The 56099-nt window shown below is 56.7% G+C and carries 60 protein-coding genes (2 of these 60 only partly in view); 39 read left to right on the top strand and 21 right to left on the bottom strand.

Going from position 1 to position 56099, the window contains the following annotated elements; genetic code table 11:
• The 3 genes in view from mdoG to ACQUTD_RS08345 are tightly spaced (at most 51 nt apart) and all read left to right on the top strand, a layout consistent with a single transcriptional unit that may run on beyond the window.
• Positions 1-105, top strand: partial view of a glucans biosynthesis protein MdoG gene (gene mdoG / locus ACQUTD_RS08335; protein WP_158684913.1) — the end only. The gene continues 1431 nt to the left of window position 1, outside the view; 105 of the gene's 1536 nt are visible here — the last part of the coding sequence; the start codon falls outside the window, past its left edge; it ends in the stop codon at positions 103-105.
• Entirely contained in the window at positions 98-2626 is a 2529-nt protein-coding gene (gene mdoH / locus ACQUTD_RS08340) for a glucans biosynthesis glucosyltransferase MdoH (RefSeq protein ID WP_072568117.1), read from the top strand. Before mdoG ends, mdoH begins: the two co-directional genes overlap by 8 nt.
• 51 nt (positions 2627-2677) lie before the next feature.
• Positions 2678-2923, top strand: coding sequence for a YceK/YidQ family lipoprotein (locus tag ACQUTD_RS08345; RefSeq protein WP_412176332.1), 246 nt, complete (start codon positions 2678-2680; stop codon positions 2921-2923).
• Here ACQUTD_RS08345 and ACQUTD_RS08350 read toward each other — a convergent pair whose 3' ends face one another.
• The 3 genes from ACQUTD_RS08350 to ACQUTD_RS08360 all read right to left on the bottom strand — a co-directional run bounded on the left by ACQUTD_RS08350 (position 2924) and on the right by ACQUTD_RS08360 (position 5691).
• Complete coding sequence (locus tag ACQUTD_RS08350; protein WP_072568119.1) at positions 2924-3298, bottom strand: MysB family protein; 375 nt, start codon at positions 3296-3298, stop codon at positions 2924-2926.
• Positions 3299-3388: 90 nt separating this feature from the next.
• A complete protein-coding gene (gene mdtG, locus ACQUTD_RS08355; RefSeq protein ID WP_473274918.1) occupies positions 3389-4609 on the bottom strand; it encodes a multidrug efflux MFS transporter MdtG in 1221 nt (406 codons plus the stop codon).
• Positions 4610-4770: 161 nt separating this feature from the next.
• Complete coding sequence (locus ACQUTD_RS08360) at positions 4771-5691, bottom strand: LpxL/LpxP family Kdo(2)-lipid IV(A) lauroyl/palmitoleoyl acyltransferase (protein ID WP_473274917.1); 921 nt, start codon at positions 5689-5691, stop codon at positions 4771-4773.
• Between the two features lie 222 nt (positions 5692-5913).
• Here ACQUTD_RS08360 and trhO point away from each other — a divergent pair, with 222 nt between their 5' ends.
• On the top strand, positions 5914-6963 hold the full coding sequence (gene trhO, locus ACQUTD_RS08365; protein ID WP_473274915.1) for an oxygen-dependent tRNA uridine(34) hydroxylase TrhO: 1050 nt from the start codon (positions 5914-5916) through the stop codon (positions 6961-6963).
• 45 nt (positions 6964-7008) lie between these two features.
• On the opposite strand, the gene ACQUTD_RS08370 is transcribed toward trhO, so the two are convergent.
• The 10 genes from ACQUTD_RS08370 to mdtH all read right to left on the bottom strand — a co-directional run bounded on the left by ACQUTD_RS08370 (position 7009) and on the right by mdtH (position 14482).
• Positions 7009-7584 (bottom strand): YceI family protein, encoded by a 576-nt coding sequence (locus ACQUTD_RS08370; RefSeq protein WP_218334760.1) that lies wholly within the window; start codon positions 7582-7584, stop codon positions 7009-7011.
• 2 nt (positions 7585-7586) lie between these two features.
• Entirely contained in the window at positions 7587-8153 is a 567-nt protein-coding gene (locus tag ACQUTD_RS08375; protein ID WP_072568124.1) for a cytochrome b, read from the bottom strand.
• A gap of 268 nt (positions 8154-8421) precedes the next feature.
• Positions 8422-8538: a YceO family protein gene (locus ACQUTD_RS08380; RefSeq protein ID WP_072568125.1), complete on the bottom strand. Its 117-nt coding sequence runs from the start codon at positions 8536-8538 to the stop codon at positions 8422-8424.
• A 54-nt stretch (positions 8539-8592) separates the two neighbouring features.
• The gene (solA, locus tag ACQUTD_RS08385) at positions 8593-9714 is read right to left on the bottom strand and encodes an N-methyl-L-tryptophan oxidase (protein ID WP_072568126.1); all 1122 of its coding nucleotides are present in this window, start codon (positions 9712-9714) and stop codon (positions 8593-8595) included.
• Positions 9715-9830: 116 nt separating this feature from the next.
• Positions 9831-10085, bottom strand: coding sequence for a biofilm formation regulator BssS (gene bssS, locus ACQUTD_RS08390; RefSeq protein WP_072568127.1), 255 nt, complete (start codon positions 10083-10085; stop codon positions 9831-9833).
• A gap of 285 nt (positions 10086-10370) precedes the next feature.
• The gene (gene dinI, locus ACQUTD_RS08395; protein WP_072568129.1) at positions 10371-10616 is read right to left on the bottom strand and encodes a DNA damage-inducible protein I; all 246 of its coding nucleotides are present in this window, start codon (positions 10614-10616) and stop codon (positions 10371-10373) included.
• Positions 10617-10690: 74 nt separating this feature from the next.
• The gene (gene pyrC / locus ACQUTD_RS08400) at positions 10691-11737 is read right to left on the bottom strand and encodes a dihydroorotase (protein ID WP_072568130.1); all 1047 of its coding nucleotides are present in this window, start codon (positions 11735-11737) and stop codon (positions 10691-10693) included.
• A 137-nt stretch (positions 11738-11874) separates the two neighbouring features.
• A complete protein-coding gene (locus tag ACQUTD_RS08405) occupies positions 11875-12435 on the bottom strand; it encodes a lipoprotein (RefSeq protein ID WP_072568131.1) in 561 nt (186 codons plus the stop codon).
• A gap of 126 nt (positions 12436-12561) precedes the next feature.
• On the bottom strand, positions 12562-13209 hold the full coding sequence (grxB, locus tag ACQUTD_RS08410) for a glutaredoxin 2 (RefSeq protein WP_072568132.1): 648 nt from the start codon (positions 13207-13209) through the stop codon (positions 12562-12564).
• Between the two features lie 64 nt (positions 13210-13273).
• Entirely contained in the window at positions 13274-14482 is a 1209-nt protein-coding gene (gene mdtH / locus ACQUTD_RS08415) for a multidrug efflux MFS transporter MdtH (RefSeq protein WP_473274910.1), read from the bottom strand.
• A gap of 232 nt (positions 14483-14714) precedes the next feature.
• Here mdtH and rimJ point away from each other — a divergent pair, with 232 nt between their 5' ends.
• The 3 genes from rimJ to murJ all read left to right on the top strand — a co-directional run bounded on the left by rimJ (position 14715) and on the right by murJ (position 17949).
• Complete coding sequence (gene rimJ, locus ACQUTD_RS08420) at positions 14715-15299, top strand: ribosomal protein S5-alanine N-acetyltransferase (RefSeq protein WP_473274908.1); 585 nt, start codon at positions 14715-14717, stop codon at positions 15297-15299.
• 76 nt (positions 15300-15375) lie between these two features.
• Positions 15376-16299: a Gfo/Idh/MocA family protein gene (locus tag ACQUTD_RS08425; RefSeq protein WP_072568135.1), complete on the top strand. Its 924-nt coding sequence runs from the start codon at positions 15376-15378 to the stop codon at positions 16297-16299.
• 114 nt (positions 16300-16413) lie between these two features.
• On the top strand, positions 16414-17949 hold the full coding sequence (gene murJ / locus ACQUTD_RS08430; protein WP_318374563.1) for a murein biosynthesis integral membrane protein MurJ: 1536 nt from the start codon (positions 16414-16416) through the stop codon (positions 17947-17949).
• A 60-nt stretch (positions 17950-18009) separates the two neighbouring features.
• Here murJ and flgN read toward each other — a convergent pair whose 3' ends face one another.
• The 3 genes from flgN to flgA all read right to left on the bottom strand — a co-directional run bounded on the left by flgN (position 18010) and on the right by flgA (position 19483).
• On the bottom strand, positions 18010-18432 hold the full coding sequence (gene flgN, locus ACQUTD_RS08435; protein ID WP_072568137.1) for a flagella biosynthesis chaperone FlgN: 423 nt from the start codon (positions 18430-18432) through the stop codon (positions 18010-18012).
• Between the two features lie 4 nt (positions 18433-18436).
• Positions 18437-18730, bottom strand: a complete 294-nt coding sequence (gene flgM, locus ACQUTD_RS08440; protein ID WP_473274906.1) for a flagellar biosynthesis anti-sigma factor FlgM — start codon at positions 18728-18730, stop codon at positions 18437-18439.
• Between the two features lie 93 nt (positions 18731-18823).
• A complete protein-coding gene (flgA, locus tag ACQUTD_RS08445) occupies positions 18824-19483 on the bottom strand; it encodes a flagellar basal body P-ring formation chaperone FlgA (protein WP_072568139.1) in 660 nt (219 codons plus the stop codon).
• Positions 19484-19655: 172 nt separating this feature from the next.
• Here flgA and flgB point away from each other — a divergent pair, with 172 nt between their 5' ends.
• The 11 genes from flgB to flgL all read left to right on the top strand — a co-directional run bounded on the left by flgB (position 19656) and on the right by flgL (position 29553).
• Positions 19656-20072, top strand: a complete 417-nt coding sequence (flgB, locus tag ACQUTD_RS08450; RefSeq protein ID WP_072568140.1) for a flagellar basal body rod protein FlgB — start codon at positions 19656-19658, stop codon at positions 20070-20072.
• Between the two features lie 3 nt (positions 20073-20075).
• Positions 20076-20480: a flagellar basal body rod protein FlgC gene (flgC, locus tag ACQUTD_RS08455; protein ID WP_072568141.1), complete on the top strand. Its 405-nt coding sequence runs from the start codon at positions 20076-20078 to the stop codon at positions 20478-20480.
• An 11-nt stretch (positions 20481-20491) separates the two neighbouring features.
• Entirely contained in the window at positions 20492-21172 is a 681-nt protein-coding gene (flgD, locus tag ACQUTD_RS08460; RefSeq protein WP_072568142.1) for a flagellar hook assembly protein FlgD, read from the top strand.
• A gap of 24 nt (positions 21173-21196) precedes the next feature.
• Positions 21197-22471 (top strand): flagellar hook protein FlgE, encoded by a 1275-nt coding sequence (gene flgE / locus ACQUTD_RS08465; RefSeq protein WP_473274905.1) that lies wholly within the window; start codon positions 21197-21199, stop codon positions 22469-22471.
• 20 nt (positions 22472-22491) lie between these two features.
• A complete protein-coding gene (locus ACQUTD_RS08470) occupies positions 22492-23247 on the top strand; it encodes a flagellar basal body rod protein FlgF (protein WP_072568144.1) in 756 nt (251 codons plus the stop codon).
• Positions 23248-23262: 15 nt separating this feature from the next.
• The gene (flgG, locus tag ACQUTD_RS08475; RefSeq protein ID WP_072568145.1) at positions 23263-24045 is read left to right on the top strand and encodes a flagellar basal-body rod protein FlgG; all 783 of its coding nucleotides are present in this window, start codon (positions 23263-23265) and stop codon (positions 24043-24045) included.
• 56 nt (positions 24046-24101) lie between these two features.
• Positions 24102-24800, top strand: a complete 699-nt coding sequence (locus ACQUTD_RS08480) for a flagellar basal body L-ring protein FlgH (protein ID WP_318377276.1) — start codon at positions 24102-24104, stop codon at positions 24798-24800.
• Between the two features lie 12 nt (positions 24801-24812).
• Complete coding sequence (locus ACQUTD_RS08485; RefSeq protein ID WP_072568147.1) at positions 24813-25910, top strand: flagellar basal body P-ring protein FlgI; 1098 nt, start codon at positions 24813-24815, stop codon at positions 25908-25910.
• Positions 25910-26866 carry a flagellar assembly peptidoglycan hydrolase FlgJ gene (gene flgJ / locus ACQUTD_RS08490; protein ID WP_072568148.1) on the top strand — a complete coding sequence of 319 codons (957 nt, stop codon included), beginning with the start codon at positions 25910-25912 and terminating at the stop codon, positions 26864-26866. The genes ACQUTD_RS08485 and flgJ overlap by 1 nt, the downstream gene beginning before the upstream one ends.
• 75 nt (positions 26867-26941) lie before the next feature.
• Positions 26942-28585: a flagellar hook-associated protein FlgK gene (flgK, locus tag ACQUTD_RS08495; RefSeq protein WP_072568149.1), complete on the top strand. Its 1644-nt coding sequence runs from the start codon at positions 26942-26944 to the stop codon at positions 28583-28585.
• A 14-nt stretch (positions 28586-28599) separates the two neighbouring features.
• Positions 28600-29553, top strand: coding sequence for a flagellar hook-associated protein FlgL (gene flgL / locus ACQUTD_RS08500; protein ID WP_072568150.1), 954 nt, complete (start codon positions 28600-28602; stop codon positions 29551-29553).
• Between the two features lie 56 nt (positions 29554-29609).
• Here the strand turns inward: flgL and ACQUTD_RS08505 are convergent, their stop codons facing one another.
• Positions 29610-30821, bottom strand: a complete 1212-nt coding sequence (locus tag ACQUTD_RS08505; RefSeq protein ID WP_318364544.1) for an MFS transporter — start codon at positions 30819-30821, stop codon at positions 29610-29612.
• A gap of 108 nt (positions 30822-30929) precedes the next feature.
• Between ACQUTD_RS08505 and ACQUTD_RS08510 the strand changes: the two genes are divergently transcribed.
• Positions 30930-31859, top strand: a complete 930-nt coding sequence (locus ACQUTD_RS08510; RefSeq protein WP_318364545.1) for a LysR family transcriptional regulator — start codon at positions 30930-30932, stop codon at positions 31857-31859.
• A gap of 72 nt (positions 31860-31931) precedes the next feature.
• On the opposite strand, the gene rne is transcribed toward ACQUTD_RS08510, so the two are convergent.
• The gene (gene rne, locus ACQUTD_RS08515; protein ID WP_318364546.1) at positions 31932-35180 is read right to left on the bottom strand and encodes a ribonuclease E; all 3249 of its coding nucleotides are present in this window, start codon (positions 35178-35180) and stop codon (positions 31932-31934) included.
• Positions 35181-35749: 569 nt separating this feature from the next.
• Here rne and rluC point away from each other — a divergent pair.
• Positions 35750-36703 (top strand): 23S rRNA pseudouridine(955/2504/2580) synthase RluC, encoded by a 954-nt coding sequence (rluC, locus tag ACQUTD_RS08520; RefSeq protein ID WP_099458760.1) that lies wholly within the window; start codon positions 35750-35752, stop codon positions 36701-36703.
• A 19-nt stretch (positions 36704-36722) separates the two neighbouring features.
• On the opposite strand, the gene ACQUTD_RS08525 is transcribed toward rluC, so the two are convergent.
• Together ACQUTD_RS08525 and ACQUTD_RS08530 are read right to left on the bottom strand one after the other, a co-directional pair.
• Entirely contained in the window at positions 36723-37844 is a 1122-nt protein-coding gene (locus ACQUTD_RS08525; RefSeq protein ID WP_473274997.1) for an alpha/beta fold hydrolase, read from the bottom strand.
• Between the two features lie 118 nt (positions 37845-37962).
• Positions 37963-38547, bottom strand: coding sequence for a Maf family protein (locus ACQUTD_RS08530; RefSeq protein ID WP_318364549.1), 585 nt, complete (start codon positions 38545-38547; stop codon positions 37963-37965).
• A gap of 143 nt (positions 38548-38690) precedes the next feature.
• On the opposite strand from ACQUTD_RS08530, the gene yceD reads away from it, so the two are divergent.
• The 14 genes from yceD (at position 38691) to ptsG (ending at position 51057) form a co-directional block, all read left to right on the top strand.
• The gene (yceD, locus tag ACQUTD_RS08535) at positions 38691-39212 is read left to right on the top strand and encodes a 23S rRNA accumulation protein YceD (RefSeq protein ID WP_072568157.1); all 522 of its coding nucleotides are present in this window, start codon (positions 38691-38693) and stop codon (positions 39210-39212) included.
• 50 nt (positions 39213-39262) lie between these two features.
• Positions 39263-39436, top strand: coding sequence for a 50S ribosomal protein L32 (rpmF, locus tag ACQUTD_RS08540; RefSeq protein ID WP_042392755.1), 174 nt, complete (start codon positions 39263-39265; stop codon positions 39434-39436).
• A 61-nt stretch (positions 39437-39497) separates the two neighbouring features.
• A complete protein-coding gene (gene plsX / locus ACQUTD_RS08545; RefSeq protein WP_318364550.1) occupies positions 39498-40532 on the top strand; it encodes a phosphate acyltransferase PlsX in 1035 nt (344 codons plus the stop codon).
• Positions 40533-40538: 6 nt separating this feature from the next.
• Complete coding sequence (locus tag ACQUTD_RS08550) at positions 40539-41492, top strand: beta-ketoacyl-ACP synthase III (protein ID WP_072568159.1); 954 nt, start codon at positions 40539-40541, stop codon at positions 41490-41492.
• A gap of 17 nt (positions 41493-41509) precedes the next feature.
• Positions 41510-42439, top strand: coding sequence for an ACP S-malonyltransferase (gene fabD / locus ACQUTD_RS08555; RefSeq protein ID WP_072568160.1), 930 nt, complete (start codon positions 41510-41512; stop codon positions 42437-42439).
• Between the two features lie 18 nt (positions 42440-42457).
• Entirely contained in the window at positions 42458-43192 is a 735-nt protein-coding gene (fabG, locus tag ACQUTD_RS08560) for a 3-oxoacyl-ACP reductase FabG (protein ID WP_072568161.1), read from the top strand.
• A gap of 178 nt (positions 43193-43370) precedes the next feature.
• Entirely contained in the window at positions 43371-43607 is a 237-nt protein-coding gene (gene acpP, locus ACQUTD_RS08565; RefSeq protein WP_072568162.1) for an acyl carrier protein, read from the top strand.
• 86 nt (positions 43608-43693) lie between these two features.
• Positions 43694-44935 carry a beta-ketoacyl-ACP synthase II gene (gene fabF, locus ACQUTD_RS08570; RefSeq protein ID WP_473274897.1) on the top strand — a complete coding sequence of 414 codons (1242 nt, stop codon included), beginning with the start codon at positions 43694-43696 and terminating at the stop codon, positions 44933-44935.
• A 118-nt stretch (positions 44936-45053) separates the two neighbouring features.
• The gene (pabC, locus tag ACQUTD_RS08575) at positions 45054-45869 is read left to right on the top strand and encodes an aminodeoxychorismate lyase (protein ID WP_473274895.1); all 816 of its coding nucleotides are present in this window, start codon (positions 45054-45056) and stop codon (positions 45867-45869) included.
• Entirely contained in the window at positions 45866-46888 is a 1023-nt protein-coding gene (gene yceG, locus ACQUTD_RS08580) for a cell division protein YceG (RefSeq protein WP_318364554.1), read from the top strand. The genes pabC and yceG overlap by 4 nt, the downstream gene beginning before the upstream one ends.
• Positions 46878-47519, top strand: a complete 642-nt coding sequence (gene tmk / locus ACQUTD_RS08585; RefSeq protein WP_473274893.1) for a dTMP kinase — start codon at positions 46878-46880, stop codon at positions 47517-47519. Before yceG ends, tmk begins: the two co-directional genes overlap by 11 nt.
• Positions 47516-48520 (top strand): DNA polymerase III subunit delta', encoded by a 1005-nt coding sequence (holB, locus tag ACQUTD_RS08590; RefSeq protein WP_473274891.1) that lies wholly within the window; start codon positions 47516-47518, stop codon positions 48518-48520. Before tmk ends, holB begins: the two co-directional genes overlap by 4 nt.
• A 10-nt stretch (positions 48521-48530) precedes the next feature.
• On the top strand, positions 48531-49325 hold the full coding sequence (locus ACQUTD_RS08595; protein ID WP_318364557.1) for a metal-dependent hydrolase: 795 nt from the start codon (positions 48531-48533) through the stop codon (positions 49323-49325).
• 298 nt (positions 49326-49623) lie between these two features.
• A complete protein-coding gene (gene ptsG / locus ACQUTD_RS08600) occupies positions 49624-51057 on the top strand; it encodes a PTS glucose transporter subunit IIBC (protein ID WP_072568169.1) in 1434 nt (477 codons plus the stop codon).
• A 224-nt stretch (positions 51058-51281) separates the two neighbouring features.
• Here ptsG and fhuE read toward each other — a convergent pair whose 3' ends face one another.
• Positions 51282-53477: a ferric-rhodotorulic acid/ferric-coprogen receptor FhuE gene (gene fhuE / locus ACQUTD_RS08605; RefSeq protein WP_318364567.1), complete on the bottom strand. Its 2196-nt coding sequence runs from the start codon at positions 53475-53477 to the stop codon at positions 51282-51284.
• Between the two features lie 305 nt (positions 53478-53782).
• Between fhuE and hinT the strand changes: the two genes are divergently transcribed.
• The 5 genes in view from hinT to nagZ are tightly spaced (at most 12 nt apart) and all read left to right on the top strand, a layout consistent with a single transcriptional unit that may run on beyond the window.
• A complete protein-coding gene (hinT, locus tag ACQUTD_RS08610; protein ID WP_473274888.1) occupies positions 53783-54142 on the top strand; it encodes a purine nucleoside phosphoramidase in 360 nt (119 codons plus the stop codon).
• 1 nt (position 54143) lies between these two features.
• Positions 54144-54518: a DUF1425 domain-containing protein gene (locus ACQUTD_RS08615; protein ID WP_473274886.1), complete on the top strand. Its 375-nt coding sequence runs from the start codon at positions 54144-54146 to the stop codon at positions 54516-54518.
• A 12-nt stretch (positions 54519-54530) separates the two neighbouring features.
• Positions 54531-55175 carry a penicillin-binding protein activator LpoB gene (gene lpoB, locus ACQUTD_RS08620; RefSeq protein WP_072568172.1) on the top strand — a complete coding sequence of 215 codons (645 nt, stop codon included), beginning with the start codon at positions 54531-54533 and terminating at the stop codon, positions 55173-55175.
• On the top strand, positions 55162-55974 hold the full coding sequence (gene thiK / locus ACQUTD_RS08625; protein WP_473274885.1) for a thiamine kinase: 813 nt from the start codon (positions 55162-55164) through the stop codon (positions 55972-55974). The genes lpoB and thiK overlap by 14 nt, the downstream gene beginning before the upstream one ends.
• 11 nt (positions 55975-55985) lie before the next feature.
• A protein-coding gene (nagZ, locus tag ACQUTD_RS08630; RefSeq protein WP_318364560.1) for a beta-N-acetylhexosaminidase crosses the window boundary here: on the top strand, positions 55986-56099 show its start. 912 nt of this gene lie beyond the right edge of the window; only the first 114 of its 1026 coding nucleotides appear in the window; it begins with the start codon at positions 55986-55988; its stop codon lies off the right edge, out of view.

Consider the following 56099-nt stretch of genomic DNA (forward strand, 5'->3'; position numbering starts at 1 on the left):
AAGGTGAAAGATCCTAAAGCGACGACCGATATGCGTGCTGCGCTGGTGAATGGCGAGCAGCCGCTGAGTGAAACCTGGAGCTATCAGCTACCTGCCAATGAATAAGACTACTGAGTATATCGACGCGCTGCCGCTTTCAGATATTGAGAAAGCGGCGCTGCCGACCACGGACCTGCGCGCCGTGCACGAAGCGCTGGATGCTGAGCACCGTCATTTCGAGCGGGACGATGACACCCCGCTCGGCTCGGTGCAGACGCGTCTGCAACAGGTCTGGCCCGAGTCCCTCGGCGAAGGTCAACTGATCAAAGACGATGAAGGACGCACCCAGCTTGAGGCGATGCCGAAAGCCACGCGTTCTTCCATGTTCCCTGAACAGTGGCGTACTAACCCGATTGGTCGTTTCTGGGATCGTCTGCGCGGCCGCGATGTGCCGCCGCGCTACCTGTCCCGTCTGACCAAAGAGCAGCAGGAGAGCGAAAAGCAGTGGCGTATGATGGGGACTATCCGTCGCTACATTTTACTGCTGCTGACGATCTCCCAGACGGTGGTCGCCACCTGGTACATGAAAACCATTCTGCCTTATCAGGGCTGGGCGCTGATCAACCCGACCGATATGGTAGGCCAGGATCTGCTGGTGTCAGCCATGCAGCTGCTGCCTTACGTACTGCAAACCGGGATCCTGATCCTGTTTGCCGTGCTGTTCTGCTGGGTATCGGCTGGTTTCTGGACCGCGCTGATGGGCTTCTTACAGCTGCTCATCGGTAAAGACAAATACAGCATTTCGCATTCGACGGTCGGGGATGAACCCCTTAATCCGGAACACCGTACCGCGCTGATCATGCCGATTTGTAACGAGGACGTGGACCGAGTTTACGCGGGTCTGCGTGCGACATGGGAATCGGTTAAAGCCACCGGCAATGCCGCGCATTTTGACGTCTATATCCTGAGCGACAGCTACAACCCGGATATTTGCGTCGCCGAGCAGAAAGCCTGGATGGAGCTGATCGCGGAAGTGCAGGGCGAAGGGCAGATCTTCTATCGTCGCCGTCGCCGCCGCGTGAAACGTAAAAGCGGTAACATCGATGACTTCTGCCGTCGCTGGGGTAATCAGTACAGCTATATGGTGGTGCTGGACGCCGACTCCGTGATGACCGGTGACTGTCTGAGCGGTCTGGTGCGTCTGATGGAAGCCAATCCTAACGCCGGTATTATCCAGTCTTCGCCAAAAGCCTCGGGCATGGATACGCTCTATGCGCGCTGCCAGCAGTTCGCCACCCGCGTATACGGTCCGCTGTTTACCGCCGGACTGCACTTCTGGCAACTGGGTGAATCCCACTACTGGGGGCACAACGCCATTATCCGCGTGAAGCCGTTCATTGAGCACTGTGCGCTGGCGCCGCTGCCGGGTGAAGGGTCTTTTGCAGGCTCTATTCTGTCTCACGACTTTGTGGAAGCTGCGCTGATGCGCCGTGCGGGCTGGGGGGTGTGGATCGCCTACGATCTGCCTGGCTCTTATGAAGAGCTGCCGCCGAACCTGCTGGATGAACTCAAGCGTGACCGTCGCTGGTGCCACGGCAACCTGATGAACTTCCGCCTGTTCCTGGTGAAAGGCATGCACCCGGTACACCGCGCGGTGTTCCTGACCGGCGTGATGTCCTATCTGTCCGCGCCGCTGTGGTTTATGTTCCTTGCGCTCTCCACCGCTTTGCAGGTGGTGCATGCGCTGACCGAACCGCAATACTTCCTGCAACCGCGCCAGCTGTTCCCGGTGTGGCCGCAGTGGCGTCCGGAGCTGGCGATCGCGCTCTTTGCGTCCACCATGGTGCTGCTGTTCCTGCCGAAGCTGCTCAGTATCATTCTGGTGTGGTGCAAAGGGCCGAAAGAGTACGGCGGTTTCCTGCGCGTGACCCTGTCGCTGCTGCTGGAAGTGCTGTTCTCCGTGCTGCTTGCGCCGGTGCGTATGCTGTTCCACACGGTGTTTGTGGTCAGCGCGTTCCTCGGCTGGGAAGTGGTCTGGAACTCGCCGCAGCGTGACGACGACTCTACCCCATGGGGTGAAGCCTTTATGCGTCATGGCTCGCAGCTGCTGCTGGGCCTGGTGTGGGCCGCCGGTATGGCGTGGCTGGATCTGCGCTTCCTGTTCTGGCTGGCGCCTATCGTTTTCTCGCTGATCCTGTCGCCGTTCGTGTCGGTGATCTCGAGCCGTGCCACTGTCGGTCTGCGTACCAAGCGCTGGAAACTGTTCCTTATCCCGGAAGAGTATTCCCCGCCGCAGGTGCTGGTGGATACCGACAAATATCTGACCATCAACCGCGCCCGCGCGCTGGACGACGGCTTTATGCACGCGGTGTTTAACCCGTCATTTAACGCTCTTGCCACCGCCATGGCCACTGCCCGTCACCGTGCAAGCCAGGTGCTGGAAATCGCCCGCGATCGTCATGTTGAGCAGGCGCTGAACGAAACGCCGGATAAACTGACGCGCGATCGTCGGCTGGTGTTGCTGAGCGACCCGGTCACCCTGTCACGTATGCATTACCGCGTGTGGGCAGCCCCGGAGCGTTACTCGTCGTGGATCAGCCATTACGAGGCGCTGCGGTTGAACCCGCAGGCGCTCAACGGTAAGTAAGCCGCACATTAAGGAAAATACCGGCCCGCAGGCCGGTATTTTTTTGTCTGAATGAATAAGGAGGGAGGCGTGAAAATTTTCGCTGTCGCCATTATGGCGCTGTTGCTGAGCGGTTGCGGCAGCATTATCAGTCGTACCCTGCCGGGGCAGGGTCACGGTAACCAGTACTACCCCGGCGTGCAATGGGACGTTCGCGATTCAGGCTGGCGGTACCTTACGGTGCTCGATCTACCGTTCTCGCTGGTATTCGACACGCTGTTGCTGCCGCTGGATGCGCATCACGGCCCTTATGAATAATCAGCGCTGATCCCACTCGTCGGCTGCCGCGCGGCCTTCCTCGGTGTCCAGCGGCGGCTCAAGCTGATATTCGCCTTCGTCCCACTCATGCAGGGTGTTTTCTTCCAGCCACTCCTGACGGATCTCGATCTCATCGAAATCACGGTCAAACACGCTCTGCGCGGCTTCACCGGTAAGCATCGGCAGACATTCACCGTCATCGCTCTCTTCAGCTAAAAACTCTGCCTGCCACATGATCTCACCATCCTGAAGCACATACTTCTGGATGTTAAACTGCTGTATGTTGGCGTTTTCTTCATCCAGTTCCGGATTCGCCGCCAGAAACTCCTCACGTGCAGCATCAATGGCTTCTTCCAGCGTGGCATACATAGTCATTGTCTTCTCCCTGTAATTGGATGTGATGTTCAGGGAAAGAATAGTTGAAGATCGGAAAGTGCAAGGGCGATCAGGCAAAATTAAGCATCATCACATCGCCGTAGCTTCCCGACGACGCCGCCGCAGGCTCAGCCAGGAGTAGATCACGTTGAACATCACCACCGAGGCGGTGACCAGAAATACTGTGCGGAAGCCATTGCTGGCCGAGACCGCCGCGCCAAGCAGCGGGCCGGTGACGTTACCGATATCACGGAACGACTGGTTATAGCTGAAGATGCGCCCGGCAATCTGATTGGTTGAGTTATAGACCAGCAGCGTCTGTACGGCTGGCAGCAGCGCGCCGTCTGCCGCGCCAAGCAGAAAACGTAATATGCCCAGCTGAACCGGCGTCTGCACGAAGGACATCGGGATCAGCAGCAAAATCGACACCATCAGCGCGGCGATAAGGATTTTTTCCGGCCCGATGCGATCTCCCAGTTTACCCAGCCGGGGGGCGCTGAGCAGAGCCGCGACGCCGGGCACCGAGGCGATCATGCCGCTGATAAAGGCGATGTTGCTGACGTCCCCCGCCAGATCGCGCACGTACAGCGTCAGGATGGGCGCAATGGAGCCGGTGGCGACCTGGATAATCATTGTGGTGACAAACAGGCTCAGCACCAGTCTGGGGCTTTTCAGCGAACCAATGACTTCACGCGCGTGCAGCATCTCTTTCTTCGCCACCGGCGTGAAGTTTTCGCGGATGCAGAACAGCGTCAGTAAAAAGCAGATGAACAGCACGGCGGCGGTGATAAAAAACACCGGGCGCAAACCGTAGCTATCCGCCAGCAGCCCGCCCGCCAGCGGGCCTAACAGCGCGCCGCTGACGCCGCCGGTTGACAGCGTGCCCAGCGCCCAGCCGCTTTTATTGCGCGGCATTTGCGTGGCGATCAGCGCATTGGCGTTAGGGATAAACCCGCCCAGCAGACCGAGACAGGCGCGTAGCGCCAGCAGCTGCCAGATATTCTGCGCCAGACCCATCAGCATCATTACCACCGCCATGCCGAGGGCCGAGCGCAGCAGCATCAGTTTGCGGCCTTTACGATCCGCCAGACCGCCCCACAGCGGGGAAGCGACTGCCGAGAACAAAAAGGTGATGCTGAACACCAGACCGGACCACATATTGAGCGCGCTGTGGCCGCTGACGCCCAGCTGCTCAACGTAGAGCGGCAGAAAAGGCATCACAAGGCTGAAGGCCGCGCCGGTGAGAAAGCAGCCGATCCAGGCAATGGCAAGATTCCGTTTCCAGTTAAGGGGCGTCGCTGAGGGTGACATAACCGTCCGGTTGCAGGCGTTAACAGGTTTAAATAGTAAGCCTGCTAATCATACGCCTGGGGAGAGGGGGCCGCAAACCGGAGAGCGCTTAAAGCTTAAAGCGGGGGGGGAGAGAGAAGTTGCCGGGTGGCGCTGCCGCTTCCCCGGCTTACCGATGAATGCTAATAACGCGAAGGAACGCCTTCCGGACGGGTCTTGAAGCGACGATGCAGCCACATGTACTGCTCCGGGGCCATCATGATGCATTTTTCGATCACGCCGTTCATCCAGGCGGCGGTGGTTTCGGCGTCATCCAGCGGCGGATCGTTTTGCGGATCCAGCATCACCAGTTCGTAGCCCTTACCGCCGGGTTTACGGCGCGGCACAAAGGGAACGATGCTCGCCTGGGACATTCTCGCCAGCATCCAGGTGCCGGATGTGGTCGCGGCCTGATCTACGGCGAAAAAGGGCACGAACACGCTGGCGCGCGGGCCATAGTCGTGATCCGGCGCGTACCACACCACTTCGCCGTTTTTCAGCGCCCGCACCATGCCTTTCAAATCCTTGCGATCGAGCATGGTTTTATTGGAACGCAGGCGTCCCCAGGTTTGCAGCAGGTCGATTACCGGGTTGTCATTCGGGCGATAAACACCGATCCCGGGCGTCTGCATACCAAACATACGCGCGCCCAGTTCGAGGGTCAGAAAATGCACCCCGATCAGCAGATTGCCGCGTTTCTGACGTTGCAGTTCATAGACCGGCTCAAAGTTGATGATGTCCGCCCAGCGGGCGATACGTTTGTCCGACCAGAACCAGGCCATGCCGGTTTCAAACAGGCCCATGCCCACCGACTCAAAATTCTTTACCACCATGTCGTGGCGCGCCGCCTGGCTCATTTCCGGGAAGCAAAGCTCCAGGTTACGGGTAGCGACATGCACACGACGCTTCATCAGGCGCATCGCCAGATGGCCAAGACCTGTACCCATCCGATAAATCACCGGGTAAGGGAGCTGAACCAGCAGCCACAGCAAACCAATACCAAACCAGGTTAACCAGTAGCGCGGATGAAGTAAGGCGGTGGAAAATTTGGGTAGATGTGTCATGTCATTCCTGTGATTCGACAAGCCGTGCGTTAATGCCTTCGCACTAAGATAAATTCACCGACGTTTATGGCGGAGAAATCGTTCTTTCCAGAGCCTCGTTGCCTGGTATTTTTTCTGGTGAGTGAAATGTAGCGCAAAATGTATGGATGTAAATTAACAGTATTTGCTATATGATGCTGCCCGTTTTTCACCCATCTCTCGTTATTGCAGGATAAGTACACCATGCCAGTGTTACACAACCGCATTTCGAATGAGGAGCTGAAGGCGCGTATGCTGGCGGAAGCCGAGCCGCGCACCACGGTCTCATTCTATAAGTATTTCACTCTCTCCGATCCGAAAGCCACGCGCGATGCCCTTTATCAGGCATTAACGGCGTTAAATGTTTTCGGGCGCATTTATTTAGCACATGAAGGCATCAATGCGCAAATCAGCGTGCCGCAAAGTCAGTTTGATGCGCTGCGTGACTGCCTCTATGCCTTTGATCCGGCGCTGGATGGTCTGCGACTGAACGTCGCGCTGGATGATGACGGAAAATCTTTCTGGGTGCTGCGCATGAAAGTGCGCGACCGTATCGTCGCCGATGGCATTGAAGATGAGACGTTTGATGCCAGCAATGTGGGGGATTATCTGAAGGCGGCGGAAGTAAACGCCATGCTGGATGATCCTGACGCGGTATTTATTGATATGCGCAACCACTACGAATACGAAGTGGGGCATTTTGAAGATGCGCTCGAAATTCCGGCGGACACGTTCCGCGAACAGTTGCCGAAAGCCGTTGAGATGATGCAGGAGCACAAAGACAAGAAAATTGTTATGTACTGTACCGGCGGCATTCGCTGCGAAAAAGCCAGCGCCTGGATGAAGCATAACGGTTTCAACAAAGTCTGGCATATCGAAGGCGGCATTATCGAGTACGCCCGTCGCGCCCGCGAGCAGGGACTGCCGGTGCGCTTTATCGGTAAAAACTTTGTCTTTGATGAACGCATGGGCGAGCGTATTTCCGACGATGTGATCGCTCAGTGTCATCAGTGCGGCGCGCCGTGCGACAGCCATACCAACTGTCTGAATGACGGTTGTCATCTGCTGTTTATTCAGTGTCCGGCCTGTGCCGAGAAGTTCAGCGGCTGTTGCAGTGTGTTGTGTCAGGAGGAGCGGGCGCTGCCGGAAGAAGAACAGCGTCGCCGTCGGGCTGGTCGTGAAAACGGCAATAAAATCTTCAACAAATCCCGTGGTCGTCTGAATACCCAGCTTGGGATCCCCGATCCGGAATAAATTGTTGCCGGGTGACGCAGCTGCGCACCCGGCAATCATTCTGCATTACTTCTTACGCACGCCTTCCACCGAAATAATCAGATCCACATCCTGAGACGCCGGACCGAGATCGGTAGTGATGTTGTAATCTTTCAGCTTAATTTTACCCGCCGCTTCAAAGCCCGCGCGTACGCCGCCCCAGGGATCGTCGCCCTGACCGATCAGTTTCGCTTTCAGCGTGACAGGTTTGGTGACGCCGTTCAGCGTAAGATCACCGGTAATATCCAGCGCATCGCCGTCTTTTTTCACTGCGGTTGACGCAAAGGTCGCCTGCGGGAATTTCGCCACGTTCAGGAACTCGGCGCTGCGCAGGTGCTTATCACGCTCGGCATGGTTAGTGTCCACGCTGTTGGTATTGATGGTGACGTTCACTTTATCCGCCGCCGGGTTTTTCTCATCGAAGGTGAAGGTGCCGTCAAAATCTTTAAACGTACCGTACAGCCAGCTGTAGCCCAGGTGCTGAATACGGAAGTTAACGAAGGCGTGCTGGCCCTCTTTGTCAATTTTATAATCTGCTGCCACGGCAGAGCCGGTAGTGAACAGCAGGGCGCTCAGGGCGAGGGCGGTAATACTTTTCTTCATCGTCATACTCCGGAGTCAGGGGATGATTTACCCAGCATGCGCTTGAGGGTGTCATCTTTATCAATGAAATGGTGCTTGAGAGCGGCAAGCGCATGCAGCGCGGAGAAGATCACCACGCCCCAGGCCAGCCATAGATGGATTTCACCTGCCAGATCCGCCTGAACCCCGGCGTCGGCGAAGGTGGCGGGGATCTCGAACCAGCCGAAAACGCTGATGGGTTTTCCGTCGGCGGTGGAGATCAGGTAACCGCTGAACACAATGGCGAACAGCAGCGCATAGAGAGCGACATGTCCGGCCACGGCGGCCAGACGGGTGGTGCGAGACCAGGATTTCAGCGCCGCAGGCGGCGGCGAGATCCAGCGCCACAGCAGACGCACCACCAGCCCCATCATCAGCAAAATGCCGATGCTTTTGTGCAGTTCAGGTGCCTGGTGATACCAGCCGTCATAATAGCTGAGCGTCACCATCCATAATCCCAGGGCAAACATGCCATACACCACCAGCGCCATCACCCAGTGGAGTGTCATCGACAGCACGCCGTAACGGCGGGGAGAATTACGCCATTGCATATAAATGTCCGTTTTAAATAACAAGGTGAAAGTAAAATGGCGCGGCGAAAATAATATTGCAACTTATAAATAACAAAAATAAACAATATTTTTACTTGTTCATTTTTATTGATGGATTGATGGCTTTGGCATTCAATGATTTAGTTATTAATTGCGGCAGCGGGCGAGGGCAGGCGCTACAACAGGGGGTTATAAGTTATAACCCTCATTCAAAAATACTGGGCAGAAAAGCGCAGATCTTCAGGAAATGTCAATTTTTGTCAGGGGATTAATCAATATAAAAGAGATAGATAATATCCAGTATGCCCAGCACCAGCCAGAAAATGAGATAGAGCATAAAATGCTCGCGGATATTATTCATAAAAAATTCAAATATACGACGCATCGCGTTACCCGGGATCAGATAAGTAAAACAGGCCCGACGGGCGGGCCTGCGGGGTCAGGATTTATCGAAACGGCTAAGGGCGAAGGGCGTCAGATCAAAAGATGGCGTCTGCCCGGCGGCAAAACGGGCAGCAATTTCGCCCAGCACCGGCGCGAACTTGAAGCCATGCCCGCTCAGTCCGCTGACCAGCAGCGTGTTGTCATGGCCCGGCAGGGTGTCGATGATAAAGTCCTCGTCCGGGGAATTATCATAGGTGCAGGCCGCGCCGTGCAGACAGCAGCCAATGCCCGGCAGGAACTGACGCAGGAAAGGAAAGGCTTCCGAACCATCGGTAGCCACGCTGCCAAAGGGCGTGCGCTCCTCTTCTGAAGAAATAATCTGTCCGCCGTTATGCCTGCCGATTTTCAGCGCGTCATCCTCAGCCGGAAAACCGTAGAACTGATCGCCGGAGGGCATCTCGCCGGTAAAGGCCGGGAAGTTGTTTTTGGCGCTGTAACGGCCATCGGCCTGATACCAGGCGAAAATCTTGCGTACCGGCTGCACCGGCAGGGAGGGGAGCAGCCGCGTGACCCAGGTGCCGGCGCTCACCAGCAGCTTCGCGCCGCTGTACTGGCCGTCGGCGGTGTCAATGGTGACGCCATCATCATGATGATGGATAGCGGTAACCGGGCAGTTAAACAGCTGGGCGCAGCCCGCTTCACGGGCGAGGCGGATCCAGGTTTTCACCGCCAGTTCGCTGCGCAGAAAGCCGGACTGTGATTCAAACAGACCGATATACCCTTCAGGGACGCGGATCTCCGGCCAGCGCGCCATCAGCGCTGCCGCATCGAGACGTTCGACGTCGAGATTAAATTCACGGGCGCTTTGCGCCACGTTTGCGAGGAAAGCGGAATCCGCAGGACCCAGGTTGATGACGCCGGTGCGTTCAAAGACCGCTTCACCGCTATCAGCGGCGAGCTCATCCCACAGGCTCTGGGCGCGCAGCACCAGCGGAACATATTTCTCGCCTTCACCATAGGCGTGGCGGATAAGGCGGGTGTCACCATGATGGCTGCCGTGCTGATGAGGCGGCAGCCAGGCGTCGGTCATCAGGACATTCAGCCCGGCGCGTGTGGCATAGTAGCCTGCCGCAGCCCCTACAGAGCCGCTGCCGACGATAATCAGGTCATATTTCATTACGCTCTCCTGGCAAATTCTTCAGGCAGGAGAGTAATTAACCTGTATGGGATATACAAGCCAGAAATAAATCAGGCACCCGAATGGGTGCCTGGAGGACAGAAGATACTCACGATCTAGTGTCTGCGATACTCATCTGCCTGATAGTCACCGGATTCGATCTTGGCGATCCCTGCTTCCAGAATCGAAATAAACTGACGGGCAACTTCAGTGGTGAGCCACAGCGTCTGGCCGACCTCAGTGTCATCACGGTCGGGCTGGCTTGGGGTCTGATAGTGCAAACGCAGCATCATGGCATCGTAACTGTCTACGGTGCTGATGTCCCACCCTACGAGCGGATGAGTTTGAATGACTTCATTATTTTTAACCATTTCAACCCCCATTTGCGTACGTGAATACAACGATTATTGAGGTTCAATGCGTGTTTTTCTGAAGCAGCTTAAGTATATCAATAATTAACGTGAATGCGTTAATTATTAGAACTATCGGCAATTCCGTCTTTTTATTTAAATTTTTTTGAAAGAAAGGGGCAGGAGATGCGGATTGTTTTTTCATCATCCCCTGATTTCAATCGGAAAGTGGCTGAAAAAAACAAAAAAAAGCCGGGGCGACCCGGCAAGAAGAACAATGAGGGTACTGCTTAGTGAGGTTGTAGTTTAATCCTGTCTGAACCAGTCATCGGCGCTTTCCCAGGTTTCCTGGAGAATTTCGCTGACGCGGTCTTTATCTTCTTTCGCTGCGCCGAACACCGTCAGGCTGTTGGCGGCGGCGAAACGTACTGAAACTTTGCCTTCGCTGTGCGGATAGTCATCACAGACGCGGCGGGAGAGTTCCTGAGCCAGCGCATCAATAGCGCCCGGCGGTAAGGCGGTGGTTCTGGCGATAGTCACTTCGATACGCATAGTTGCCCCCTGTATAATTTACTGGTTATTTATACAGTCATTACCCTGCATTTACAACAGGGGGCAGCGAATTTTTAACGCTTCACGCGCCAGCGCACGGTTTCTCCGGCGAGGAAGGGCACCAGGGTGTCATCGGTAAGGGCAATGCTTTCCGGCACCTGCTCCTCCTGACGCTCCAGCTCCACGAAACTCTCATTGACCGGCAGGCCGTAAAAACGCGGACCATTCAGCGAGCAGAAGGCTTCGAAGTGCGCAAGCGCCCCCATCTCCTCAAACACCGTGGCATAGCTTGCCAGCGCCGTCGGCGCGTTAAAGCAGCCTGCACAACCACAGCTTGCTTCTTTACGATGACGGGCATGGGGGGCCGAGTCGGTGCCAAGGAAAGCGCGCGTAAAACCGCTGGCGACCAGTTCACGCAACGCCTGCTGGTGGATATTACGCTTTAGGATCGGCAGGCAGTACAGGTGCGGGCGCACGCCGCCCACCAGCATATGGTTGCGGTTAAACATCAAGTGCTGTGGGGTAATGGTGGCGGCCAGCAGCTCATTGCCGTCGCGCACATAGTCGGCGGCATCTTTGGTGGTGATGTGTTCAAACACCACTTTCAGACCCGGCAGACGCTGACGCAGCGGCTCCATCACGGTGTCGATAAAGCGCGCTTCCCGATCAAAAATATCAATATCCGCGTGCGTGACTTCACCGTGCACCAGCAGCGGCATGCCCAGTTTTTCCATGCGCGTCAGCACCGGCATAATGGCGTCAATGCTGGTCACGCCGTGGCTGGAGTTGGTGGTGGCGTTAGCCGGGTAAAGCTTGGCGGCGGTAAACACCTTTTCGTTAAAGCCGCGCTCGATTTCGTCCGGATCCAGCGTATCGGTCAGATAGCAGGTCATTAATGGCGTGAAATCATGTCCGGCGGGGACGGCGTCGAGAATGCGCTGGCGATAGGCGATGGCGGCATCAACGGTAGTGATGGGCGGCACCAGGTTCGGCATGATGATCGCCCGGCCATACAGCTCACTGGTGTAGGGCACGACCGTTTTCAGCATATCGCCGTCACGAAGATGAATGTGCCAGTCGTCTGGGCGGCGGATTTTCAAAACCTGGGGTTGTGCTGTCATGAGTGCGCTCCGGCTTGCGTGGTAATCAGTCAGTGATGGCTGGTTTTATGCCGGGCACAAAGGATAGGCGTAAACGTTTTCGTTTGCATCCCTTTTCCGCACAGGACGCATAAAAAAGGGCGCCTGGCGCCCCTGGGTTAGTCAGTAAAAGGGATGACGATTTCGCCGGGTTTGACTTCAAGCCCTTTCGCGAATTTCTTCGCCAGCGCTTCCCCCTGGCTGCTATCTTCCCTCAGCACATAGGCGGGTTGCTGGTTAAAGTAGTTACGCAGCGACTGGTTAAGATAGGGCATCAGCGTCTGAATGACGCTCTGCATTTTCTGCGGCGTGACGGTGGCATCCACCACTTCCATCTCCTGCAGGTAGATTTCGCCTTTCTCTTTATTAAAAACCGGCAGCGCTTTCAGCTTCAGCGCAATGGTGGCTTTCTGGCTGCCGAAAAGGGAATTCATATCCAGATTCGCATCGCCGGTAAGGGTGACTTTATTGGGCTCTTCGCGGCCAATCGCGCTGCTCAGATTACGCAGCACAATGTGCGCGTCCGCCACGCCCGGCACGCCAATATCGCGGGAGAAATCGTTACGCTTTTGCAGCGCCTGATTAATTTCCTGCTCACTTACGGTGTACTGAGTTAACGGATTACACCCGGCGAGTAAACCACTCACAATCAGCGTGGCGGCTAAGACTATCTTCTTCATCGGTTTCCTCAACATGACACCTTTATGCCAATCGTGACATAAAGGAGCATCCCGCACCAGTGCAGCATATGCCAGCAGAAAACACCGAAAAGAGTGACGGGCGCTTTCGCACCCGTCCCGTTACGCTCAGATTGCCATGGATGAGAGCAGATTAATTTGCGTCTGTTTGGCCATATTATCGCGGTAATCCGCCACGCGGGTCGGCCAGGTGATGCCTGACACCAGCGTCAGGTTACGCAGCAGCGGGAAGAGATGAATGTCATCTTCAGAGAGTTCGCCATTAACGGCGTTAGGCTTGACGATGAGCTTATCCAGCGCCCGCAGGTCGTCGCTGATGTTCTTAACCAGCCCGGCGGAGTGGGCGAGGTGCTCCGCAAAATCGCCGATAGCCGCCTCCTTTTTCGCCACAAAATACGCGCGCGCTTCCGGCGTGGCGAACTCATCAAAGGGGGATTTGGCAAAGCGCGGGATCAGCAGGCGATTCACATAGCCATTCACCTTGCGCAGCCAGTCGGCAATAGCCGGGTTTTGCGCGCCGGTGAGCAGCGGCTGATGGTCAAGCTGATCAACATAGTGGACGATATCCATGCTTTCCGGCAGATAGCGGCTGTCGTCCTTTTGCAGGATCGGCGCCATCTTCTGACCAATCATACGCACCGGCGTGGCTTCGTCATCGTTGAGTAACACGTTCAGTTCGACGGGGAGATTCTTCAGGCCGAAAATCATGCGGGCTTTAAGACAGAACGGACAGTGATCGTAGATATAGAGCTTCACGTTTCTCCTCCAGATGATTGTGGTTCTCACTTTCAGTATGGAAGAGAAAAATGCGGCTTTCAAATCAGATGCCTGGCTCCGGCACCTCTGTGCGGGCGCTTTTCTGGCTGAACTGCCACCACAAGGCAACGAAGGTGGCAAGACCGATTAGCCCCAGCATCAGCCAGGGCAGCTCCGGTTGCGCCGACAGTTTTCCGGCGTCAAACAGCCAGCCGCCGCCCGCGTAACCCAGCGCACCGCCAAAAGCCAGCCCCAGTCGACTAAAGCCCATATAGCTGCCCCGCGCACGGGCGTCAGCCAGATCCGCCCCCAGGGTTTCCCGCGCCGGTTCGGCGATAATCGCGCCGAGATAAAACAGACAAATCAGCATAAACAGCTGTTGCAGCGACCCGACCATACCTACCGGCAACAGGCTGAGCGACATCAGCAGCAACCCGGCCATCAGGCGGTGCTCAAGGCGAAAACGTTTCTCGCTCCAGCGGGCGATGGGATAGAGCAGGGTCAGCGACAAACAGGCTTCAATGGCGTACATCCATTTCACCGCGGCAGGGGATCCGGCGATATCGTTGACCATAATCGGCAGCATCAGCATCACCTGAACCGCCAGAATGTAATAACCTGTCAGCGTCAGCACGTAGGTCACAAAGCGTTTATCGCGCAGCACCCGCTGTAGCCCTTCACGCACCGGCGTTTTAACCGTCGACAGCTTCCACGCCGGTAACAGCCAGGCGTTAAAGCCCGCGCAGAGGATAAACAGCACCGCGCCGGTGGCGCACACCAGGCGAAAATCGTACTGCAACAGCCAGCTTCCCAGCAGCGCGCCAATCACCGCCCCGGCGCTGTCCTGCATCATCAGCAGCGAGAAAAAGCGGCCGCGCTGCCGGGGACGCACCAGTTTGACCACCAGCGCCGAGCGCGGCGGATCGAACAGCGTTCCGCCAAGCCCGGAAAGAATGCAGGAAAACCACAGCAGCCAGGGTTCATGCGCCACCGCCATGGCGGCAAATCCGGCGGCGCGCAGCAGCATACCGGTAACGATCATCGGCTTGGCGCCAAAGCGATCCGCCACCGCGCCGCCGAAAATCCCCAGCCCCTGCTGGACAAACTGACGCAGACCGAGGGCAATACCAACCATCAGCGCCGCCCAGCCAAGCTGATCGACAAAACGAATAGAGATAAGCGGGAAGACGACAAAGAAGCCCAGCACCACCAGCATATTGTCGATCAGCAGGAAATATTTACCCAGGCTCCGTGCCTGCGATACGCGGGACATCTCCCCTCCGGGGAACAAAAAATCACCTGCTTATTCTGCGGGGTGACGCGGCATTTTCCCACCCGCCGCGGCGACAATATTTTTTCATCAAACCACCGCTTTGATTGATGACCTTCATCGAAACTCCATTCCGGCGCAGAAAATGGTATGTTGCTGTTTTCACAGACCGGCATTGCGCAGGTATAGTTAAGGAAAAGGGGTAACAAGACGTGAGCGGAAGGAGTGGTTATTGATGTTTGGCTATCGCAGTAACGTACCTAAAGCACGCCTGACCACCGATCGCCTGGTAGTGCGTCTGGTGCATGAGCGTGATGCCTGGCGGCTGGCCGATTATTACGCAGAAAATCGCCAGTTTCTGAAACCCTGGGAGCCGATCCGCGATGACAGCCATTGTTATCCTTCCGGCTGGCAGGCCCGCCTCGGCATGATCAACGAATTCCATAAACAGGGCAGCGCTTTTTACTTTGCGCTGCTCGATCCCGCAGAAAAAGAGATCATCGGCGTGGCGAACTTTTCCAACGTCGTACGCGGATCTTTTCACGCCTGCTACCTTGGCTACTCTATTGGTCAGAAATGGCAGGGGCAGGGGTTAATGTTTGAAGCCTTAAGCGCGGCGATCCGCTATATGCAGCGCACGCAGCATATGCACCGCATTATGGCCAACTACATGCCGCACAATAAACGCAGCGGCGATTTGCTGGCGCGTCTCGGTTTTGAAAAGGAAGGCTACGCCAAAGCTTATCTGCTGATTGACGGTCAGTGGCGCGATCACGTGCTGACGGCGTTAACGGCCACCGACTGGACCGCAGGGCGTTGACGATTATGCATCATCTGCTGAACAACGAGGCCGCTTTAGCCTCCGTATCCATTACTCACACAGACGGGAGAATGAAGTGAGCCGATTACGAATTGGTGTGGTAGGGCTTGGCGGCATCGCGCAAAAAGCCTGGCTGCCGGTACTGGCGGCGGCAACGGACTGGACGCTACAGGCTGCCTGGTCGCCGACGCGGGAAAAAGCGCTGCCGGTATGTGAAAGCTGGCGTCTGCCCTATGCCGACTCGCTGGCGCATCTTGCCAGCCAGTGCGATGCGGTCTTTGTGCATACCTCGACCGCATCGCATTATGCCGTGGTCAGCGAGTTGTTAAATGCCGGGGTGCACGTCTGCGTCGATAAGCCGCTGGCGGATAATCTGGCGGATGCCGAGCGGCTGGTGGAGCTGGCGGCGCGTAAAAAACTGACGCTGATGGTCGGCTTTAATCGCCGCTTTGCGCCCCTGTACCGCGATCTGAAAACCCGGCTGGAAAAAGGGGCGTCGCTGCGCATGGACAAGCATCGCAGCGACAGCGTCGGCCCGCACGATCTGCGCTTTACGCTGCTTGATGATTATCTCCATGTGGTGGACACCGCCCTCTGGCTGGCAGGCGGCCCGGCGCAGTTGCAGGGCGGCGTGCTGCACACCAATGACGAAGGGCAGATGTGCTACGCCGAACATCACTTCAGCAGCGATCTGTTGCAGATCACCACCAGCATGCACCGCCGCGCTGGCAGTCAGCGCGAGTGGGTACAGGCGGTGACCGACGGCGGCCTGTATGACGTTACCGATATGCGCGACTGGCGGGAGGAGCGCGGGCAGGGGGTGATCCTTCGTCCGGTGCCCGGCTGGCAGAGCACGCTTGAGCAGCGCGGATTTGTGGGCTGCGCCCGTCATTTTATCGAATGCGTGCAAAATCAGACGGTTCCCGAAACCGCCGGTGAACAGGCCGTGCTGGCGCAGCGCGTGATTGAAAAACTCTGGCGCGAGGCGATGACGGAGTAACCGCCCGTAACATAAGCCGGTAGTATTTCACCGCAATCCAGGTAGACTACCCGCCATACCCCCCGACGCCTGCTCTGCAGGCGTTTTGCCGTCAGGTTGTGGACGAACAACGTAATGAATTTATTAAAATCGCTGGCCGCAGTCAGCTCAATGACCATGTTTTCCCGCGTACTGGGATTTGCGCGGGACGCCATTGTGGCGCGTGTTTTTGGGGCCGGGATGGCCACCGATGCCTTTTTTGTGGCGTTCAAATTACCTAACCTGCTGCGGCGTATTTTCGCCGAAGGGGCGTTCTCGCAGGCCTTTGTGCCGATCCTCGCGGAATACAAAAGCAAGCAGGGCGACGACGCCACCCGCGTGTTTGTCTCCTATGTGTCCGGTCTGTTGACGCTGGCGCTGGCGGTGGTGACCGTGCTGGGGATGCTGGCCGCGCCCTGGGTGATCATGGTGACGGCGCCGGGCTTTGCCGATACCGCCGACAAATTCGCCCTGACGTCAAAACTTCTGACTATTACCTTTCCTTATATCCTGCTGATCTCGCTGGCCTCGCTGGCGGGGGCGATCCTCAATACCTGGAACCGCTTTTCTGTACCGGCATTCGCGCCCACCTTTTTAAACGTCAGTATGATTGGCTTCGCGCTCTTTGCCGCGCCCTACTTTAACCCGCCGGTGCTGGCGCTGGCGTGGGCCGTCACCGTGGGCGGCGTGCTGCAACTGGTCTATCAGCTGCCGCACCTGAAGAAAATCGGCATGCTGGTGCTGCCGCGCATCAATCTGCGCGACGCCGGGGCGATGCGGGTGGTGAAACAGATGGGCCCGGCTATTCTGGGCGTGTCGGTAAGCCAGATTTCGCTGATCATCAACACCATTTTCGCCTCCTTTCTGGTATCCGGTTCCGTATCCTGGATGTACTACGCGGACCGCCTGATGGAGTTTCCCTCCGGCGTGCTGGGCGTGGCGCTGGGCACCATTCTGCTGCCGTCGCTGTCGAGAAGTTTTGCCAGCGGCAATCAGGACGAATATTGCCGCCTGATGGACTGGGGGCTGCGTCTGTGTTTCCTGCTGGCGCTGCCGAGCGCGGTGGCGCTGGGTATTCTGGCGAAACCGCTTACCGTGTCGTTATTTCAGTATGGTAAATTTAACGCCTTCGATGCGCTGATGACCCAACGTGCGCTGGTGGCCTATTCGGTGGGGCTGATCGGGCTTATCGTGGTGAAAGTGCTGGCGCCGGGCTTCTACTCCCGCCAGGACATCAAAACGCCGGTGAAAATCGCCATCGTCACGCTGATCATGACCCAGGTGATGAACCTGATGTTTATCGGCCCGCTAAAGCACGCCGGGCTGTCGCTGTCGATTGGTCTGGGCGCCTGTCTGAATGCTTCCCTGTTGTACTGGCAGCTGCGTAAGCAGAACATCTTTACCCCGCAGCCGGGCTGGTCGCGCTTTCTGCTGCGTCTGATCGTTGCGGTAGCAGTGATGTCCGCCGCGCTGGTGGGCATGATGATGGTGATGCCGGAGTGGTCGCAGGGCACCATGGCCTGGCGTCTGCTGCGCCTGATGGCGGTGGTGGTGGTGGGCGTGATCGCTTATTTCGCCACCCTGGCGGCGCTGGGATTCAAAGTGAAAGAGTTTGCGCGTAAGACGGTATAAAAACAGCAACAGGGAGTCAAATGACTCCCTGTCTGTAACTGGTAACGCGTACGGTCACGATCAGATGGAGATTTTCTTGCCGCCGCGCGTGGTCGAGGATGTCTGTCCGTTGGCCCCGTATAACCCTGGCTCCTGATGCGGTTTCAGCACCTCAAGCGCTTGCTGGTTACGGATAATCTGGCCTTCAAGCAACCAGCCGTTGTGCTGGTTAAGATCGCGTAAATGCTGTGTCTTGGCGGTAATGGACTGCCAGCGTTCTGCAACATCATCATTGGAAGCGCGTCTGGCGTTCTGCTCCGCGCGTCGCTGTTGCTCCAGATAGTCCAGCGTAGCGAGCAACGAGCTCTTTTCTTCCGTAATGCGCTGCAGGGCGCTGCCATTGAAGTGGCCTGCGGAAAGTTGCTGTTGCTCAGCATCCATCACGACTTTCAGGTCGTTCAGGATAACTGTCATCTTATCCAGTATTTCTGACAGTTGATTCATACGCTTATTTACTCTGTAAGAAACTCTGTGCTTCCTGAATCAGCGCATCGGCGATTTTGCCGGTGTCCATTTTCAGTTCGCCGTTGCGGATCGCGGCCTTCAGGCTTTCTATGCGCTCAACATTAATATCGTCGTCACCGGACTGGACCAGACGGGACTGGGCATTGCTGATGGTAACGTTAGTGCTGTTAGCAGTAACCGGTTTTTCCAGGCGCGTTTTGGCTGCCTGAGTTTCGTTGCTTTCGCGCTGTTGAACAGTGTTGACCGGCTTCAGGGGCGATGTACGTTCAATGCTCATAGTGTGGTCCTCATCGAGGTTTTGCGGCGCAGACGCCTGCCATTCATCATATGTTGATTATTTATCGGCAGATGCCGCAAATTCTTTAAAGAATTATAGATTAATAAGAATATTCCCATCAGGACCGACCATCCCGCTCACCACCTGGCCTGACGCCATGCGAACCCGGGCGTTTTGCGCCACGGCAGCATTATTCATCGCCTGGCCTTCGCCGTTAACGCTAAAGCCGTCGCCCTGTGCGATAACCTGCACTTTCTGACCGGCTTTGATACGCCAGGCCTGGCGCAGCATCGACAGCTGGATCGCCTGACCGGGGGCGACGTCGCGTAAACTTACCGCATCCTGCGCCTGATTGATATCCAGCATGGTGCGCGGCGGCAGCTGATCGAGACGACCACGGGTGAGGGTGACGCTCCCCGGTTGCAGCGTACTGCCACGGGTTATCGGCTGCGCGGCGACGACATAATTGCCCGTGGCCTGCACCTGCACCTGAACGTAACGTTTTTCATTGGCGCACTGCGCCAGCACGTTCACATTCCCCCAGAGTTTAGCACTTCCCGCCACGCTGAGCGCCGGTTGTTCGCAGGCGGGCAGCAGATTTGGCGCGCTGCGCACCTTTACCACCACCTCATCGCTGAAGCCTGCCAGCCGCTGGGCAAAAAACGCCGTCAGCTGCGCATTGAGATCCGCCGCCAGCAGCGACGCGCTAAAAAACAGTAAGGTCGCGGCTAAACCGCCTTTCAGGGTGTTCATCGCAGACTCCTGCCTGTTTAAAGAATGCCGAGATTCTACCCGCACAATAAATCTATCAACGCAATAAATAGCGACGCATTTTGCGCTTATTCAGACGATGACGCATGGACAACGCCATTTAAGCTGTCACCTGTCAATTTATCATCAGCGTAATGTCATCAGCGGGGGAGACATGCTCGATAAACTCGATGCCGCGCTACGTTTTCAGCAGGAAGCGTTAAATCTGCGCGCGCAGCGCCAGGAAGTGCTGGCGGCCAATATTGCCAACGCCGATACCCCGGGGTATCAGGCACGCGATATGGATTTCAGCAGTGAACTCAAAAAGGTGATGGAGCGCGGTCGTGCTGAAAATAGCGGTGTAGCCTTGCAGCTGACCTCTGCCCGTCATATTCCGGCTCAGGCAATGACCGCGCCGTCTGCCGATCTGCTGTACCGCATTCCGGACCAGCCTTCGATGGATGGTAATACCGTCGATATGGATCGCGAACGTACACAATTCGCCGATAACACCCTGAAATACCAGACCGGTCTGACCGTACTGGGTGGGCAGATCAAAGGCATGATGAGCGTATTGCAGGGGGGGAATTAACAGATGGCATTACTGAACATTTTTGATATCGCCGGTTCCGCGATGACCGCCCAGTCCAAGCGTCTGAACGTGGCGGCCAGTAACCTGGCCAACGCCGACAGCGTCACCGGACCGGATGGCCAGCCTTATCGCGCAAAACAGGTGGTATTTCAGGTAGATGCTGCGCCAGGCGCGGCGACCGGTGGGGTGAAGGTCTCTGAAGTGATCGAAAGTCAGGCCCCGGACAAACTGGTGTACGAACCGGGTAACCCGCTTGCCGATGCAAAAGGGTATGTGCGTATGCCGAACGTCGATGTGGTGGGCGAAATGGTCAACTCCATGTCCGCCTCCCGCAGCTACCAGGCAAACGTTGAAGTGCTTAACACCGTCAAGAGCCTGATGCTCAAGACCCTGACCCTCGGCCAGTAAAGGAACAAGGCATGTCTATTTCCGTTAACGTTAATGACACTACCGCCGCCGCCGGTACTTCCGCCGCCACGGGCAACAGCTCGCTGACCGGCAGTAAAGCAGAAGATTTACAGGGCAGCTTTTTAACGCTCTTGGTCGCACAGCTGAAAAACCAGGATCCGACCAATCCGATGCAGAACAACGAACTGACCACACAGCTGGCGCAAATCAGCACCGTGAGCGGCATTGAAAAGCTGAACACCACGCTCGGCTCTATCTCCGGTCAGCTTAATAACAACGCCTCGTTGCAGGCCAGCACGCTGATTGGGCATGGCGTGATGATCCCTGGCACTACGATACTGGCGGGTAAAGAAACCACCACGCCGTTTGGCGTTGAGCTCCAGCAGGCCGCCGATAAAGTCACCGCCACCATTACCGATAAAGCCGGTGTGGTGGTGCGCACCATCGATATAGGCGCGCTGAAAGCGGGCGTCCACAGCTTCAACTGGGACGGCACCCTGGCGGACGGCACGGCAGCGCCGGACGGTTCTTATAACGTGGCGATTAACGCCAGCAACGGCACCACTCAGCTGGTTGCCCAACCGCTACAGTTTGCGCTGGTGCAGGGTGTTACCCGCGGCAGCAACGGCAACTTGTTAGATTTGGGTACCTACGGTACCACCACCCTCGACGAAGTACGGCAGATTATCTAAGCCTTCATTTATCAGGAGTAAGTCATGGCCTTTTCACAAGCGGTCAGCGGCCTGAATGCTGCGGCCACCAACCTCGATGTCATCGGTAACAACATCGCCAACTCCGCCACTTACGGCTTTAAATCTGGCAGTGCGTCCTTCGCTGACATGTTTGCTGGTTCTAAAGTCGGTCTGGGCGTAAAAGTTGCGGGTATCACCCAGGACTTTAACGACGGCACCACCACCAATACCGGTCGTGGCCTGGACGTGGCAATCAGCCAGAACGGTTTCTTCCGTCTGGTCGACAACAACGGTTCTGTTTATTACAGCCGTAACGGTCAGTTCAAACTGGATTCCGACCGTAACATCGTTAACATGCAGGGACTGCAACTGACCGGCTATCCGGCAACAGGTACGCCGCCGACCATCCAGCAAGGCGCGAACCCGACCGCCATCTCCGTGCCAAACACGCTGATGTCGGCGAAAACCACCACCACTGCGGCGATGCAGATCAACCTGAACTCGTCTGACAAACTGCCGACCATTGCCACCTTTGATCCGACCAACGCGGACTCCTACAACAAGAAAGGGTCGGTGACGGTATTTGATACCCAGGGTAACGCCCATGACATGAACGTTTACTATGTCAAAACGGCAAATAACCAGTGGGATGTGTGGACCCAGGATTCCAGCGTCACAGGCGCAACGCCAGTGAAATCTGCCCAGATGGCCTTTGACACCAACGGTAATCTGGACGAAGTGCGTAACTACACGCTGAACACCACCACCACTCCTGCTAGCTGGGATCTGGCCGCTACACCGAATGCACAGCCGCAGGTCAATATCGTCACGGGCGCCCTGAACGGCGCGATCCCGGCGAGCTTCTCGCTGAGCTGGCTTGGCTCCATGCAGCAGAACACCGGTTCTAACAACATCGTGGCGACCAGCCAGAACGGTTACAAGCCGGGCGACCTGGTGAGCTACCAGATCAACGATGATGGCACCGTGGTGGGTAACTACTCCAACGAACAGACCCAGCTGTTAGGTCAGATCGTGCTGGCGAACTTCGCCAACAACGAAGGTCTGCAATCCGAAGGCGATAACGTCTGGTCCGCCTCCGGCGCATCCGGTGTGGCGCTGCTGGGTACCGCGGGTACCGGTAACTTCGGTTCGCTGACCAACGGCGCGCTGGAGTCGTCGAACGTTGATCTGAGTAAAGAGCTGGTGAACATGATCGTCGCGCAGCGTAACTACCAGTCGAACGCGCAGACCATCAAAACTCAGGATCAGATCCTCAACACGCTGGTTAACCTGCGCTAATCGTCTGACGGGATGGCTTCATGGATCACGCAATATATACCGCGATGGGCGCGGCAAGTCAGACGCTCAATCAGCAGTCTGTTACCGCCAGCAACCTCGCGAACGCGTCAACACCCGGTTTTCGCGCCCAGCTGAATGCGCTGCGAGCGGTACCCGTTGAAGGATTGTCACTGCCGACGCGTACGCTGGTGACGGCGTCCACGCCCGGCGCGGATATGACGCAGGGTCAAATGGACTACACGTCACGTCCGCTGGACGTGGCGTTGCAGCAGGATGGCTGGCTGGCGGTACAGGCGCCGGATGGCACCGAAGCTTATACCCGCAACGGTAACATCCAGGTTAACCCGGCAGGTCAGCTGACTATTCAGGGTAATCCGGTAATGGGCGACGGCGGCCCGATCGCCGTGCCGGAAGGCGCGGAGATCACCATCGCTGCCGACGGTACCGTGTCGGCGCTTACCCCAGGGGATCCGCCGAATACCGTGTCGCCTGTTGGCCGTCTGAAGCTGGTCAAAGCGGAAGGCAGCGAAGTGGTGCGCGGCGACGACGGCATGTTCCGTTTAAGCCAGGCCGCGCAGGCGACCCGTGGCGCGACCTTACAGGCCGATCCGACCATCCGCGTGATGTCCGGCGTGCTGGAAGGCAGTAACGTGAAGCCGGTAGCCGCGATGACCGACATGATTGCCAGTGCGCGTCGTTTTGAGATGCAAATGAAGGTGATCAGCAGCGTTGACGAAAACGACCAGCGCGCCAACTCGCTGCTGTCAATGAGCTAATAAACAGGAACACCCATGATCAACTCATTATGGATTGCCAAGACCGGCCTTGATGCCCAGCAAACCAATATGGACGTTATCGCCAACAACCTGGCGAACGTCAGCACCAACGGTTTTAAGCGTCAGCGTGCGGTCTTTGAAGACCTGCTCTACCAGACCATTCGTCAGCCGGGGGCGCAATCCTCCGAACAGACGACGCTGCCGTCAGGCTTGCAGATCGGTACCGGCGTTCGTCCGGTCGCCACTGAACGCCTGCACAGCCAGGGTAACCTGTCGCAGACTAATAACAGTAAAGACGTGGCCATCAAAGGCCAGGGTTTCTTCCAGGTAATGCTGCCGGACGGTACCGCCGCCTATACGCGCGATGGCTCGTTCCAGGTCGATCAGAATGGTCAGTTAGTGACGGCCGGTGGTTTCCAGGTGCAGCCTGCGATCACCATTCCGGCGAACTCTCTGAGCATCACTATCGGTCGTGACGGTGTGGTGAGCGTGACCCAGCAGGGTCAGGCCGCGCCGGTGCAGGTCGGCCAGCTCAACCTGACGACCTTTATGAACGACACCGGTCTGGAAAGTATTGGTGAGAACCTCTACACCGAAACCCAGTCTTCCGGCGCGCCAAATGACACCACGCCAGGCCTGAACGGCGCGGGTCTGCTGTATCAGGGTTATGTGGAAACCTCTAACGTCAACGTGGCGGAAGAGCTGGTAAACATGATCCAGGTTCAGCGCGCGTATGAAATTAACAGTAAAGCGGTATCGACGACCGATCAGATGCTGCAGAAACTGACGCAACTCTAAGGCGTGATCCGGTGCGCTAACCCCGCACCGGCACCCTGTTTTTGAAGATGAAAGCAATGTACAAAACCGCCGCGTTTCGTTATCCGCTTCTGGCTCTGCTGGCAACCTCCCTGTCCGGATGTGCCTTGATCCCTTCGACACCGCTGGTGCAAGGGGCGACCACCGCCCAACCGACGCCTGGCCCGGCGCCGATAGTCAATGGCTCCATTTACCAGTCTGCGCAGCCTGTGAACTATGGCTACCAGCCACTGTTTGAAGATCGACGTCCGCGTAACGTTGGCGACACGCTGACCATCGTGCTGGCGGAAAATGTCAGCGCCAGTAAAAGCTCCTCGGCGAATGCCAGCCGCGACGGCAAAACCAGCTTCGGCGTCGATACCGCTCCACGCTATCTGCAGGGCCTGTTCGGTAATGCGCGCGCGGATGTGGATGCCGACGGCAGCAACAGCTTTAACGGTAAAGGCGGCGCAAACGCCAGCAATACCTTTAGCGGCACCTTGACCGTCACCGTCGACCAGGTTCTGGTCAATGGCAACTTACACGTTGTGGGTGAAAAACAGATCGCCATTAATCAGGGCACTGAATTCATCCGCTTCTCCGGTGTCGTGAACCCACGCACCATCAGCGGCAGCAACACGGTTCCGTCTACCCAGGTGGCAGACGCGCGTATCGAATATGTTGGCAATGGCTACATAAACGAAGCGCAGAATATGGGCTGGCTGCAACGTTTCTTCCTTAATTTATCGCCGATGTAACTGAGGTATCCCATGTTTAAATCTCTGATTGGTATAGCGCTGGTGCTGGTGGCAACGATTGCCCAGGCCGAGCGTATCCGGGATCTCACCAGCGTACAGGGCGTACGACAAAACTCCTTAATTGGCTACGGCCTGGTGGTCGGTCTGGATGGTACAGGTGACCAGACGACCCAGACGCCGTTCACCACCCAGAGCCTGAACAACATGCTCTCGCAGATGGGGATCACCGTGCCGCCGGGCACCAACATGCAGCTGAAAAACGTGGCGGCCGTGATGGTCACCGCGCAGCTGCCGCCTTTTGCACGTCAGGGTCAGAACATCGATGTGGTGGTGTCCTCCCTCGGTAACGCCAAAAGCTTACGCGGCGGTACGCTGGTAATGACCCCGCTGAAAGGCGTGGACAGCCAGGTCTATGCGCTGGCGCAGGGTAACGTGCTGGTCGGCGGCGCAGGCGCATCCGCCGGCGGCAGCAGCGTGCAGGTGAACCAGCTTAACGGCGGCCGCATCACCGGCGGCGCGGTAGTGGAACGTGAACTGCCAAGCCAGTTCGGCGCAGGCAACACCATTAACCTGCAACTGAACAATGAAGACTTCACCCTCGCGCAGCAGATCACCGACACCATCAACCGCTCCCGCGGCTACGGCAGCGCCACGGCGCTGGATGCGCGTACCGTGCAGATCCGCGTGCCCGCGGGTAACAGCTCGCAGGTGCGTTTCCTGGCGGATATTCAGAATATGGAAGTGGGCATGACGCCGCAGGACGCGAAGATTGTCATTAACTCCCGTACCGGCTCGGTGGTGATGAACCGCGAAGTAACGCTCGACAGCTGTGCGGTGGCGCAGGGTAACCTCTCCGTGACCGTGAACCGTCAGGCGAACGTCAGTCAGCCCGATACGCCGTTTGGCGGCGGTCAGACGGTGGTGACGCCGCAGACGCAAATCGATCTGCGTCAGAGCGGCGGCTCGCTGCAAAGCGTGCGCTCCAGCGCCAACCTGAACAGCGTCGTACGCGCCCTGAACGCGCTGGGCGCCACGCCGATGGATCTGATGTCCATCCTGCAATCAATGGAAAGCGCGGGTTGCCTGCGCGCGAAACTGGAAATCATCTAATGTTGACCGACAGCCGACTGGCGGCGAGCGCGGCATGGGATGCGCAATCGCTGAATGAACTGAAATCGAAAGCCGGGCAGGATCCGGGGGCGAACCTTCGCCCCGTGGCCCGCCAGGTGGAAGGGATGTTTGTGCAGATGATGCTGAAAAGCATGCGTGAAGCCTTGCCGAAAGACGGCCTGTTCAGCAGTGATTCCACGCGCCTGTACACCAGCATGTATGACCAGCAGATCGCCCAGCAGATGACCGCCGGTAAAGGCCTCGGCCTTGCGGATATGATGGTCAAACAGATGGGCGGCGAGCAGGCGGCGCAGGCCGCCGCGTCTGAACCTGAGCAGGTGCCGATGAAGTTTCCGCTGGAAACGGTCACCACCTATCAGAACCAGGCGCTGACGCAAATGGTGCGCAAGGCGATGCCGAAAGCCCCGGAAGTCAATGATGAGCCGCTGACCGGCGACAGCAAAGACTTCCTGGCCCAGCTCTCGCTGCCTGCGCGACTGGCCAGCCAGCAGAGCGGCGTGCCGCATCACCTGATCCTCGCGCAGGCGGCGCTGGAATCCGGCTGGGGCCAGCGGCAGATCCGCCGTGAGAACGGCGAGCCAAGCTTTAACATTTTTGGCGTCAAAGCCACCTCAAACTGGAAAGGGCCGGTCACCGAGATCACCACCACCGAATTTGAAAACGGCGAAGCGAAGAAAGTGAAGGCGAAGTTCCGTGTCTACAGCTCGTATCTCGAAGCGCTGTCGGACTACGTGGGCGTGCTGACCCGCAATCCGCGCTACGCTGCCGTGACCACGGCCGCTACCGCCGAACAGGGCGCTCAGGCATTGCAGAGCGCCGGTTACGCCACCGATCCAAACTATGCGCGTAAGCTGACCGGCATGATCCAGCAGATGAAAGCGATGGGTGAGAAGGTGAGTAAAGCGTACAGCAACGATATCGAAAATCTGTTCTGAAAACTCTCAAGTTCAGAAAGGCGTTGCCGATAATCTCTATCAGGATTCATGTCTGACAGTTTATAAGGAACCTCCATGTCCAGCTTGATCAACAGCGCCATGAGCGGGCTTAGCGCAGCTCAGGCTGCACTGAATACCGCCAGTAATAACATCTCCAGTTATAACGTGGCGGGCTATACCCGTCAGACGACGGTCCTTGCGGCAGCAAACAGTACCCTGGGCGCAGGCGGCTGGACTGGCAACGGCGTATACGTGTCGGGCGTCCAGCGTGAATATGACTCGTTCATCACCAACCAGCTGCGTGCGGCGCAAACCCAGAGCAGCGGTCTGACAACGCGCTACGAGCAGATGTCCAAAATCGACGATATGCTCTCCGGCAAAACCAATACGCTGTCCGCCACGCTGCAGGACTTCTTTACCAGCTTACAGACGCTGACCAGCAACGCCGAAGATCCGGCTGCCCGTCAGACGCTGCTCGGTAAAGCCGACGGCCTGGTTAACCAGTTTAAAGTGACCGATGAGTATCTGCGCGACCAGGATAAGCAGGTTAACCTGTCTATCACTTCCAGCGTCGATCAGATCAATAACTACACCAGGCAAATCGCCACCCTTAACGATCAGATTTCCCGTCTGACCGGCGTGGGCGCAGGCGCATCGCCAAACGACCTGCTCGATCAGCGCGACCAGCTGGTCAGCGAACTGAACAAAGTCGTCGGCGTGGAAGTGAGCATTCAGGATGGCGGTACCTATAACCTGACCATGGCGAACGGTTATACGCTGGTGCAGGGCAGCAACGCCCGCCAACTGGCCGCCGTACCATCATCCGCCGATCCGGCGCGTACCACTGTGGCTTACGTCGATGCGACGGCAGGCAACATTGAGATCCCGGAAAAACTGCTGACCAGCGGTTCGCTGGGCGGTCTGCTGACGTTCCGTTCCACTAACCTGGATCAGACCCGCAACACGCTGGGACAGCTGGCGCTGAGCTTCGCGGATGCGTTTAACACCCAGCATAAAGCCGGTTTTGACGCGGATGGCAATGGCGGTAAGGATTTCTTCACCATCGGCACGCCGACCGCGCTGACCAACAGCAAAAACACCAGCGGTACCACGCTGAACCCGACGGTCAGCGACAGCACCAAAGTACAGGCGACCGACTATAAAGTGGCCTACACCAGCACCGGCTGGCAGGTGACGCGTCTGTCGGATAACACTGCCTTTAACGTCACGCCAGACACTACCGACGGCACCCTGAACTTCGATGGCCTGAAAATTGGCGTATCAGGTACGCCTAATGTCAACGAAAGCTTCACCGTGAAACCGGTGAGCAACGCCATCGTCAACATGAAGCTGGCGATCTCCGACGAATCCAAAATTGCTCTTGCGCAAACCGCGACCGGCGGCGACAGCGATAACCGTAACGGTCAGGCGTTGCTGGATCTGCAAAAAAGCAAAGTGGTCGGCGGCAACAAAACCTTTAACGATGCTTACGCCTCCCTGGTCAGCACCGTCGGCAGCACCACCGCGACGCTGAAAACCAGCAGCACCACCCAGAACAACGTGGTGACGCAGTTAAGCAATCAGCAGCAGTCGATCTCCGGCGTCAACCTTGATGAAGAGTACGGCAACCTGCAACGCTACCAGCAATATTATCTCGCCAACGCTCAGGTATTACAGACAGCCAGCACGCTGTTTGATGCGTTGCTGAGCATACGCTAAGTAAGGGGTGAATGATGCGTATTAGTACTCAGATGATGTATGACCAGAGCATGCGGGGCATTACCAACTCGCAGAGCGAATGGCTGAAGTTCGGCGAGCAGATGTCTACCGAGCAGCGTGTTAACCGCCCGTCAGACGATCCGATCGCCGCGTCGCAGGCGGTTGTGGTTTCCCAGGCGCAGGCGCAGAACAACCAGTATGCGCTGGCCCGTACCTTCGCCTCGCAAAAGATTTCGCTGGAAGATAACGTGCTGTCGCAGGTGGCGACGGCGATCACCTCGGCCCAGACCAAAGTGATCAACGCCGGCAACGACGCATTGAGCGATGATGACCGCGCCTCGCTGGCTACCGATCTGCAGGGTATTCGCGATCAGCTGATGAACCTTGCGAACAGCACTGACGGTAACGGTCGTTATATTTTCGCAGGCTACCAGACGGATAAACCGCCGTTTGACGCCGCGACCGGTGCCTATAACGGCGGCGCTCAGGCTATTACCCAGCAGGTTGATGCCGCCCGTACCATGACTATCGCCCATACCGGCACTCAGGTCTTTGACACCCTGACCGGCAATGCGGTGAAAGAGCCTGATGGTTCTGCACCGGAAACCAGCCTGTTTAAAATGCTGGATACGGCCATTGCTGCGCTGAAAACCCCGGTCAGCGGCGACGATGCCGCCAAGGCGACCTCTCAGGCGGCGCTGGATAAAACCAACCGTGGTCTGCGTAACTCCCTGAACAACGTGTTGAGCGTGCGCGCGGAAGTGGGTACCCAGCTTGATGAGCTGGATAAGCTCGACGCCCTGGGCACTGACCGTCAGTTAGGGTTGTCGTCGCAGATGAGCGCGCTGGTGGACGTGGACTGGAGTTCGGCGATTTCGTCCTACACCATGAAACAGGCCGCGTTGCAGGCGTCTTATAAAGCCTTCACCGATATGCAGGGTATGTCGTTATTCCAGATGAACCGATAAAAGCATTTATGCTAAAAAGCCCGCGCCATCATAGCGCGGGCTTTTTTTATGCCGGTTTACGGCTGCGTCTGTACCTGTGTACGGATTTCCCCGGCGCGCAGGCGGATAGCCAGCGCAATCACCCCGCAGACCGTGGCAAGGGCCACCACCGCAGGCCAGCCCGCCATTGAGTAGACTTTACTGCCCAGCGCCGAGCCTGCAGCCATGCCGATAAACACCACGGTAAACAGCAGGGCATTCAGGCGGCCACGTGCTTTAGGTTCAAGGCTGTACACCAGATTCTGATGCGCCACCAGACTGGACTGCAATCCTAAGTCAAAACCAATGGCCGACAGGGCAATCACCACCAGCTGCGCTTCAGTGGACAGCAGCGGCATGACAAACATCAAAGCAAAGGCGACGGTGACCAGCAGAGCGCCCAACTGCGTAACGCGTGACGCCCCCACTTTATCCGCCAGGCCGCCCGCCAGCGGCGCGGCTAATGCACCTGCCGCACCGGCGATGCCAAAAGTACCGGCCACCGCGCTGCCAAGGTGATAATGCTCCAGCAGCATCACCGCCAGGGTTGACCAGAAGGCGCTGAACGAGACGGACAGAAAACCCTGAGCCAGCGCCGCACGGCGCAGGGCTGGGTAACGCTGCCACAGCTGCACCGTGGATTTCATCAGCGCCGGGTAGCTAAGCTGCGAGTGGACAGCGAAACGCGGCAGTACGCACCACAACACCACGCCAATAAAGGCAATGCTGGCAGCGGCGAGCTGATACATCACGCGCCAGCCAAAAGCTGCGCCAACAAAACCGCTGACGGTACGCGACAGCAGGATCCCCAGCAGCAGGCCGGTCATCACTGTGCCAACGGTTTTGCCCTGTTTGCCTTCCGGCGCCAGGATCGCGGCGGCGGGCACGATGTCCTGCGCCATGGTCGCCGCCATACCGACCAGCAGACTGACCACCAGCAGGGTGTTCAGTTCCGACGTCAGGCTACAGGCCAGCAGAAACACCGCCAGCGCCGCGCTTTTCAACAGGATCAGCAGACGGCGATCGTAGCGGTCGCCCAGCGGCAGCAGAAATAAAATTCCCAGCGCATAGCCCGCCTGCGTCAGCGTCGGCACCAGTCCCATACCATTGATGGTGAGATGCAGGTCACTGCCCATCAGCGGCAGCAAAGGTTGCGCATAGTAGATCGCCGCGACGCTGAAACCCGCGCCGATAGCAAGAATAAAAATCAACCAGCGTGGTACATCAAAAAGGGGGGAATGACCGTTCATAATAGTGTCCTCGATAAGGTGTAGGGTCATTTTTCCCTGTTCCGGGGTAGCGCGGTAGCCAGCGCAGTGGTAAAACGGTTATACGTTAAACGTATAGGCAGCATAATTATGAAGCGTACCGAGCGTATAGACAGGTTGGATCTGATGCGGACTTTTGTACGCATCGTGGAAAGCGGTTCCCTTTCTGCTGCCGCCCGCCAGCTGGTCACCACCCAGGCCACCGTCAGCCGTCGGTTACAATCGCTGGAAACCCTGCTCGGCGCAAAATTGCTGCTGCGCACCACCCACGCCATGAAGCTGACCGATGACGGCGAGCGCTGCTATCAGCATGCGAAAAACGTTATCGACGCCTGGACGACGCTGGAGGATGAACTGAGCCTTGCCGGAGACGAGCCGGTGGGCATGTTACGGGTGCGCGCGCCCCATGCCTTTGGTCAGGAACAACTGCTGGCGCCGCTGACGGCGTTTTTGCAGCAGCATCCGAAGCTGTCGGTGGAGTGGTTTCTTAATGATAAAAGCGTCGACTTTCTCAGCGACAATATTGACTGCGCGATCCGCGTGGGCGCTGAAGTGGATCCGTCCACGGTGTCGGTAATGCTGGCGGAAGTACCGCGTCGCGTGGTGGCTGCGCCTTCGCTGCTGGCAAATTACCCGCCGGTGGAAAGGCCGCAGCAGCTGGCGGCGCTGCCCTGGGTGGCGCTCAGCACCTTCTATCAACACGAGGTGGTGCTGACCGACCGGCATGGCGCGGTGGAGCATATCCCGATCACGCCACGGCTTTTGACCGACAGCCTCTATGCCACGCGTAATACCGCACTCACCGGGCTGGGCGCGGCCATTGTCTCCGGCTGGACGGTGGAAGAGGATATTCGCGCCGGGCGGCTGGTGGAGCTGGTCCCCGACTGGCAGCCCGCGCCGCTGCCGGTACATCTGGTTTATCCCTGGGCGCGTTATTATCCGGCGCGGTTACGGGCTTTTTTACAGTTAATGCGTGATGTGATGCCCGGACTTGCGGGAATGCGGGTACCTGGTGGGTAAGCTGGATAATTCTGCTAGGTGAGATATAAAAAAAGCCGACCCGAAGGTCGGCTTTTTCACGCAGGCTGAGTGTTACTCAGGCTGCTGCGGGCGGGTGGCCGGTGCTGACGCGTGATGCGTTGCACTGTGACCACCAGCCGCGCCTTTACCGCTGAACTCAAAGGCCGGGCGTACCCAGTCGCTGTGACGCGGCGCTTCCGGAACATACTCCGGCGCTGGCGCACGGGTCATAGGCGCGGTGGCGGCTGGCTGGGCGCTGTGCGCTTTCACCGGCTCTGCGGCAGGAGCGGCAACAGGCGCTGCCACTTCTTCTGCTTTCACCGGCGCAACCGGCTCCGCTTTCACCTCTTCTGCTTCAACCGGCAGGGCTGCTGGCGCTGCAACGTCTTCCGGTTTAGCGGTTTCCGTTTCAGCGGCAGGTTCCGCAGCGGCAATGATTTCTTCAGCGATAGCTTCATCGGCTTCATCAATCAGCTGCGGCTCGGCTGCAACCGGGGCGGCAATGGCTTCGGGATGGGTGGTTTCAACCACAACCGGCTCAGGCGCGCTGACCGGAGTCTGCGGCTCAACCACCTGCGGTTCTGCTGCCTGCGCTTCAGTGGTCACGGTTTCCTGCGCGACTTCCGCCTGCTCAGCTGCGGCGGCAACCGGCAGTACAGTCTGCTCGATCTGCTCCGCGATGGCTTCTACCGGCGCGTTGTCAACGATAGCCTCTTCCTGCACCGGTTCCACGCTCTGGGCGACCGGATAACGGATCCATACCTTGCCGGACGCCATTTCTGGCGACGCGCAGGCGACGGTCATCGGCATCGGCGACTGGGTCGGGTAACGCTCGTCACGATAACGACGACGGCGCTGGCCGCTGACGCGCAGGTGACGCGGAGAACGGCGTGAGCGACGCGGCATACCAGCATTGTCACGGGATTCCGTCGACTCTTCCCCGGCAGCCTGTTCTGTTACCGCAGGCAGATCCACTTTTGCGATTTCGGTACGTGCCGCTGGCGCGTCCTGAACCGGCGCGTCTGTAACTTCTTCGGTCACCGCAGGGGCTGCTTCGCCGAAGCGTACTTTCTGGCTCAGCTGGCGCTGTTTACGGCGCGGCAGCGTCTGCACGCGCTCTTCCTGCTCAACCACATCCTGCTCAGCTTGCGGCTGCGGCTCATCGCCATTCAGCACTTTAACTTCCTGCTGCGCCTGACGCTTGTCATCGTTACGACGACGGTTGCGCTCGCGGCGGGACTGCTGCTGCTCGTCACGGGATTTGGTTTTATCCGCCTCTTCAACCGCAGCGACCGGCTGGCGATTTTCACGCGCTTCACCGTTCTGCGACTGCTTCTCGCGACGGTTACGACGGTTATCTTCGCGGCCTTCACGATTGTCGCGGGCTTCACGATTATCGCGTCCTTCGCGGCTATCGTTACCCTCATTGCGATCGCGATTATCACGGTTATCGCGATTATCACGGCGATCGTTGCGGTCGCGGCGATTGTTCTGGCGCGGCTTACGACGCTCCTGTGAACGCTCCGGCTTCACGTCTTTAACTTCAGCTTCCGCTTTCACTTCAGCCGGTTTGGCAGGTTCGTCGTCGGCAAAGAGTTTTTTCAGCGCGCCAAGTATACGGCTGATGAGGCCAGGCGCTGCTTTTTCAGCAGGCGCGGCGGCGGCAGGCTTATCAGCCGGCGCTGCCACAGTGGCTTCAGGAGCTGGCGGAATTTCCGGCATGGCAAAGGTAGCCAGCGCAGGTTGTTCCGGCTGCTTACGCTCGGCGTACTCTTCTTCCGACGGCATCGCCATCGCTTCTTCGTGCAGTTTAGGCAGCTTGTAGCTCAGGGTTGAGGTTTCTTCACCCTTACGCACACGCAGCACAGAGTAGTGAGGCGTTTCCATCTGATCGTTAGGCACGATCACACATTTGATACCGCCCTGGCGCGCTTCGATTGCGCTTACCGCTGCACGTTTTTCGTTCAGCAGATAGGAGGCAATCGGCACCGGAACGATGGCGTGAACTTCCTGGGTATTCTCTTTCAGCGCTTCTTCTTCAATCAGACGCAGAATGGAGAGGGACAGGGATTCGTTGTCACGAATGGTGCCCGTACCGCTACAGCGTGGGCAGACGTGATGGCTGGACTCGCCCAGCGACGGGCTCAGGCGCTGACGGGACATCTCCAGCAGGCCGAAGCGTGAAATATGGCTGATCTGGATACGCGCGCGATCCTGACGCACGGCTTCGCGCAGACGGTTTTCCACCGCACGCTGGTGGCGCACCGGGGTCATATCGATAAAGTCGATAACGATCAGGCCGCCGAGGTCGCGCAGACGCAGCTGACGGGCAATCTCGTCTGCCGCTTCCAGGTTGGTGTTGAACGCGGTTTCTTCGATGTCGCCGCCACGGGTTGCCCGCGCGGAGTTGATGTCGATGGCGGTCAGGGCTTCGGTGGAGTCGATAACAATAGAGCCACCGGACGGCAGACGCACTTCACGCTGGAAAGCGGATTCAATCTGCGATTCGATCTGGTAATGGCTGAACAGCGGAATTTCACCGGTGTACAGTTTGATTTTGCTGCTGAAATCAGGACGACCCAGCGCAGAAATGTGCTGACGCGCCAGCTCCAGCACTTTCGGGTTATCGATGAGGATCTCACCAATATCCTGACGCAGGTAATCACGGAAGGCACGCACAATCACGTTGCTTTCCTGATGGATCAGGAACGGAGCAGGGCGGCTTTCAGCGGCTTTCTGAATGGCTTCCCAGTGCTTCATACGGAAGCTGAGATCCCATTGCAGCGCTTCGGCTGATTTACCCACACCGGCGGTGCGAACAATCAGACCCATGCCGTCCGGCAGTTCAAGACTGGCCAGCGCTTCTTTTAATTCGGTACGATCGTCGCCTTCAATACGACGAGAGATGCCACCCGCGCGCGGGTTGTTCGGCATCAGGACCAGGTAGCTCCCTGCAAGACTGATAAAGGTGGTCAGTGCCGCACCTTTGTTGCCACGCTCTTCTTTGTCGATCTGTACAATAACTTCCTGGCCTTCGCGCAGCACATCTTTGATGTTTGGACGACCGTGGGAGCTGTAATTAGAAGGGAAATATTCGCGGGCAATCTCTTTGAGAGGTAAAAAGCCGTGGCGCTCGGCACCGTAATCTACGAATGCGGCTTCCAGGCTCGGTTCAATACGGGTGATTTTGCCTTTGTAGATGTTCGCTTTTTTCTGTTCATGTCCAGGACTTTCAATATCCAGGTCGTACAGACGCTGCCCATCAACGAGGGCGACACGCAACTCTTCCTGCTGAGTTGCGTTGATTAACATTCTTTTCATCGTAACTTACTCATTATTCTTACATTGACGACTAAGCTACGGGCAGAGTATCGCCTTTCCGGGTGTGAACCGATGGCCTCGTGTCTGTTCACGTCGCCAACCTCACGGTTGTCGTACGCTTAAGAGGCGCAGAGTGTCGGTTGCCTGTATTTCATACGGAAAAACAGCGCAATTATTCGGGGAACAGCCTGGGAAAACTCTCCAGAGAAGATTCCGTCTACCGGTAAGGACTGCAACCCGCAGCCCGCTAACTGCCTGAACGATCAATACGTCTTACGCCATTGCTGCGTGGATGAACGAACGGGCAAAATTGGTGATTCCGTAAAATTCATTGTTATAACAAGCTTGAACACGGAAAGCGTAAACATTATTCCTTGCTAACCCTGTTATAGCAAGATGACTTTTACCATTTATCACCCGGTTACTCACAGTTTTTTCACCGCTGCTTCGAGATTGTTCTAAAAGCCATCAAAAAGCATAACGATGCGCAAACCCTACCGGGTAATCCTAAATATAAGCATAGAAAAATGAGTGGCGCTATTCGGCGTGGCTATTTAGAATCGCCAACCATGAAAACAGAGACTCCAGCCGTAAAAATGGTTGCTATTTCGGCTGACGAAGCCGGGCAACGAATCGACAACTTTTTGCGTACCCAGTTAAAAGGGGTACCGAAGAGCATGATTTACCGCATTCTGCGTAAAGGCGAAGTGCGGGTGAACAAAAAACGCGTCAAACCGGAATACAAACTGATGGATGGCGATGAAATTCGTATCCCGCCGGTACGGGTTGCCGAACGTGATGAAGAAGCCGTGTCGCCCCATCTGCAAAAAGTGGCGGCGCTGAGCGATGTCATTCTTTATGAAGACGATCATATTCTGGTGCTCAACAAGCCGTCCGGCACCGCAGTACATGGTGGCAGCGGCCTGAGCTTTGGCGTGATTGAAGGCCTGCGCGCGCTGCGTCCGGAAGCCCGTTTCCTTGAGCTGGTGCATCGTCTTGACCGCGACACCTCCGGCGTCCTGTTGGTCGCTAAAAAGCGCTCGGCGCTGCGTTCGCTCCATGAACAGTTGCGCGAAAAGGGTATGCAGAAAGATTATCTGGCACTGGTACGAGGCCAGTGGCAGTCGCATGTGAAAGTGGTGCAGGCGCCGCTGCTGAAAAATATTCTGCAAAGCGGCGAACGTATTGTGCGCGTAAGCCAGGAAGGTAAGCCGTCCGAGACGCGCTTCAAAGTGGAAGAGCGCTATGAACATGCCACGCTGGTACGCTGTAGCCCGGTGACGGGCCGTACGCACCAGATCCGCGTCCATACGCAGCACGCCGGGCATCCCATCGCCTTTGATGATCGTTATGGCGATCGCGATTTCGATCGCCAGCTTGCCGGTACCGGTCTGAACCGTCTGTTCCTGCACGCTGCGGCGCTGAAATTTACGCATCCGAATACGGGTGAAGCGATCCGCATCGAAGCGCCGCTGGACGATCAGCTCAAACACTGCCTGCAGGTGTTACGCAACGCGAAGTAACGCCCGACAGGACGAGGGCTTATGGCCTGAGCCATTTATCCAGCGAGGGGTAAACCTCGTCCTGTTGTTGCTGATAAAAAACATGCCCGAGTTCCGGCCAGCTTTTGGTCACTAATCTGTCATCCGCCTGTTGCGACGCCCAGACCTCACGGGCGCGGGCATAGGCATCCTCGACCGCCTGTGGCGGAAATAACTTATCTTTGCCGCCGCTAAAAATCAGCATGGGTTTCGGCGCGGCAATGCTGGCGACATCGGGAATATCGAGATGGGCAGGCATACCGGGATGAAGCATGTAAAAGGCGGACTGCCCGCGCAGCACGTTATTGCCCGGCTGCATCAGGCCGTCATAGGTGCCAAACCAGGAAATTACCGCCGTGGCCGCCACCTTGTCCGACAGGGCAGCCAGCTGCCAGGCGCGGAAACCGCCCATTGAGAAGCCCAGCACGCCAATGCGTTTGCTGTCGACGTTATTAAGCGTGGTGAGAAAATCCACGGTGCGCATATCTTCATAGGCCATTTCACCGGCCAGCGAGCGGCCAAGGTTAAAATAGTTGCTCGCCAGCGCCTGTTGCTGTTCGTACACCAGCGGGCCACGCTCGCCCCAGCCGGTGCTGTCGATGGCGATTACCACATAGCCACGCCTGGCCAGCTCATCGCCGGGAAAACGCCCGCTGAAGAACTTGTCGGCCCACGCCTGCGCGCTGGCGAGCGTTTCGGCATTCCCCCACGGGCGGATGACTTTCTCTTTGCCAATATCAAACTTTGAACCGTGATCGTGCAATAACACCACCGCCGGATGGGGACCCGCTGCTTTGGGGAGCAGCATCAGGGCGTTAATACGGTTGTCGTCGGTGATGTTCAGGGCGATTTTGCGGGCGAGGTAACTGCCACGATCCTCCTCCATCAGCGTCTGCGGCGCAAATGGCTTATGTGAATCCGGCGTCAGCAGGGCGCTGCGCAACAGCTGGCGGGCGTGCTGCTGCCAGCGGGTGAAGTCAGAGAAATGGCTGGACTGCCAGGCGTCGGGATAGGTCATCTGCGCTTTTAACGCCGCCACGTTGCCCGGAAGATTACCTTCGATAATGCCGGTCGGCGGTTTATTTTCCGCCATACCCGAGCCGCTGGTTACAAATAACATCATTGCCAGAAATGCTTTTGCTGAATATTTCATCACCCACCTTTAAATTAAAACGTAGTTTCAAAAAGTCAGGTGATGAATAATAGAGCAATGACAGCGTTAAACCGTGATCCTTAAGGCATTAATATAATAACGGATTACTGTTTTCCCGGCGCAGCATCTGGCACAGGGTTATCAGCGGCAGACCCACCAGCGTATTGGGGTCGCGCCCCTCAAGGCGTTCAAACAGGGTGATGCCAAGGCCCTCGCTTTTGAAGCTGCCAGCACAGTTCAGCGGACGCTCTTTACGCAGGTAATCGCCGATCTCCTGCTCGCTGAGATGGCGAAAATGCACATCGAAAGGCTCACATTCGGTTTGCAGATGACCGGTGGCGGAATTATAAAGCGCAAGGCCGGTATAAAAAGTAACGATACTGCCCCGCGCCTTCATCAACTGGCGGTAAGCATTTTCTTCTGTCAGCGGTTTACCGGTAATTTCACCATCCAGTACGCATACCTGATCGGAACCGATAATAAGGTGCGCAGGATAACGTTCGGCAAGGGACTGCGCTTTCGCCTGCGCCAGCCGCAGCACCAGCTGACGCGGGGTTTCGCCCGCCTTTGGCGTTTCATCGACGCCAGGGGCGGCGCACTCAAAAGGCACGCCAATTTTTTCCAGCAGCGCGCGACGATAAGGCGAAGTGGAAGCGAGCACGAGATTTGACATATTTTTTCCACCTTTTATATAGCGTAACCAGGTCAGGCATTTTAAACTACAGGCCGCAATGTGTGCGAATAATTGGCAAAAGGCAACCGCAGGCTGCCTTTTTCTTTGACTCTATGACATTACAAAGTTAATATGCGCGCCCTATGCAAAAGGTAAAATTACCCCTGACTCTTGATCCGGTCCGTACGGCTCAAAAACGCCTTGATTACGAGGGAATCTATACTCGCGATCAGGCTGAGCGTGTCGCCGAATCCGTAGTTAGTGTGGACAGTGATGTGGAATGCTCCATGTCGTTTGCTATCGACAACCAGCGTCTGGCGGTATTAACCGGCGATGCTAAGGTATCGGTAACGCTCGAATGCCAGCGTTGCGGGAAGCCGTTTCCCCATCAGGTCTACACACAGTATTGTTTTAGCCCGATCGTCAAAGACGAACAGGCCGAAGCACTCCCGGAAGCGTACGAGCCAATTCAGGTCAACGAATTTGGTGAAATCGATCTGCTGGCGCTGGTGGAAGATGAAATTATCCTCACCTTGCCGGTAGTTCCGGTGCATGATTCTGAACACTGTGAAGTGTCCGAGGCGGACATGGTGTTTGGTGAATTGCCTGATGAAGCGCAAAAGCCAAACCCATTTGCCGTATTAGCCAGCTTAAAGCGCAAGTAACAGGTTCTGCCTGTTCTTTCGTGGATAACCGTAATTGAGGAGTAAGGTCCATGGCCGTACAACAAAATAAACCAACCCGTTCCAAACGTGGCATGCGTCGTTCCCATGACGCGCTGACCGCAGTCACCAGCCTGTCTGTAGACAAAACTTCTGGTGAGTCTCACCTGCGTCACCACATGACCGCTGACGGTTTCTACCGTGGTCGCAAGGTAATCACTAAGTAATCACGCTTTTGCGTGATGAAGCTTAGTGAGGATTTCCCCGTGTAAGCGGGGATATACCGCCTTGACACGTCTAACCCTGGCGTTAGATGTCATGGGGGGCGATTTTGGCCCTTCCGTGACGGTGCCTGCAGCATTGCAGGCACTGAATTCTAATTCACAACTCACTCTTCTTTTAGTCGGCGATCCCGACGCAATCACGCCATTACTTGCCAGAGCTGATTTCGAACAACGTTCGCGTCTGCAGATTATCCCTGCGCAGTCAGTTATTGCCAGTGATGCGCGCGCCTCGCAGGCGATACGCAATAGCCGTGGCAGTTCGATGCGCGTTGCGCTGGAGCTGGTAAAAGAAGGGCGCGCCGAGGCCTGCGTGAGCGCAGGGAATACCGGCGCGTTGATGGGGCTGGCTAAACTCCTGCTCAGGCCGATTGACGGCATTGAGCGTCCGGCGCTGATGACGGTATTACCGCATCAGCAGAAGGGCAAAACGGTAGTGCTGGATTTAGGCGCTAACGTGGATTGCGACAGCACGATGCTGATGCAGTTCGCGTTGATGGGTTCGGTGATGGCGGAAGAAGTGCTTGGCATTCCTCATCCCCGCGTGGCATTGCTGAACATTGGCGAAGAAGAGACCAAAGGTCTCGACAGCATTCGCGATGCCGCAGCCTTGTTAAAATCCATCCCGTCGATTAACTATATTGGCTATCTTGAAGCTAACGAATTACTCACCGGCAAAACGGATGTGCTGGTATGTGACGGTTTTACGGGAAACGTCACATTAAAGACTATGGAAGGTGTGGTCAGAATGTTCCTTTCGCTGCTGAAATCGCAGGGCGAGGGGAAAAAACGGTCGTGGTGGCTGATTTTATTAAAGCGTTGGTTACAAAAAAGCCTGAGCAGGCGATTCAGTCACCTCAACCCCGACCAGTATAATGGCGCGTGTCTGTTAGGATTGCGCGGCACGGTGATTAAGAGTCATGGTGCAGCCAATCAGCGAGCGTTTACAGTCGCGATTGAACAGGCAGTGCAGGCGGTGCAGCGACAAGTCCCTTCGCGGATTGCCGCTCGCCTGGAATCTGTGTTACCGGAAAAAGACTGAGCGTACATGCATACGAAGATTATTGGTACCGGCAGCTATCTGCCTGAACAAGTGCGAACCAACGCCGACCTGGAAAAAATGGTGGATACCTCCGACGAGTGGATTGTCACGCGCACGGGTATCCGCGAACGCCGCATTGCCGCGCCTGATGAAACCGTGTCTACCATGGGTTTCGAGGCAGCAAAACGCGCGCTGGAAATGTCAGGTATTGATAAGAATGAAATTGGCCTGATCATCGTGGCAACGACATCAGCGACGCACGCCTTTCCGAGCGCGGCCTGCCAGGTGCAGAGCATGCTGGAAATTAAAGGCTGTCCGGCCTTTGACGTCGCCGCAGCCTGTGCCGGTTTCACCTATGCCCTGAGCATTGCCGATCAGTACGTAAAATCCGGCGCCGTGAAATATGCGCTGGTGATCGGTTCTGACGTGCTGGCCCGCACCTGCGATCCGGCGGATCGTGGCACCATTATTATTTTTGGCGATGGCGCGGGTGCCGTGCTGCTCGGCGCGTCTGAAGAGCAGGGCATTATCTCCACCCATCTGCACGCTGACGGCAGCTACGGTGAATTACTGACGTTGCCGAACATTGATCGCGTGACGCCGGACAACCCGACTTATCTGACGATGGCCGGTAACGAAGTCTTTAAAGTGGCCGTGACGGAACTGGCGCACATCGTCGAAGAAACCCTGGCGGCGAATAACCTCGACCGCAGTGAACTCGACTGGCTGGTGCCGCACCAGGCTAACCTGCGTATTATCAGCGCGACGGCCAGAAAACTGGGCATGTCGATGGATAACGTTGTCGTGACCCTGGATCGTCATGGCAATACCTCTGCGGCTTCGGTGCCATGCGCCTTAGACGAAGCCGTCCGGGACGGACGCATCAAGCCGGGGCAGCTGGTGCTGCTTGAAGCCTTCGGCGGCGGGTTCACCTGGGGTTCCGCACTGGTTCGTTTCTAAAATTTAAGGATAAAAACATGACGCAATTTGCATTTGTGTTCCCGGGACAGGGCTCTCAGGCCGTTGGCATGCTCGCTGAACTGGCTGCCGACTATCCGGTGATTGAAGAAACTTTCCGCGAAGCGACAGCGGTGCTGGGCTATGATCTGTGGGCGCTGGCTCAACAGGGCCCGGCAGAAGAACTGAATAAAACCTGGCAGACGCAGCCTGCGCTGCTGACGGCTTCCGTGGCGCTGTGGCGCGTATGGCAGCAGGCGGGCGGTAAAACCCCTGCCATGATGGCAGGCCACAGTCTGGGTGAATACTCTGCGCTGGTGTGCGCGGGCGTTATTGATTTCGCTGATGCGGTTCGCCTGGTCGAGCTGCGCGGTAAATTTATGCAGGAAGCCGTGCCTGCGGGTACGGGCGGCATGTCCGCTATTATTGGCCTGGACGATGCAGCCATCGCTAAAGCCTGCGAAGAATCTGCCGAAGGGCAGGTGGTTTCACCGGTGAACTTTAACTCGCCGGGCCAGGTGGTGATCGCCGGTCATAAAGAAGCGGTTGAACGTGCAGGCGCAGCCTGTAAAGCGGCGGGCGCAAAACGCGCGCTGCCGTTGCCGGTCAGCGTACCGTCACACTGCGCGCTGATGAAGCCTGCGGCAGAGAAGCTGGCGGCAGAGCTTGAGAAAATCACCTTTAACACCCCGTCAGTTCCGGTTGTGAACAACGTGGATGTGAAATGTGAAACCACGCCTGCGGCCATCCGTGATGCCCTGGTTCGCCAGCTGTACAGTCCGGTACAATGGACGAAGAGCGTTGAATTCATGGCTGCGCAGGGCGTGGAGCACCTGTATGAAGTCGGTCCTGGTAAAGTACTGACCGGCCTGACCAAACGTATTGTTGACACCCTGACAGCGTCGGCCATTAACGAGCCGGCGGCGATGTCAGCGGCGCTTGAGCAATAACAGAGGAAAACCAAAACCATGAGTTTTGAAGGAAAAGTTGCACTGGTTACCGGTGCAAGCCGTGGCATTGGCCGCGCAATCGCTGAAACGCTGGTCGCCCGCGGCGCGAAAGTTGTCGGTACGGCAACCAGCGAAAGTGGCGCACAGGCGATCAGTGATTATTTAGGTGCTAACGGTAAAGGTCTGATGTTAAACGTGACCGATCCGGCATCTATTGAATCTGTACTGGAAAATATTCGCGCGGAGTTTGGCGAAGTGGACATCCTGGTCAATAATGCCGGGATCACTCGCGACAACCTGTTAATGCGTATGAAAGATGATGAGTGGATCGATATTCTCGAAACCAACCTTTCATCTGTTTTCCGTCTGTCAAAAGCGGTAATGCGCGCTATGATGAAAAAACGTCATGGGCGGATTATCACTATCGGTTCTGTGGTCGGTACCATGGGAAATGCAGGTCAGGCCAACTACGCTGCGGCGAAAGCGGGTCTGATTGGCTTTAGTAAATCGCTGGCGCGTGAAATCGCGTCCCGCGGTATTACGGTAAACGTTGTTGCTCCGGGCTTTATTGAAACGGACATGACGCGTGCGCTCTCTGACGAACAGCGTGCGGGTATTCTGGCGCAGGTTCCTGCGGGTCGCCTCGGTGGCGCTCAGGAAATCGCCAATGCGGTTGCATTTTTAGCTTCAGACGAGGCGAGTTACATCACGGGTGAAACTTTGCACGTCAACGGCGGGATGTATATGGTTTAACCACGTTATTTCCTAAAACACATTTAGGGAATAATTTTATTTGCGTTATCAGGCCAAAAGGCCTCAAAATAGCGTAAAATCGTGGTAAGAACTGCCGGGATTTAGTTGCAAATTTTTCAACATTTTATACACTACGAAAACCATCGCGAAAGCGAGTTTTGATAGGAAATTTAAGAGTATGAGCACTATCGAAGAACGCGTTAAGAAGATTATCGGCGAGCAGCTGGGCGTTAAGCAGGAAGAAGTGACCAACAATGCATCTTTTGTTGATGACCTGGGCGCAGATTCTCTTGACACCGTTGAGCTGGTAATGGCTTTGGAAGAAGAGTTTGATACTGAGATTCCGGACGAAGAAGCTGAGAAAATCACTACTGTTCAGGCTGCCATTGATTACATCAACGGTCACCAGGCGTAAGTGAACATCTCCAGGCGGTCATTCGACCGCCTGAGTTTTATCTTTTAGTCCCACAAAATCTTTTTTTCCCTCCCTGGAGGACAAGCGTGTCTAAGCGTCGTGTAGTTGTGACCGGACTCGGCATGTTGTCTCCTGTCGGCAATACCGTAGAGTCCACCTGGAAATCTCTCCTTGCCGGTCAGAGTGGCATCAGCCTGATCGACCATTTCGATACTACCGCCTATGCAACGAAATTTGCTGGCTTAGTAAAGGACTTTAACTGTGAAGACATTATCTCGCGCAAAGAACAGCGCAAGATGGATGCCTTCATTCAATATGGAATTGTTGCGGGCTGGCAGGCCATGCAGGATTCTGGCCTGGAAGTCACTCCGGAGAACGCAGGGCGCATTGGCGCGGCGATTGGCTCCGGTATTGGCGGTCTTGGCTTAATCGAAGAGAACCACACTTCCCTGGTGAATGGTGGTCCACGCAAAATCAGCCCGTTCTTCGTGCCGTCAACGATTGTGAACATGGTGGCCGGTCATCTGACCATCATGCTTGGCCTGCAGGGTCCGAGCATCTCCATCGCCACGGCCTGTACCTCTGGCGTGCATAACATCGGTCATGCGGCGCGTATCATTGCTTATGGCGATGCTGACGTGATGCTGGCAGGTGGCGCTGAGAAAGCCAGTACGCCGCTGGGCGTGGGTGGTTTTGGTGCAGCACGTGCGCTGTCGACGCGTAACGATAACCCGCAAGCGGCAAGCCGTCCGTGGGATAAAGAGCGCGATGGTTTTGTGCTGGGTGACGGCGCAGGCATTATTGTGCTGGAAGAGTACGAGCACGCGAAAAAACGCGGCGCGAAAATTTATGCGGAACTGGTGGGCTTTGGTATGAGCAGCGATGCTTACCATATGACCTCACCGCCGGAAAACGGCGCAGGCGCCGCGCTGGCGATGGCCAATGCGCTGCGTGACGCGCAGCTCGATCCGGCTAAAATCGGTTACGTCAACGCGCACGGCACCTCGACGCCGGCCGGCGACAAAGCGGAAACTCAGGCCGTTAAATCGATCTTTGGCGAGTCAGCCCGTACCCTGATGGTCAGCTCGACTAAATCGATGACCGGACACCTGTTAGGTGCCGCAGGGGCAGTAGAGTCCATCTACTCCATCCTTGCGCTGCGCGATCAGGCGATCCCGCCAACCATCAACCTGGATAACCCGGATGAAGGTTGCGACCTGGATTACGTGCCACACACTGCGCGTCAGGTCTCTGGTCTTGAGTACACGCTGTGTAACTCCTTCGGCTTTGGTGGTACTAACGGCTCGTTGATCTTTAAACGCGTCTGATCCCCGTAGCCTGAAAAGGCCCGCTCTGCGGGCCTTTGTTATTTCCATTTCAGCTTTCTCCGCTTGTCCTTCTTCTTTCATCCTGCCAGACTGGCGTGCCATGCAAACAGGAGCCGCTATGTTCTTGATAAATGGACGTGAACAAGACTCGCTTGCCGCGAACGACCGCGCTATCCAGTTTGGCGACGGCTGCTTTACCACAGCCCGGATCCGCCAGGCTGAAGTCCAGCTATTACCGGCCCATATTCGTCGTCTGCGTGAAGCCTGTGAGCGGCTGATGCTGCCATTTACTGACTGGCAGGTGCTGGAAGCCGAGATGCGCCATCTGGCGCACGGCCATCAACAGGGCGTACTGAAGGTTATTCTTACGCGCGGCGCGGGCGGACGCGGATATAGCGCTGCCGCCTGTCATGCGCCGACGCGCCTGCTGTCCGTTTGCCCCCTGCCTGCACACTATGATCGCTGGCGGGAGGAGGGCATCAGGCTCGCCTTAAGCCCGGTGCGTCTCGGGCGCAATCCTCATCTGGCGGGTATCAAACATCTCAACCGGCTGGAGCAGGTGTTGATCCGTACTCATCTTGAGCAGACGACAGCCGACGAAGCGCTGGTTCTTGACAGCGACGGGTTCATTACGGAATGCTGTGCCGCGAATCTGTTCTGGCGAAAAGGCAATGACGTCTTTACCCCGAATCTGGATCACGCAGGCGTGAACGGTATTATGCGCCAGCACTGTATTGCGCAGCTGGCGGCGTCACCCTTTCGTGTGGCGGAAGTCCATGCGGCAGAAGAAGCTCTGGCAGACGCCGACGAAGTGCTCATCTGTAATGCGTTAATGCCGGTTATTGCGGTTCGTGCATATGGCGAACGGACGTGGACGTCACGTACGCTGTATCAATTTTTAGCCCCACTTTGTGAGCATTCGATTTCGTCATGAAGAAACTGTTTCGGTTCGTGCTGATCCTCGCGGTGATCCTGGTTATCGCTGCGGGTGCGGGTCTGTGGAAAGTCCGCCAGATGGCGAACAGCCCGATCCTTATAAAAGAAGAGACTATTTTCACCCTGAAAGCGGGCACGGGCCGCATCGCCCTTGGCGATCAGCTGCATGCTGAGAAGATCATTAATCGCCCGCGCGTCTTTCAGTGGTTATTACGCGTAGAGCCGGATCTGTCGCACTTCAAGGCCGGGACCTATCGCCTGACGCCGAAAATGACCGTGCGCGACATGCTGTTGCTGCTGGAAAGCGGCAAAGAAGCGCAGTTCCCGCTGCGTCTGGTGGAAGGCATGCGCCTGAGCGATTATCTTCGCCAGCTGCGTAACGCGCCCTATATCAGGCACACGCTGAAGGATGACAGTTATCAGACCGTCGCCGCTGCGCTCAAGTTCGACAACCCGGAATGGGTGGAAGGCTGGTTCTGGCCGGACACCTGGATGTATACCGCCAATACCACGGATATTGCGTTGCTGAAACGCGCGCATCAGAAAATGGTGGCGGCAGTGGACAGCGCCTGGGAAGGGCGGATGGAAGGACTGCCCTACGCGGATAAAAATCAGCTGGTCACCATGGCGTCCATCATTGAAAAAGAAACAGCGGTCGCCAGCGAGCGGGACCGCGTCGCCTCGGTGTTTATCAACCGCCTGCGCATTGGCATGCGTCTGCAAACCGATCCGACGGTGATTTACGGCATGGGTGAAAAATATAACGGTAAACTGTCGCGCAGCGATCTTGAGACGCCAACCGCGTACAATACCTATACCATCACCGGATTGCCGCCTGGCCCCATCGCCACGCCAGGCGAAGCCTCATTGAAGGCCGCCGCGCATCCGGCCAAAACGCCGTATCTCTATTTTGTGGCTGACGGTAAGGGAGGGCATACCTTCAACACCAATCTCGCCAGCCATAACCGGTCAGTGCAGGACTATCTGAAAGTATTAAAGGAAAAAAATGGGCAGTAAATACATCGTTATTGAAGGTCTCGAAGGTGCAGGGAAAACCACGGCGCGCAACGTCGTGGTGGAAACCCTGGAAGAACTCGGCATCGGCGAGATGATCTTCACCCGCGAGCCGGGCGGCACCCAGCTGGCCGAAAAACTGCGCAGTCTGGTGCTGGACATTAAATCGGTTGGCGATGAAGTCATTAACGATAAAGCCGAAGTGCTGATGTTTTACGCCGCCAGGGTGCAGCTGGTGGAAACGGTGATCAAACCGGCGTTGGATCGTGGCTGCTGGGTGATCGGCGACCGTCACGATCTCTCCACCCAGGCCTATCAGGGCGGCGGACGGGGCATTGATAACGCGATGCTCGCCACGCTGCGTGACGCGGTGCTGGGGAGTTTCCGCCCGGATTTAACGCTGTATCTCGACGTCACGCCGGAAGTGGGCCTGAAACGCGCCCGCGCCCGCGGTGAACTGGATCGCATTGAGCAGGAGTCGCTGGATTTCTTTAACCGTACCCGTGCGCGCTACCTTGAGCTGGCGGCGCAGGACGCGAGCATCAAAACCATCGATGCTACCCAATCCCTTGAGGATGTGATCCGCGATATCCGCCACACCGTGACCAGCTGGGTGCGGGAGCAGGGCGCATGAAATGGTATCCATGGCTACGCCCGGACTTTGAGCAACTGATTGCCAGCTATCAGGCCGGACGCGGACACCATGCGTTATTGATCCACGCGCTGCCCGGCATGGGGGAGGATGCGCTGATCTACGCCATCACCCGCTATCTGATGTGCCAGCAACCGGTGGAGCACAAAAGCTGCGGCCAGTGTCGCGGCTGTCAGTTAATGCAGGCGGGCACCCACCCGGACTATTACGCCCTGACGCCGGAAAAAGGCAAAGCGTCGCTGGGTATTGATGCGGTGCGCGATGTCAGTGAAAAGCTCTATGAGCACGCCCGGCTGGGCGGCGCGAAAGTGGTGTGGCTCAGCGACGCGGCGCTGCTCACCGATGCGGCCGCTAACGCTCTGCTGAAAACGCTCGAAGAGCCACCGGCGAACACCTGGTTTTTCCTCGCCTGCCGCGAACCTGCGCGCCTGCTCGCCACCCTGCGCAGCCGCTGCCGTATTCATCATTTATCCCCGCCGTCAGAAAGCTACGCCAGCGCCTGGCTGGCGCGGGAAACCACCGCCAGCCCTGAGGCCAGCCTTGCGGCGCTGCGGTTATGCGGCGGTGCGCCGGGTGCGGCAGCGCAACTGTTACAGACTGACAGCGCCGCCCAGCGGCAGACGCTCTGTAATGCGGTAAATGCCGCGCTGGACAGCGCCGACTGGCTCTCTCTGCTGGGCGTGCTCAATCACGATCAGGTGGCGGAGCGCCTGCACTGGCTGGCCTCGCTACTGATGGACGCGCTGAAAATGCAGCAGGGCGCGACCTTGCTGACTAACGTCGACGCGCAGCCGTTAGTTCACCGTCTGGCGCAGCATCTGCCGACGGCGCGCCTGCAGGCGATCATCACGGCGGTATTTCAGTGTCGCGGGCAGTTGCTGGACGTCACCGGCATAAATCGCGAACTGCTGTTAACCGATCTACTCTTATGCTGGGAGCACTACCTGCAACCGGGCACTGTGCTTCCTGTATCCCACTTGTGAAAGAGATCTTATGTTTTTAGTTGACTCACATTGCCATCTTGATGGCCTGGATTATCAATCCCTGCATAAAGACGTTGATGATGTGCTGGCGAAAGCCGCCGCGCGCGACGTGAAATTTTGTCTGGCGGTCGCCACCACGCTGCCGGGTTACCGTGCAATGCGTGATCTGGTGGGCGAGCGCGATAACGTGGTCTTCTCCTGCGGCGTGCATCCGCTGAATCAGGACGAGGCTTATGAAGTGGAAACCCTGCGTCAGTGGGCGGCGGAGGAGGGCGTGGTGGCGATGGGCGAGACGGGTCTCGACTATTTCTACACCCCGGAAACCAAAGCGCAGCAGCAGGAATCTTTCCGTAACCACATCCGTATTGGCCGCGAGCTGAACAAGCCGGTGATCGTCCATACGCGCGATGCCCGCGAAGATACGCTGGCTATTCTGCGCGAAGAAAAGGTGACGGATTGCGGGGGTGTACTACACTGCTTCACTGAAGACAAAGAAACAGCCGGTAAATTGTTGGACATGGGCTTCTATATCTCATTTTCCGGGATTGTCACTTTCCGTAACGCGGAGCAGCTCAGAGATGCCGCGCGTTACATACCGCTCGACAGGCTGCTGGTGGAAACGGATTCGCCGTATCTGGCCCCGGTCCCCCATCGTGGTAAAGAAAACCAGCCTGCGATGACCCGCGATGTCGCGGAGTACATGGCGGTACTGAAAGGTGTTCCGGTTGAAGAACTGGCGCAACAAACGACACAAAACTTTGCCAGACTCTTCCATATCGACCCTGCCCGCCTGCAATTTTCCTGATCGCACAGTTTTTTTAAAGCTCGTAATTAATAGGCTTTGCGAGTAAAGTTCACCGCCTCAAACGGGGCGGTGACACTCTTTTTTGACACATTCAGACAAGACTTTTGTAAAATAATGCAAGTTTTAAGAACGGTCCTGGCTGAAACGTGATAGCCGTCAAACAATATTGCGCTGATTTATTTTACTCTGCGTAATAAATAAAGGGCGCTTAGATGTCCCGTCCAGGGCGCGGTTCTCCCCCCGCGCCAATGCGTGAAAACGTAAAAAAAAGCACAAATACTCAGGAGCACTCTCAATTATGTTTAAGAATGCATTTGCTAACCTGCAGAAGGTCGGTAAATCACTGATGCTGCCAGTATCCGTACTGCCTATCGCAGGTATCCTGCTGGGCGTCGGTTCGGCAAACTTCAGCTGGCTGCCAGAAGTTGTTTCCCATGTGATGGCTGAAGCGGGCGGTTCCGTTTTTGCTAACATGCCGCTGATCTTCGCTATCGGTGTTGCGCTGGGCTTCACCAATAACGACGGCGTTTCTGCGCTGGCCTCTGTGGTCGCTTACGGCATCATGGTGAAAACCATGGCGGTGGTAGCACCGCTGGTGCTGCATTTACCTGCTGAAGAAATCGCGGCTAAACACCTGGCGGATACCGGTGTTCTGGGCGGGATCATCTCCGGTGCGATAGCGGCCTACATGTTTAACCGCTTCTACCGTATCAAGCTCCCTGAATATCTGGGCTTCTTTGCGGGCAAGCGCTTCGTGCCGATCATCTCTGGTCTGGCTGCGATTGTGATGGGCATCGTGCTGTCCTTCATCTGGCCGCCAATCGGTACCGCTATTCAGACCTTCTCTCAGTGGGCTGCTTATCAGAACCCGGTCGTGGCGTTCGGTATCTACGGCTTCATTGAGCGCTGCCTGGTGCCGTTCGGTCTGCACCACATCTGGAACGTTCCTTTCCAGATGCAGATTGGTGAATACACCAACGCCGCAGGTCAGGTATTCCACGGTGACATCCCGCGCTACATGGCAGGCGACCCGACTGCGGGTAAACTGTCCGGCGGCTTCCTGTTCAAAATGTACGGTCTGCCGGCTGCGGCAATCGCGATCTGGCACTCAGCGAAACCTGAGAACCGCGCGAAAGTGGGCGGTATCATGATCTCCGCTGCGCTGACCTCGTTCCTGACCGGTATCACCGAGCCAATCGAATTCTCCTTCATGTTCGTGGCGCCGGTTCTGTACGCAATCCATGCGGTACTGGCTGGTCTGGCCTTCCCGATCTGTATCCTGCTGGGTATGCGTGACGGTACGTCCTTCTCCCACGGTCTGATTGACTTCGTGGTGCTGAGCGGCAACGGCAGCAACCTGTGGCTGTTCCCGGTTGTGGGTCTGTGCTACGCGGCGGTGTACTACACCGTGTTCCGTGTGCTGATTAAAGCGCTGGATCTGAAAACCCCGGGTCGTGAAGACGCAACCGAAGACGCAAAAGCGACCGGCACCAGCGAAATGGCTCCGGCTCTGGTATCGGCTTTCGGCGGTAAAGATAACATCACTAACCTGGATGCCTGCATTACACGTCTGCGTGTAAGCGTGGCTGACGTTGCTAAAGTGGATCAGGCTGGCCTGAAGAAACTGGGCGCGGCAGGTGTGGTGGTTGCAGGTTCCGGCGTTCAGGCAATTTTCGGTACCAAATCCGATAACCTGAAAACCGAGATGGATGAATACATCCGCAACCACTAAGAAATAGTCTGGGGAGACTGAGGGAGCCGAATGGCTCCCTTTTTTACGTCTGGTGAATGTGAAGCCGGGTGGCGCTTCGCTGACGCTGGCCTGGGGACTGGGATTGTGCCGGGTGGCGCTTCGCTTACGCCGGCCTACATACCGGGACCGGCCTACATTTATGGGGTTTGGTTACTGTAGGCCCGGCAAGCTTGCGCCGCCGGGCAAGTCATTTACGCGGAGTATCAGAAGCTGTAGTTCGCGCTAACCGAGAAGTTACGCGGCTCGCCGAACACATAGGTGCGGCTGTTGACGTTGGTTTCGTAGGTTTTATCGAACAGGTTATCCAGATTCGCCTGCACCGAAAGCGCTTTGGTCACGTGATAACGGGCGAACAGATCCACCAGCGCGTAGCTGCCTTGTTCTGAACGCAGCGTGCCGCTGGCAACAGGTACATCAGCCCATGTGTGGTTCTGCCAGTTCACGCCACCGCCGACCGTCAGGTCCGGCAGCATCGGCAGGCGATAGCTGGTGAACATTTTCACCGACGTGCGCGGCAGATCTGAGTTTACCGCGACACCTTCGCTGTCTTCCGCCACATAACGCGTTGCGCCGAAGGACATCTGCCAGTTGTCCGTCAGTGCGCCGTTCACTTCAAATTCAACGCCGCGACTGACGGTACCATTCGCTTCACGATATGCGGTTTCCCCGTTGCTGCCGGGAACCACGCCGCCTGTGGACTGCGCCAGATGATCCTGCTCAATGCGGAATACCGCCAGCGAAGTCGTCAGGCGGCTGTTCATCCAGTCGGCTTTCACACCCGCTTCGTAGTTATTACCGGTGATCGGCGACAGGTATTTACCCTGACTATCACGTTGCGTCTGCGGCTGGAAAATCGAGGTATAGCTGGCATAGGTGGACCAGGTATCGTTGATGTCAAACACCACGCCCGCATACGGCGAAGTATTGTTCTTCTCCAGATCCTGGGTCAGGGTATGCAGCGTGTAATTGGTATAGCGCGCGCCCAGAATGAGGTGCAGCGGATCCGCCAGCGAAATGCGGGTCGCCATATACGCGGACTTCTGACGCACCGTATCTTCCTGCGCGAGGCTTAACGGCGACCAGTCGGTTTCCGGGAAGTTACCGGAATAATCGCTGTAGTTGCCTAACTGCGTATCGCCGATGTTTTCCCACGAGCTGTAATAGATATTGTGCTGTTTAGTGTAATTGGTGCCCACCATCAGCTCATGCTGACGACCAAAGAGTTCGTAATTGCCGTTAGCAAAAGTATCGATGGCATCCACTTTACGCTTGCCGGTGTTGTAGCCGGTGCCGCCAACAAAGGGATAGGACGCGCCATACGGGCTGACCATCAGGCCGGTGGTTTTATCAACCTGGCCGTCCAGATACAGCGCCTTGCTGTCGAGCTCAGTTTCGGTATGCGTACCGTTTACCGTAAGCTGCCAGTTATCGCCCAGCTTTTGCTTCAGAGTGACAAAAGTACGCTGCGTTTCGGTATCGCTGTAGGCCCAGTCAGGCGCCGTGCTGTCGCTGCGATCGGCCTTGATTTTACTGCCGTCGGTATACCAGCGCGGCAGGCCGCCCCATGTCTGATGGTCAGTGTTGTTTTCCTGATAATCGTAACCCACGGAGAACGCCGTGGCGTCAGTGAGATCGGCATCCAGCACGCCGTAGAAGAATTTTTTCTTCTGACCATAATGATCCAGCCAGCTGTCCTTATCCTGATAGCCCGCCACCATACGACCACGGATGTTACCGTTTTCGGTCAGCGGGGTGGAGAGATCCGCCACGTAACGTTGCTTGTTCCAGCTGCCGTACTCTGCGCTGACATTGGTGGTGAATTCACGGCTGTCAGCGTGCTTACGCACCATATTAATCGCCGCAGAAGGGTTGCCGGAACCGGTCGTCAGACCATTCGCGCCGCGCACCACTTCAATACGCTCATACATGGCGGTATCCGACATCGCATCGCCCAGGTTCCAGCGGGATTCAAACAGCGTCGGAATGCCATCGACCATATAGTTGTCGATCAGAAAACCGCGGGAATAGAAGGTGCTGCGATCGGAATCCGCCACGCTCTCAGAAATACCGATGGTATTTTTCAGCACGTCACCCAGCGACTCCAGCTTCTGATCTTTCATCCGCTGTTCGCTGACCAGCGTCACCGACTGCGGAATATCACGCTGAACCAGCAGCATTTTGGTGCCGGAGGTGGTGGTTTTAACGCTGTAATCTTCACTTTCTGTGGCTGCCGTCGTGCCTGAGGACGAACCATCGACAACCAGCGTATCTTCCGGCGCTGCCGTGGTGGCCGCAAAGCCCGCCGCTGGCGTCAGTGCAAAAGCAATACAAACCGCCAGCAGTGACGGATGAGTGGCAGGCGGACGTTGTCCGTCCCTGGCGTGAACGGTGAAAGACATCATTAACCCTTCTGAGTGTTGGTCATAAAGCACCCCGTCAATACGTTGTCGGCGCGGTGCAGGATAGTTAATTATTCAGTTATGAAACGCGCATGGAAATGCAAATGCGAAATATACGCATTACAGTTCACCCTGTAAACAGATGTAATATTTATTAATGAAACCCGGTTTTACTCAGCACGATGAACAGGGGGATGACATAAGCTTTCGGCAGGGTAAGAAAATGAGGTTTATAGTTGAAACATCAGGAGATTGTCACTCATACTCTCTGGCAATATTATGCAGTCATAAAGAAGGAAGACGACATGGCAGAAGAAACTATTTTCAGTAAAATTATTCGTCGCGAAATTCCGTCGGATATTGTCTGGCAGGATGAGCTGGTCACCGCGTTCCGCGACATTTCCCCACAGGCTCCTGTACACATTTTGATTGTGCCGAATATTCTGATCCCGACCATTAACGACGCCACCGAAGCCCATGAGCAAGCGCTGGGCCGCATGATGACCGTCGCGGCGAAAATCGCAAAGCAGGAAGGCATTGCCGAGGACGGTTACCGCCTGATCATGAACTGCAATCGTCATGGCGGCCAGGAGGTCTATCATATTCACCTGCATCTGATTGGGGGCCGCGCCCTTGGTCCTATGCTGTCTCATAAAGGCCTTTAAGATGACAAGAGGGCGTACTGCCGTATTAGTGGCGGCGATCCTGCTTGCCGGATGCAGCGCAAAACCGGCGATCCCGGTCAGCGATGAGCAAACGCTGGTAATGGAATCAACCGTACTGGCGGCGGGGATCTCCGCCGAAAAACCGGAATTATCCCGCTCGGAAATTCAGTCTTCTGCGTCCTCAACTCTCTACAATGAAAGAAACGTGCCGGTAACGGTTAACTATCGTTTTTACTGGTATGACGCCAGAGGCCTTGAAATGCATCCGCTGGAAGCGCCGCGAACCGTCACTGTGCCTGCACACGCATCGGTGACGCTTTATGGCAGCGCCAACTACCTGGGCGCACATAAAGTGCGGCTCTATCTCTATTTATAAGGGGTGATTTGAATGAGAATGATGGGACGTTACGCCCTGCTTGCCACACTGGCATTGATCCTGACCGGCTGTCAGATTAATCAGGAACAACCCGCGCCGGTCGACCAGGCGACGCCGGTACCGGAACAACCGACCACGCCGCAGCAACCGCTGCCGACCGTGCCGTCAGTACCGACCATCCCGTCACAGCCAGGGCCGATTGAGCATCAGGACGAAACCGTGCAGCCGACGCCGCGCGTACGTCACTACGACTGGTCCGGCGCGATTTCGCCGATGGTCAGCAAAATGCTTCAGGCGAGCGGCGCGGCAGGCGGCAGCGTGCTGCTGGTGGACAGCGTCAATAACCGCACCAACGGCTCGCTGAATACCGGCGAAGGCACCGATGCGCTGCGCAATGCGCTGGCGAACAATGGTAAATTCACGCTGGTATCCGCGCAGCAGCTGGGCGTCGCCAAACAGCAATTGGGGTTATCCCCGCAGGACAGTCTCGGCACCCGCAGCAAAGCCATCGGCATCGCCCGTAACGTTGGCGCGCAGTATGTACTCTATTCCAGCGCCAGCGGCAACGTTAACGCCCCGACCCTGCAAATGCAGCTGATGCTGGTACAGACTGGCGAGATCGTCTGGTCAGGTAAAGGCAGCGTTGCACAACAATAAACCTGAGCGTGACGCTATTCTGTCACGCTATTTTCCGCAGTTTACGCCCGCCGCAGATCAGACAACGTCCGGTCTGTCTGGCGGGAGTATCATTATTGAACGCGGGCAGCAGCGTCTGGTGCTCCGTTTCCGTCACACCGCCACCGCCGCCGCGCCTTTTCTGCGTCAGTATCATGTCCTGAAACGTCTCCCTGTCTCGCTGGCGCCACAGCCGCTGCGTTACGGCGAAGGCTGGATGGCTGTCGATTTTCTGCGCGGTGAGGTAAAAACTGCGCTACCGGCTACCGATGCGCTGGCAGAGGTGTTGTATCATCTGCACCAGCAGCCCTGTTTTGGCTGGCGCATCACGCTGTTGCCGCTGCTTGAAGGCTACTGGCAACAGGCCGCGCCTGCACGACGCACGCCGTTCTGGTTGCGGCAGCTGAAAAGGCTGCGCAAACAGAGGGAGCCGCGCGTGCTGCGTCTGGCGCCGCTGCATATGGATGTCCACGCGGGCAATCTGGTGCACAGTGCGCAGGGGCTGCGTCTGATCGACTGGGAGTACGCGGGAGATGGCGATATTGCCCTTGAGCTGGCCTCGGTGTGGATGGATGACGCCGCGCGACAGGGGCTGGTGGAGGATTATGCCCGCCGTGCCAGCATCGATCCCATCATGTTACAGCGGCAGGTGCGGCGCTGGCGGCCCTGGGTGATGATGCTGATGGCGGGCTGGTACGAGTACCGCTGGCAACAGACGGGCGAACAACAATTTATAACGCTGGCCGATGAAATATGGCGCCAGTTGCAGACTAAAGGATAAGAGAGGTCAGTGTGGGTCCGGTAATGTTAGATGTTGAAGGCTATGAGCTGGATGCCGAAGAGCGCGAAATTCTGGCGCATCCGCTGGTTGGCGGTTTGATCCTGTTTACCCGCAATTATCACGAT

This window comes from Enterobacter sp. K510 (assembly GCF_055804875.1).

What these genes read in the sequence shown, in the direction of transcription:
- ACQUTD_RS08505 (WP_318364544.1), bottom strand. Translation starts at nt 30,821, where the DNA reads ATGAACGGTCATTCCCCCCTTTTTGATGTACCACGCTGGTTGATTTTT.
- pyrC (WP_072568130.1), bottom strand. Translation starts at nt 11,737, where the DNA reads ATGACAGCACAACCCCAGGTTTTGAAAATCCGCCGCCCAGACGACTGG.
- murJ (WP_318374563.1), top strand. Translation starts at nt 16,414, where the DNA reads ATGAATTTATTAAAATCGCTGGCCGCAGTCAGCTCAATGACCATGTTT.
- ACQUTD_RS08375 (WP_072568124.1), bottom strand. Translation starts at nt 8,153, where the DNA reads ATGCAATGGCGTAATTCTCCCCGCCGTTACGGCGTGCTGTCGATGACA.
- ACQUTD_RS08370 (WP_218334760.1), bottom strand. Translation starts at nt 7,584, where the DNA reads ATGAAGAAAAGTATTACCGCCCTCGCCCTGAGCGCCCTGCTGTTCACT.
- rimJ (WP_473274908.1), top strand. Translation starts at nt 14,715, where the DNA reads ATGTTTGGCTATCGCAGTAACGTACCTAAAGCACGCCTGACCACCGAT.
- pabC (WP_473274895.1), top strand. Translation starts at nt 45,054, where the DNA reads ATGTTCTTGATAAATGGACGTGAACAAGACTCGCTTGCCGCGAACGAC.
- holB (WP_473274891.1), top strand. Translation starts at nt 47,516, where the DNA reads ATGAAATGGTATCCATGGCTACGCCCGGACTTTGAGCAACTGATTGCC.
- trhO (WP_473274915.1), top strand. Translation starts at nt 5,914, where the DNA reads ATGCCAGTGTTACACAACCGCATTTCGAATGAGGAGCTGAAGGCGCGT.
- ACQUTD_RS08550 (WP_072568159.1), top strand. Translation starts at nt 40,539, where the DNA reads ATGCATACGAAGATTATTGGTACCGGCAGCTATCTGCCTGAACAAGTG.
- rpmF (WP_042392755.1), top strand. Translation starts at nt 39,263, where the DNA reads ATGGCCGTACAACAAAATAAACCAACCCGTTCCAAACGTGGCATGCGT.
- fabG (WP_072568161.1), top strand. Translation starts at nt 42,458, where the DNA reads ATGAGTTTTGAAGGAAAAGTTGCACTGGTTACCGGTGCAAGCCGTGGC.
- ACQUTD_RS08360 (WP_473274917.1), bottom strand. Translation starts at nt 5,691, where the DNA reads ATGACACATCTACCCAAATTTTCCACCGCCTTACTTCATCCGCGCTAC.
- yceD (WP_072568157.1), top strand. Translation starts at nt 38,691, where the DNA reads ATGCAAAAGGTAAAATTACCCCTGACTCTTGATCCGGTCCGTACGGCT.
- ACQUTD_RS08380 (WP_072568125.1), bottom strand. Translation starts at nt 8,538, where the DNA reads ATGCGTCGTATATTTGAATTTTTTATGAATAATATCCGCGAGCATTTT.
- fhuE (WP_318364567.1), bottom strand. Translation starts at nt 53,477, where the DNA reads ATGTCTTTCACCGTTCACGCCAGGGACGGACAACGTCCGCCTGCCACT.
- yceG (WP_318364554.1), top strand. Translation starts at nt 45,866, where the DNA reads ATGAAGAAACTGTTTCGGTTCGTGCTGATCCTCGCGGTGATCCTGGTT.
- ACQUTD_RS08485 (WP_072568147.1), top strand. Translation starts at nt 24,813, where the DNA reads ATGTTTAAATCTCTGATTGGTATAGCGCTGGTGCTGGTGGCAACGATT.
- flgM (WP_473274906.1), bottom strand. Translation starts at nt 18,730, where the DNA reads ATGAGCATTGAACGTACATCGCCCCTGAAGCCGGTCAACACTGTTCAA.
- ACQUTD_RS08525 (WP_473274997.1), bottom strand. Translation starts at nt 37,844, where the DNA reads ATGATGTTATTTGTAACCAGCGGCTCGGGTATGGCGGAAAATAAACCG.
- ACQUTD_RS08480 (WP_318377276.1), top strand. Translation starts at nt 24,102, where the DNA reads ATGTACAAAACCGCCGCGTTTCGTTATCCGCTTCTGGCTCTGCTGGCA.
- ACQUTD_RS08595 (WP_318364557.1), top strand. Translation starts at nt 48,531, where the DNA reads ATGTTTTTAGTTGACTCACATTGCCATCTTGATGGCCTGGATTATCAA.
- ACQUTD_RS08350 (WP_072568119.1), bottom strand. Translation starts at nt 3,298, where the DNA reads ATGACTATGTATGCCACGCTGGAAGAAGCCATTGATGCTGCACGTGAG.
- flgL (WP_072568150.1), top strand. Translation starts at nt 28,600, where the DNA reads ATGCGTATTAGTACTCAGATGATGTATGACCAGAGCATGCGGGGCATT.
- fabD (WP_072568160.1), top strand. Translation starts at nt 41,510, where the DNA reads ATGACGCAATTTGCATTTGTGTTCCCGGGACAGGGCTCTCAGGCCGTT.
- acpP (WP_072568162.1), top strand. Translation starts at nt 43,371, where the DNA reads ATGAGCACTATCGAAGAACGCGTTAAGAAGATTATCGGCGAGCAGCTG.
- flgN (WP_072568137.1), bottom strand. Translation starts at nt 18,432, where the DNA reads ATGAATCAACTGTCAGAAATACTGGATAAGATGACAGTTATCCTGAAC.
- flgE (WP_473274905.1), top strand. Translation starts at nt 21,197, where the DNA reads ATGGCCTTTTCACAAGCGGTCAGCGGCCTGAATGCTGCGGCCACCAAC.
- flgJ (WP_072568148.1), top strand. Translation starts at nt 25,910, where the DNA reads ATGTTGACCGACAGCCGACTGGCGGCGAGCGCGGCATGGGATGCGCAA.
- flgC (WP_072568141.1), top strand. Translation starts at nt 20,076, where the DNA reads ATGGCATTACTGAACATTTTTGATATCGCCGGTTCCGCGATGACCGCC.
- flgG (WP_072568145.1), top strand. Translation starts at nt 23,263, where the DNA reads ATGATCAACTCATTATGGATTGCCAAGACCGGCCTTGATGCCCAGCAA.
- rluC (WP_099458760.1), top strand. Translation starts at nt 35,750, where the DNA reads ATGAAAACAGAGACTCCAGCCGTAAAAATGGTTGCTATTTCGGCTGAC.
- flgK (WP_072568149.1), top strand. Translation starts at nt 26,942, where the DNA reads ATGTCCAGCTTGATCAACAGCGCCATGAGCGGGCTTAGCGCAGCTCAG.
- solA (WP_072568126.1), bottom strand. Translation starts at nt 9,714, where the DNA reads ATGAAATATGACCTGATTATCGTCGGCAGCGGCTCTGTAGGGGCTGCG.
- lpoB (WP_072568172.1), top strand. Translation starts at nt 54,531, where the DNA reads ATGAGAATGATGGGACGTTACGCCCTGCTTGCCACACTGGCATTGATC.
- ACQUTD_RS08470 (WP_072568144.1), top strand. Translation starts at nt 22,492, where the DNA reads ATGGATCACGCAATATATACCGCGATGGGCGCGGCAAGTCAGACGCTC.
- ACQUTD_RS08405 (WP_072568131.1), bottom strand. Translation starts at nt 12,435, where the DNA reads ATGAAGAAGATAGTCTTAGCCGCCACGCTGATTGTGAGTGGTTTACTC.
- mdoH (WP_072568117.1), top strand. Translation starts at nt 98, where the DNA reads ATGAATAAGACTACTGAGTATATCGACGCGCTGCCGCTTTCAGATATT.
- mdtG (WP_473274918.1), bottom strand. Translation starts at nt 4,609, where the DNA reads ATGTCACCCTCAGCGACGCCCCTTAACTGGAAACGGAATCTTGCCATT.
- mdtH (WP_473274910.1), bottom strand. Translation starts at nt 14,482, where the DNA reads ATGTCCCGCGTATCGCAGGCACGGAGCCTGGGTAAATATTTCCTGCTG.
- flgD (WP_072568142.1), top strand. Translation starts at nt 20,492, where the DNA reads ATGTCTATTTCCGTTAACGTTAATGACACTACCGCCGCCGCCGGTACT.
- tmk (WP_473274893.1), top strand. Translation starts at nt 46,878, where the DNA reads ATGGGCAGTAAATACATCGTTATTGAAGGTCTCGAAGGTGCAGGGAAA.
- ACQUTD_RS08510 (WP_318364545.1), top strand. Translation starts at nt 30,930, where the DNA reads ATGAAGCGTACCGAGCGTATAGACAGGTTGGATCTGATGCGGACTTTT.
- dinI (WP_072568129.1), bottom strand. Translation starts at nt 10,616, where the DNA reads ATGCGTATCGAAGTGACTATCGCCAGAACCACCGCCTTACCGCCGGGC.
- hinT (WP_473274888.1), top strand. Translation starts at nt 53,783, where the DNA reads ATGGCAGAAGAAACTATTTTCAGTAAAATTATTCGTCGCGAAATTCCG.
- rne (WP_318364546.1), bottom strand. Translation starts at nt 35,180, where the DNA reads ATGAAAAGAATGTTAATCAACGCAACTCAGCAGGAAGAGTTGCGTGTC.
- flgA (WP_072568139.1), bottom strand. Translation starts at nt 19,483, where the DNA reads ATGAACACCCTGAAAGGCGGTTTAGCCGCGACCTTACTGTTTTTTAGC.
- bssS (WP_072568127.1), bottom strand. Translation starts at nt 10,085, where the DNA reads ATGGTTAAAAATAATGAAGTCATTCAAACTCATCCGCTCGTAGGGTGG.
- flgB (WP_072568140.1), top strand. Translation starts at nt 19,656, where the DNA reads ATGCTCGATAAACTCGATGCCGCGCTACGTTTTCAGCAGGAAGCGTTA.
- ptsG (WP_072568169.1), top strand. Translation starts at nt 49,624, where the DNA reads ATGTTTAAGAATGCATTTGCTAACCTGCAGAAGGTCGGTAAATCACTG.
- ACQUTD_RS08530 (WP_318364549.1), bottom strand. Translation starts at nt 38,547, where the DNA reads ATGTCAAATCTCGTGCTCGCTTCCACTTCGCCTTATCGTCGCGCGCTG.
- ACQUTD_RS08345 (WP_412176332.1), top strand. Translation starts at nt 2,678, where the DNA reads ATGAATAAGGAGGGAGGCGTGAAAATTTTCGCTGTCGCCATTATGGCG.
- ACQUTD_RS08615 (WP_473274886.1), top strand. Translation starts at nt 54,144, where the DNA reads ATGACAAGAGGGCGTACTGCCGTATTAGTGGCGGCGATCCTGCTTGCC.